Raw genomic sequence first — 57,671 nt, 5'->3', positions numbered from 1 at the left:
CGGCCGGCCCGGCGCCCACCGGCACCGTTCCGGTGCCCGGCCCCCACCACGCGTCCGGGGAGGCGACCGGCCCGACCCCGCACGGCGCTCCCGTCACCCCGCGGGCCCCCGCCCCCGCCGGCCAGGACGACGCCCCCGCCGACGGCGGCCACCCGGCCGGCCAGATCGCGGTGGCGGCCACCTTCGCCCTCGGCAACCTCCCGGCGCTGCTGACGGTCGCCCTGGAGGACACCGACGTGGAGGGCGGCCCCTACGACGTCGTGGAGGCGCCGTACCACCAGGTCCTGGCCGCCCTGCACGACCCGGACGGCGTCCTCGCCCAGCCGGCCACCGCCGCCGGCCTGGTGCTGCTCCGTCCCGGCGACCTGATCCGGTTCGCCCCGCAGGACACCGGCCTGCTCGGCCAGCTCGCCGAGGAGTACCCGGCCGCGCTGCGCGCCCTCGCCGACCGCACCCGCACCCCGCTCGTCGTCGCCTTCCTCCCGGAGCGGTCGCGGGACGAGCGGCTGCGCGCCTGGGAACGGCAGGTGACGGAGCGACTGGCCGACCAGCCGGGCATCGCCGTCCTGTCCGCCGACTCCTGGGCCGGCGACCTGGCCGCCGACGGCGAGAGCGGCCCCGCCGAGGCCGCCCCCGGCACCCTCGACGGCGTCTTCGACCGGCACACCGACGACATCGCCCACCTGCCGTTCCAGGAGGAGTTCCAGGCGGTGGTCGCGCTGCGCCTCGCCGATGTGGTCTGGAAGATCCGCCGCCGCGCGCCGAAGGTCATCGTGGTCGACGGCGACGAGACGCTGTGGAGCGGCATCGCCGGCGAGGCCGGACCGGAGAACGTCGACCTGACCGGCCCCCGCGCGCTGCTCGCCCGCCGGCTGCTGCAGTGGCGGGCGGCCGGCGTGCTGCTCGCCCTCGTCTCCAACAACGACGAGGAGACCGTGCACGGCGTCCTCGACCGGCCGGACAGCCTGCTGCGCCGGGAGCACTTCGCCGCCGTCTCCGCGGCCTGGGAACCGAAGTGGACCAGGATCGTGCGGATCGCCGAAGACCTGAACCTCGGTCTGGACAGCTTCCTCTTCCTGGACGACAACCCGGTGGAGATCGCGGGGGTGCGCGCCCGGCTGCCCGAGGTGCTCAGCCTGACCTGCCCGCCCGCCGCCGAACTCGCCGACTTCGTCACCCGGCTGTGGCCCATGGTGCCGCGCGCGGCCACCACGGAGGACGCCTCCCGCGCCGAGTTCTACCGGCAGGAACGGGTACGCGACGCGGCCCGCGCCCAGCTGGGGTTCGCGGACTTCCTGGAGAACCTCAAGCTGGAACTGGACATCGAGCCGGTCGGCACCGACACGGCCGAACGCACCATCCAGCTCAGCAGGCGCACCAACCAGTTCAACCTCCGGCCCCTGCCGCTGGACGCCGCCCGGCTCGAACGGCTGTGCCAGGAGGGCGAGGTGTGGACGGCGACCGCACGCGACCGGTTCGGCGCGTACGGGCAGATCGGCGTCCTCGCCGTCCGGCCCGACGACGGCGTACTGGAGGTCGTCGCCTGGATGATGAGCTGCCGGGTCCTCGGCCGCGGCGTCGAGGACCGGCTGCTGGCCTGGCTGGCCGACCGCGCGGACGCCCTCGGGTGCGCGACGGTACGGATCGTGGCCGAGAACACCCCACGCAACATTCCGGCACGGCGGCTCGTCTCCCGCCTGGGCGGCGGCGAGGTCGACGCGCCCCGGCTGGAGACGGCCCTGGCGCCGGAGCAACTCCGGGAGTTCCGTTCCTGGGACCTCGGATCGGACATCGCAGTGGAGGTCAGCAATGCCTGAGGCGGGCGGCGGCACGAGCCGCGACCGCAGTGTCAGCCGTCGGCCCGACGAGGAGGTGATCGAGCGGCGCGGTCCCGGCCGCGGCCAGGCGGCCGACCTGCTGGCCCGCTTCCGCAAGTCGACGACCGGCCCGGCCCCGCAGAACCCCGCCGGCCCGGCCACCCGAACACCTTCGGGCCCGGTCACCCACACGACCCCGGGGCCGGTCCCACAGGCACCGGCCGGCCCGGCGGTGGCGCACCCCACCGCCGCCGAACCGCTCGCCACGGCCATCGCCGGCCTCGCCGCCCGCTTCCTGCCGGACGGCGCGGCCGACCTGGACACGGACCTGTTCGACGCCGGCCTGTCCTCCGTGGACGCGGTCGAACTCGTCGCGCTGATGACCCGCGAACTCGATCTGCGGATGAGCCTGGACGACGTCTTCGCGGACGCCCGCCCCCGGCGCCTGGCCCAGCGCGCCACCGGCACCACCGCGACGGCGGCCACGCCCCTTCCCGCGGCCCCGGCCTCCGCGGCGGCCGACGGCGCCGATACCGCGGCGGCCGAGGACGTGCGGACCATCCTCGCCGACCTGGCGCTGGCCGACCGCCTGCCGTTCAGCCGGCAGGCCGAGCGGGTCCGGCCGCGCCGGATCCTGCTCACCGGCGCCACCGGGTTCCTCGGCAGCCACATGCTGCTGGACCTGCTGCGCCAGAGCGACGCGGAGGTGGTGTGCCTGGTGCGCGCGGCCGACGACACGGCCGCCGCGGAACGCCTCGGCCAGGCCCTGGCGGGCTACGAGCAGCCGTGGACGTTCGAGGTGCGGCGGCGGGTCACCGTACTCGCCGGGGACATCCGCCGGCCGCGGCTCGGCCTGGCACCGGAACGCTGGGACAGCCTCGCCCACGAGACCGACTCCATCGTCAACGTCGCCGCCGCCGTGGACTTCCTGCGCGGCTACCCCTCCCTGCGGCAGACCAACGTACTGGGCCCGCTGCACCTCGCCGAGCTGGCGATGACCGGCCGGCCCAAGCCGCTGCACCACATCTCGTCGGTCGCCGTCTTCAACGAGGTCGGGATCGCCACGATGGCCGAGGACGACCCGATCGCCCACCTCGACCGGCTGTTCGCGGGCTACGACAAGTCCAAGTGGGCCGCCGAGGCCGCGCTGCGCCGGGCCCGCGAACACGGGCTGACCGTGACCTTCCTGCGGCCGGGCGCCATCGGCGGGCACAGCCGCACCGGCGTGTACAACCCGAGCGACCTGAGCACGGGGCTGATCGGGGCGATCTCCCGCTTCCGCACCGTACCGGCGTTCCGGTACCTGAACCTGGCGCCGGTGGACTGGGTCGGCAAGGTCGCCGCCGCCATCGTCCTCGACCCGCGGGCATGGGGCCGCAACTACCACCTGACCGGCCGCGCGGAGACCCTGCCGGAACTGGTCAAGGACATGAAGCTGGCCGGGATGAACGTCCGCACCACGGGCTGGCAGCAGTGGCGCGAGGAACTGCTGCGGCGCCAGGAGACCGACCCGGTGCCCGAACTCGACTTCCTGGCCCGCATCCTGAGCAGTCCGACCGCCGTCAAGCTCTTCGAGGCGCTGATGTTCGGCCCGGCGGCGGACGCCGAACGCACCGAGGAGTTCCTGGCCCGCAACGAACTGCCGCTGCCCGAACGCTACGGCTCCGAGGCCCAGTTGAAGGCGTTCGAGCGGATGGCACGCGACGGCGTGGCCCGGCTGCCCAGCCGCGAGGACCCGCCGTACCTGTCGTTCCGGGAACGGATGAAGGGCCAGGTCGGACCGGTCGGCCAGGCCCCCGACACCACCTGCCGGACGGCGTTCACGCTCTCCATCGCGAGCATGTACCAGGTCGTCCGGCACCGCAGGGTCGACGTCCGCGGCCAGGTCTTCTGCGAGCGGCTGCACGCCGAGCCGCTGACCGTGCTGGACGGCGAGATCTGGGTCCGCCCCGACGAGGGCGTACCGCACCGGCACGGCAACGACCACCCGCTGCTGCGCTACCGCCTCACCCTCGAGGACCGCGACGGCGGCCGGTGGTGGCTGGAGGGCTGGAAGACGGCCCGGGCCCGGCGCGACTTCTGGGCGCAGACCCGCACATTGGAGATCACGATCGGCCGCGAGGGCGAGCCGGCGAGCCTCGCCGGTGTGGTCCGGGTCCCGGGCCGCAGCTACGTGCCCGACCAGATCGACGGCATCCGGGTCGACCCGCGCCTGTCGTCGCAGGAGCAGCGGCTGGCCAAACTCAGCTGGCTGTCGTGGTTCTTCGTCCAGGTCGGCATGGGGCTGGCGGAGCCGTCGATGCGGGCCGCGGCCGAACTGCTGGACCTGCGGCGGGACGCGATCGACCGGGACAAGGACAAGCTGCGGCACAAGTTCAGGAAGCTGATGATCCAGAAAGAGGAGATCCGATGACGCCGAGGCCCCTTCACCACGCCCTCGGCGCCCGGGTCGAGGACATCCCGTTCACCGCGTCCGACGGCACCCGGCTCGGACTGACCCGCGTCGTGGCCGGTGACGGCGCGGACCGGCCGCCCGTCCTGGTCCTGCACGGGCTGACAGCCTCCTCCGACATGTTCGTCCTGCCCGAGACCCGCAACCTGGTCGACGTCCTGCTGGACGCGGGCTACGAGCCGTGGCTGCTCGACTGGCGGGGCAGCTGCCGGCTGCCGTACAACGAGGGCCGGGTGCGGTACACCTTCGACGACGTGGCCCTCTACGACATCCCCGAGGCCGTCTCCCTGGTGCGCCGGCACACCGACGGCCGTCCGCTGCTGGTCGTCGCGCACTGCATCGGCGCCCTGTGCCTGTCGCTGAGCATGACGGCCGGGCTGGTACCGGGGCTGGCCGGCGTGGTCGCGCAAGGGGTGTTCCTCACGCCGAAGATGTCCTGGAAGACCCGGGCCCGGCTGCACTTCGGCGGAGAGCTGCTGCGGTCCCGGTTCGCGCACATCCCCACCGACATCAAGAAGGTGGGACTGTGGTCGAAGTACTCCCTGCTGTTCGCGGAGGTCTCCCTCGGCGCCGAGTGCAAGGACCCCAACTGCCAGATCCTGCACAATGACTCGTGGGGCGTGGGCGGTTCGCTGTTCGTGCACGACAACCTCGACCGGCGCACCCACGACCGCCTCGCCGACCTGTACGGCACCGTGCCCATGTGGGTCCTGCCGCACCTGCGCGCCACCGAACTGGCCCACACCATGATGCGGTTCAACGACGCCGACGGCCGCTACGACGTGCTGCCGAAGAACGCGCTGGACCACGCCGACCGCATCGACGCCCCGCTGATGCTGCTGTCCGGGGACGAGAACCGCTTCTGGTACGACTCCAACAAGCTGTGCCACGAGATCCTCGGCCGCCGGCATCCGGGCCTCGACGTCCGGTACGTGGAGGTGCCGGGCTACGGCCACCTCGACACGTTCATCGGCCGGGGCGCCGCGCTGGACGTGTTCGGGCACATCGTGGACTTCCTCGACGAGTGCCGGCGGGCCGGCGAACGCCCGCGACTCGTCCCCTCCGCGGGTCCGCGCGCGCAAGGGCCCCGGTGACCCCGGACGACATCCGGCGGGGCGGCGCGCGCGGGGCCGGTGCGGTGCTGCCGGTCATCGTCCTCGCGGTGTTCACGGTCCCGCTGTCGGTGTCCGGCACGGCCGTGTCGCTGGGCGACATCGCCCGCGACCTCGGGTCCTCCTCCCTGGGGGAGCAGTGGGCGCTCAACGGGTTCACGCTGACCTTCGCCTGCTCCACGCTGGTGTGGGGCTCCGTCGCGGACGTCCTCGGCCGCTGGCGGTCGCTCCTGGCCGGGCTGGTGACGTTCGGCGCCGGGTCGGCCGCCAGCCTGGTCGCGGCCGACTACTGGATGCTGGACTCCGCCCGGCTGCTGGCGGGCGCGGGCGCGGGCGCCGTGTTCTCGGTGGGGTCGGCGATGCTGTCGTCGGTGTACCGCGGTGAGCGCCGTACGCGTGCCTTCGCCGTGCTGGGCTCGGTCGCGGGCCTCTCCCTCGCCTTCGGCCCGACGCTGTGCGGTGTGCTCACCCAGCTCGTCGGCTGGCGTCTGGTCTACGCGGCACAGCTGTGCTGCCTGGCCGTCGCCTGCGCCGGCATGCCGCTGATCCGCCGGGCCACGGCGCACGAACGCCGCCGCGCGGCCCGCGTCGACGTCGCCGGCGCGGTGCTCTTCTGCGCGGCGACGACCCTGCTGCTCGGCGGGCTGGCGCTCGGCTCGGCGACCGGCTGGGCCTCCCCGCCGTTCCTCCTCTGCACGGCCGCCGGACTCGCCGGCTACGGCCTCTTCGTCCGCCGCGAGTCCACCACGCCGGACCCCCTGCTGAGTCTGCGCACCCTGCGCGACCGGCGCTTCGCCGCGCTGACCCTCGTCGTCGCGGTCTCCTCGTTCACCTTCACCGACGCGGTCGCCTACCTGCCGGTGTTCTTCCAGGGCGCCTACGGCTCCTCGGCGGGCGCCAGCGGCGCGTTCCTGATGTTCCTGACCCTGCCCGTCCTCGCCACCCCACTGGTCGCCGGCCGCCTGGCGGCCCGGGGTACGGCCGTCGACAAGATCCTGATCGCGAGCATCGCCCTGCTCGTCGCGGGTCTGCTGGCGACGGGCGCGACCGCCCCCCGGGGCATGGCCTGGATGGCACTCCCCATGGTGGTCGTCGGCATCGGCTTCGGACTCCAGGCCGGCCTGGTCGACGGCGAGGCGCTGGCCCGACTCCCGGAGAACGAGGCGGGCATGGCGGCCGGCTGGATCAACACCGTCCGCCTCGGCAGCGAGGCGATCGGCGTGTCCCTCTTCGGCTCCCTCTTCGCGGCCTTCTCCGGCGACACCGCACACGCCTCCCGCCCCGGCTTCGCCTGGATCACCCTCGCCTCCACGGCCCTGGCGGCGGCGATCGGCACGGCGTCCCTCCCCCTCCTGCGCCACCCCCGCCCGGTGGAGGCGCACAGGAAGGGCGATCGCCGGCGGGCCCGGCCGTCGTAGTGGACCGGTGCGGTGCGCCGGCCGCTCACCCGTAGTAGTCCGCCTCGGGGACGGTGTCGCCCTCCGGGTAGCCGTACGCGGCGTGGACCGTCGTGTACAGGGCTTCGTGAACGGCCCGCGCCGCACCGATGAGTTCGTTGAACAGGGCCTTCATCTGGTTCTCGGTGGTCGTGTACCAGGTGTCGAAGTCCGTGCGGTCGCGCCCGTTGCCGAGATCGGTGTTCCGCTTCACGTCCCGGGCCACCTGGTCGGTGATGGTCGCGACGAGGTCCTCCCGGAGGGCCACCAGGGCCGCCCCGTTGTTCCAGTTCGGCGTACCGCAGTGGCGCAGCGCCTCCCTGACCTGCGTGACGAAGGCGCCGTAGCGGAGGGAGTTGGGGTCGTTGCCCTGCGCGTCCAGCGGCTCCCCGCGCGTCGCGGACCGGAAGCGCTCGTTGTCGCGCAGTTCCGCCGCCAGCGTCGCCGCGTCGTTCAGGCTCTTCTTGTGGACCTCGTAGTTCCAGGTCGTGGTCGCCCGGCGCACGTTCTGCTCGTGGGTGAGCCTGCCCTGGCCGTCGAGCAGGCCGATGCGGTCCGTGACCCGGCGGCCCAGGGACGTACCGGCCTCCTTGGCCAGCGCGTCGAGGGCGTTGAAGATGTGCTCGCCCTGCGCGTGGGCGCCCCCGGTCCCCTTGGCCCGCTGGACGGGCGTGCCCACGTCGCGGCCCGTGCCGGCGGCGCGCTGTACGGGCTCGCCGCGCCGCGGGGCCGGTCCGGCCAGCACGCGCGTGGCGTTGGCCTCGGCCTCGCGCTCGAAACGGTCCGAGGGGTCGGAGACGCGCAGCCCGGAACCGTTGTCGGTGCCGGAGACCGGGCCCTGGCGCTGCTGGATGACGTGGGTGAGTTCATGGGCGAGGGTGTGCCGGTCCGCGCCGCCGTCGCCTATGACGACGTGGTTGCCGCTGGTGTAGGCCCGCGCGCCCACCTCGGCGGCGGACGCGCGGGCCGCGCTGCCCGTGTGGACGCGGACGTCGGAGAAGTCCGCGCCGAGCCGCGCCTCCATGTCGGTGCGGACGGAGTCGTCCAGCGGCCGGCCGGCCGAGCGCAGCACGTCGTGCACGGCGGACCGCTGCACGGCCGGGCCGTGGTCGTGACCGTGGTGGGTGTCGCGCCGCTCCTCGACCATCCGCGTCACCGCCGCGTTGCCGACCGCGCGCTGCAGGGAACCGGCCGTCGCCGGGGACATGCTCCCGGCGACGGCCGGCGCCGCCGCCGGCGCCTGTCGTATCGGGTGCGGCAGGCGCCGCTGACCGGCGTTCTTCTCCGGCTGTTCCTTGGCGTGCATGTCGGGACGGCCCCTCTCTGATCTTGATCGCCCTCTACCCCTACAGAGCCGCAAGCCCTGGGGGAAGGTACGGAGGGGCACCATCGGGTGCACGAGGGACCGCCCGGGTGTCGGTGCCGCGCGGCACCATTCGCCATGGGGCGGGTGGCGGGCGGGCCGTCACCGCAGGACGCGCCACCGGTTGTCGGCGGTGCCGTCGTCCGGCGCCTGGACCGCGAAGGCGCCGATCGCGGTGGAGCCGTTCTCGATGGCGAGCAGCTTCCCGCTGTGGACGTTGCGGATCTTGCAGGTGCCGTCGCCCTGGTCGAGCACGGTCCACCGGTGGTCGGCGGTGCCGTTGTCCGACCACTGCAGGACGGTGGCGCCGTCGGCCGTGGACATGTCCAGCACGCCGAGCACCTTGCCGCTGTGGACGTTGCGGATGCGGTGGGCGTCGCCGTCGGGGACCAGCTCCCAGTCGTGGTCGGCGGTGCCGGAGTCGGACCACTGCAGGGCCCGGCCGCCATCCGCGGTGGACATGTCCTGGATGCCCAGCACCAGGCCGCTGGCCGCGTTGGCGAGGCGGACGGTGGCCTTGCCGCCGGTGTTCCAGTAGACGGTGTAGTTGTGGCCGTGCGCGTCGTAGAACGGGCCCAGGCCGACGGTGGCGCCGTTCGCGGTGGCGGTGAAGGCGAGCGCGGTGGAGCTGGTCCGCCGGATCGAGGAGGCGTCCAGGGCGGGCAGCGAACCGAGCGCGGTGTCGCCGTAGTTGCCGGACAGGACGACCGGGCCGTGGGTGATGGCGGCGACAGCGGGGTTGTCGTTGGCCGGCCGCAGCACGGTGCGCATGGGCAGGCGCACGGTGACGGTGTCGCCGGACGCCCAGGCGCGCGTCAGGACGGCGTAGCTTCCGGGGGTGGTGGCGATGTTCTGCGCGACGCCGTTGACGCTGACGGTGGCCCCGCTGGTCCAGCCGGGGACGCGGATGCGCATCGTCCAGGTCCCGCCGGCGTCTCCGGTGACCCGCAGGGTCGTGGTGTCGCTCGCCGGGTACGACGTGGTCTGGGTGACGGTGATGCCGCGCTCGGTCCAGGTGAGCACGGAGGGCACGAACAGGTTCACCGTCAGGGTGGTGCCGGCGTGGAAGTAGACGGAGTCCATCAGCCGGGTGTGCATCTCCAGGCCCGTGCCCTGGCAGCACCAGAAGGTGGTGTAGTCGGTGCTCCAGGTGCCGCCGCCCCAGGCCGGGCCGACGCCCCGGCGGCCCCCGGGGTTGAGCGGCGTGAAGTAGGTGACGTGGCCGTGCGGGTCGGCCGGGTTCTGCTGGCCGATCATCTGGTTCAGCCACGCCTGCTCGTAGAAGTCGAACAGCTCGGCCCGGTCCGGCGTCAGCGCGAACAACTCCCGGGTGAGGGTGAGCATGTTGACGGTGTTGCAGCTCTCGCAGGTGTCCTGGCGCAGATAGGCGGCGATGGCGTCCGGCGCCCGGAAGTGCTCCGCCTGGCTGTTGCCGCCGATGGCGTAGGTGTGCGCGTGGACGCAGAAGTTCCAGGCGTTGGCGGCGATGTCCCGGTAACGGGCGGTGCCGGTGGCCTTGTACGCGCGCGCGGCACCGATCCACTTGGGCACCTGGGTGTTGGCGTGCAGTCCGGACAGCCGGTCCTGGCCCGCCGCCAGCGGGTCGAACACCGCGGCGTGGTCGAACCGCTGGGCGACGGTGAGCCACCGCGCGTCGCCGGTCTGCTGGTACAGGTCGGTCAGGACCGCGTTCATGCCGCCGAACTCCGTGCCCAGCATGGCCTGCGTCTGGGCGGTGCTCAGCCGGCCGGTGCGCCGGTCGACCCAGCCCGCCAGGGCGAGCAGCACATCGCGGGCCTGCGTGCTGCCGATGTGCCGCCACACGTCCAGCAGTCCGGTCAGGGTCTTGTGGATGGTGTAGTACGGCACGTTCCCGTTGGACAGGGTGCGTGCCTCCAGGGCGGTGAAGTCGGACTCGGGATAGCCGGAGAGGTAGCCCGCGCCGAACCCGGCGGCGCTGTTGTTGGCCTGGCACCTGGCCAGCTCGGCGACCATGTACAGGGCCTTGTCCCGGCTGACGGTGTCCCCGCTCGCCGCGTACGACTGCGCCCAGGCGGTGAGGAAATGGCCCTGGACGTGGCTGCGGAAGGGGAAGTCGGGTGCCTCCCACCCTCCGGTGGCGGCCGCCCCGCCGGTGGACAGACGGTGGTTGGCGCGGAAGTTGTACAGCAGCCGGTCGACGTCGACGAACCGCAGGTAGCTCTGGGTCCGGCTCTGGTTGTCCAGCCATCTGCTCGCGGTCAGCCTGACCTGGCCGAGGGCGAAGGGGAAGGCCTGGGCTCCGATGTCGGTCCGGGCCGGGGGTACGGCGGCCCGGGCGGCGGCGGCGCCGAGGACGGGCCCCGCGGCGGACATCGCGGCGGTGGCCCCGGCGAGCTGGAGGAGACGTCGTCTGCTGACGGAGGAGGACATGGGTGCACCCTTTCGGTGAGGGCCCCTGCCGGCGGCGAGGCGCGGGTCCGCCGGCCTGGTAGGTGTCGAGCGGCGCACGGACGCCCGTCGGCGGCGCGCGGGGGAGTACCTCGTGAGCGGCGTCCCGGACGCCGCCCTGCCGAGCCGTTCACTGACTCCATGTTCGTGATATCGAACGCTGTTCGTAGAACCGACGAGACCATAGTGGCGTGACTGATGGGTCGTCAATGAGTCCGGCACCGGCGAGAGGTGATCGGCGGAGTCCGGCACCGGCAGGAGTGATCGGTGCGGTGCCGTCCGCGCCGGGGTGGCACCGCTCGGGAGTGGAGCCGGCGCATCACTCTGGCACAAGTGTGCCTGATGTAGACAAGGTATTGCCAAGATTCGTATCGTGCAGAGCGTTCGCCGTGCGGCGGGCACCGGTTCGGGGCCGTCCGGCCCCCGGGACGTGGAGGCTGTGGATGCGGATCAGCGGAGCGACCGTGCTGCTCACCGGGGCGACCGGCGGGATCGGACGCGCCCTCGCTCGCCGACTCGCGGGCGAGGGGGCCAGGCTGGTGCTGACCGGCCGCCGCGAGCGGGCGCTCAAGGCGCTCGCGGACGAGACGGGCGCCCGGGCGCTGGTCGCGGATCTCGCCGACCGGGATCAGGTCCTCCGGCTCGCCGAGACGGCGGCGGACACGGAGGTGCTCGTGGCCAACGCCGCCCTGCCGGCCAGCGGGGACCTGCTGGAATACACCGACGAGCAGATCGAGCGGGCCCTGGCGGTGAACCTGTACGCGCCGATTCTGCTGGCCCGCCACCTGGCGCCGCGGATGGCCGAGGCCGGGTACGGGCACCTCGCCTTCGTCGGATCCATGTCGGGCAAGGCCGCGACCCCGTACTCCTCGCTGTACACCGCCACCAAGTTCGGGCTGCGCGGGTTCGCGCACAGCCTGCGCCAGGATCTGGCCGCGGCCGGGGTCGGCGTGTCGTTGGTGCAGCCCGGCTTCGTGGGGGAGGCGGGGATGTTCGCCGACACCGGCGCCGAGGTGCCGAGCGGCGTGCGGACCGTCTCCCCCGACCAGGTCGCCGCGGCCGTGATCCGTTCCGTCACGGAGAACCGCGGCGAGATCAACATCGCTCCGGCGAAGCTGCGGTGGCGCTGTGCCGTCGCCGGGCAGTTCCCCGACTTCGCCGCGTCGCGCGCCCGGCGAGGGGCCGGGCCGTCGGACTCGGTGCGCCGGATCGTGGAGGCACAGCGCGCCGCGCGCTGACCCGGCACCGCCGGCGACCGGGGTCAGTCGGTGCTGTCGAGCATCGCGGCGGTCAGGACGCCGCCGGCGACGCCCCAGCCTCCGTCGGCGACCTCGTCGACGAGCACGACGGTGGTGGGGCGGGCCCGCTCACCGTAGATCTCCGCGTACAGGTCGGTGGTGCGTTCGACGATCTTCTTCTTGTCCTCGGCGTCGAGGGTGCCGGCGGGGACCTTGAAATGAGCGAAGGGCATGGTGCTCTCTCCTGGGGATCGGTTTCTTCTCGGGATGCGGAAGCCTCGGGCGGAGGGCCGGTCGTCCTCGGCGGGTGCGGGTGCGGGAGCCGTCCGGCCGCGTCGTCAGACCATGCCGCCGTTGGCGCGCAGGATCTGCCCGTTCACCCAGTGCCCTTGCGCACTGGTGAGGAAGGCGACCACCTGCGCGATGTCCTCCGGCGTGCCCAGCCGCTCCAGCGGCGGGGTCCTGGCGAGCCGGTCGACCTCGTCCGCCGACTTGCCTTCGAGGAACAGATCCGTGGCGGTGGGACCGGGCGCGACGGTGTTCACGGTCACGTCCCGTCCGCGCAGTTCCCGGGCGAGGATCAGCGTCATCGCCTCGACGGCGCTCTTGCTCGCCGTGTACGCGCCGTAGGCGGGGAACCGTGTACCGACCACGGAGGTCGACAACCCCACGAACGAACCGCCCGCCCGCAGCCGCCGCGCCGCCTGTCGCGCGACGACGAAGGCCCCGCGCACGTTGGTGCGGAGCACCGCGTCGAGCACTGCAAGGTCCAGGTCGGCGATCGGCGAGAGGGCCATGCGGCCGGCGGAGTTGACGACGACGTCCACACCGCCGAACTCCTCTTCCGCCCGGTCGAACAGCGCGGCGACCGCGTCCTCGTCCGCCACGTCGCCCCGCACCGCGATCGCCTGCCCGCCGGCGGCGGTGATCGCGGCCACGGTCTCCTCGGCGGCGGTCGCGTCACGGGCGTAGTTCACGACGACGGCCAGGCCGTCCGCGGCGAGTCTCCGGGAGACGGCCCGTCCGATGCCGCGCGATCCGCCGGTGACGACGGCGACCCGAGGGGCCGATGACGGCTGAGGGATCGACGGCGGTCGAGTGGAGGGGATTGCGTTCATGCCTCCAGCGTGAACGCCGCCGGCCACCGGAACCAGGGGATCTCATCCCCTGTGTCCGCGGCCCGCCCGCGCGCACAATGGGGACCATGGGTTCCGCGAAGTACACCGAGCTGGGCGCCTTCCTGCGTTCACGGCGTGAACGCATCCGCCCGGCGGAGGTGGGGCTGCCCACCGGCCCCCGGCGCCGGGTGCCCGGGCTGCGGCGGGACGAGGTCGCCCAGCTCGCCGGGGCATCGGTGGACTACTACAACGAGCTGGAACGCGGGGCCGGCTCCCAGCCGTCCGAGCAGATGATCGCCGCCCTGGCCAGGGCGCTGCGCCTGACCGCCGACGAGCGCGATCACCTCTACCACCTGGCCGGACGCCCGGTGCCCGGGCAGGGCGGCGCCGCCTCGCACGTGCATCCCGGCATGCTCGATCTGCTGCGACGCCTGACGTCGACACCCGCGCAGGTCATCACCGACCTGCACGTCACCCTCGTGCAGAACCCGCTCGCGGTGGCCCTGCTCGGGGACCAGTCCGGCTTCCGCGGCGCCCGGGCCAGCTTCGTCCACCGGTGGTTCACCGAGCCCGAGACCCGGCGCCTCTACCCCGAGGCCGACCACGACGGCCACTCCCGCTCCTTCGTCGCCGACCTGCGGGCCGCCGCCGCGAGGCGGGACGCGAAGGACACCGAGGCCGCCACGATGATCGCCACGCTGCTCGACCGCTCCGCCGAGTTCGCCGCGCTGTGGGCCGACCACGACGTGGCCTTCCGGCGGGACGAACGCAAACGCCTCCACCATCCCGCGCTCGGTCTGATCCACGTCAACTGCCTCAACCTGTTCAGCGAGGACGGCCGACAACGGCTGCTCTGGTTCGCCCCTGTGGCCGGCACCGACAGCGCCGGCCTGTTCGACCTGCTCACCGTCATCGGCACCCAGGACATCGTCGACGCACCACGCTGACGGGGGCCTGGCCGACGAGGGGGCGTACGCCGCGCCGTCCCGGCCCGCTCCGGTGCGCCCCGCCCCCTCGCCCTCCCCCGGAGGCGTGTTTCCCGCCGGTCGGATCCCGCGCGTGCCACTGTGGCCTCGCCGAATGCCGCATCGCACCAAGGGAGTGGCCAGTGGAACTGCGGAAGGCCGCGCAGCAGGGCATCACGGGTACGGACGACGAGGCCTACCGGGAAGCCTTCGACGTGTTCCTCGCCGGGTCGGACGAGAAGGCCGTCACCCACGCCTACCTGCGCCGGGTGGTGGACCGACTGCCCGCTCGGCGGGTGTTCCTGGACATCGGCGCCGGCCTGGGGACGACGACGCGGTACCTCGCCCCGCTCTTCGAGCGCACCGTGTGCGTCGAGCCGAGCGAGCCGATGCGGCGGGCGCTGGTGCGGGCCTGTCCGCGGGCGGAGGTGGTGGCCGAACCGGTCGGCGATGCCCGGGTGGACGCGCGGGCCGACCTGGCCCTGCTGTCGCACGTGCTGTACTACGTCCCGCGCGCCGAGTGGGCGGCGACGACGGCACGCATCATGGAATGGGTGGCGCCGGGCGGGGTCCTGCTGGTGCTGCTGCAGAACCCCGACAACGCGTGCATGCGCATGGTGCGTCACTTCACCGGCCGCCACTACGACGTGCGCGAACTCGTCGGCGAACTGGCGACCCTCCCGCCCGGACTGGCCGGCCGCACCGAACTGGACGTCGTACCCGCCCGGTACCGGGGACGGAACCTGGAGGAGACCCTCGCGGTCGCCGACTTCCTCCTCAGCGTCCCCGACGCCCCCTCCGCCACGCGCGCGGCGGTCGAGGCGTACGTACGACGGCACTTCGGCGACGACGACGGCACGTACACCTTCCGCCACGACCAGCACGTCCTGCGCATCGAGCGCCCGGCACCGTGACCGTGCGCGGTGGCGGCGCACGGCGACGGCCCCAGCCGGGAGACCGCTCAGGCCGCCGCCGGCGCACCCGCCGCGGCGTCCGGTCGGCGCGCGAGCGGCCGCGTCGTACCCCGTCGTCAGCGGGACGGCGCGGCGGGCAGTGTCCGGGACCGGCCGGCGACGAGGGCGACCGCGAGCTGCACCGCACAGGCGATCAGGAGCGCGGCCAGGGGCCACGCCCAGGTGCCGGTCACATCGTGCAGCGCTCCCGCCCCCAAGGGGCCCAGCACACCGATCAGATAGCCGAAGCCCTGGCCCATGGCGGAGAGGGCGGCCGTGGTCGGCGCGTCGGGTGAGCGCAGCGCGAACAGGCCGAGGGACAGGGCGAATCCGGCGCCGAGCCCGAGTCCCAGAACGGCCACGGAGGGCCAGAGCAGGCCGCTCGGTCCCGCCAGGGCTCCCGTGAGGCCGACGGCGGTCAGGCAGGCGACGCTCACCCCGGCCGCCCGCTGATCGGGCAGGCGCCGCCCGGAGACGGCCAGCAGCCAGGCGCCCAGCACGCCCACGGCGTTGCACAGGGACAGCGCGAGCCCCGCGGACGCCGCGCTCAGCCCCCGGTCCTGCCCGATGCTCGGCAGCCACCCGAAGACGGTGTACGACAACAGCGCCTGCGCCCCGAAGAACACGGTCACCTGCCAGGCCAGCGGGTTCCGCCACAGCGCGAGCGGCCGCCCGCCGGGGTCCGGCGGCGCGGAGGAGGGCCTGTCGTGCGGCTCCCGGTCCAGGGCGATCAGGACCACCGCGACGGTGACCAGTGCGAGGGGCACCACGAGGAGCAGGAGCGGGGCCCGCCAGGGCGAGCCGGTGGCGCCGGCGAGGGGCACCGCCACCGCGGGGCCGCCGGCGGCGCCGAGGGTGAGCGCGCCCGAGTAGAACGCGGACACGCGGGGGACGGACCGCGGGAACCGGCGTTTGATGAGGCTCGGTATCAGCACGTTCGCCACCCCGATCGGCGCCGCGACCAGCACGGTGCCCGCGAACAGGGCACCGGGCGAGGTCCCGGCCCGCAGCAGCCCGCCGGCGGTGAGGACGGCGAGCGAGGCGGCCAGCAGGGTCCGGGTGCGGTAGCGGCGGGCGAGCCGTGGCGCGACGAACGCGAACAGGCCCAGGCACAGCAGTGGCAGGGAGGTGAGGACCCCCACCGCCGTGTCGCCGAGGCGCAGATCGGCGCGGAGCGGCGTGAGCAGCGGGGCGACGGAGGTGAGCGGCGCCCGGAGGTCGAGCGCGAGCAGCGCGAGGGCCGCCAGGAGTAACCGGGTGCGGGCGGAGGGCGGCTTCGCCGCCGGGGCCTGGTCCGTGTCGTGCGGGGAGGCGGGTGAGCCGAGAGGCATGGCACCGTCCGATCTGAGGGTGCGGCAGGACAGTATTACGATACAGTGCGTACTGAATCAATTCGAGGGCCGGCGGCTCCCCCTCCCCGCCGCTCCGAGGGCGGGCGGCAGACTGGGGGGACGAACATCCCGCACCGCACCGGAAGGCAACCCCGTGCCCCGCAGCTCGACACGCCCGGACGGCGCCGCTCGTACGGCCGGCCGCAAGAAGGACCCGCAGATCGACGAGGCCGTGCTGCGCGCCACGCTCGAACTCCTCGACGAGATCGGGTACGCGGGGACCTCCATCAGCCAGGTCGCCACGAGGGTGGGGGTCTACCGGCCCGCCATCTACCGCCGTTGGCCGTCCAAACAGCACCTGGTCGCCGAGGCCGTCGCCTCCGCCCTCGGGCACGAGCCCACGCCCGACACCGGCGATCTGCGGGCCGACCTGCTCACCGGTGTCGGAACGCTCGTCGAGGCCTTCACGGCGACGAGTGTCAGCCGGGTGCTGCCCGCGCTCGTCGCGGACCTCGCCCGGCAACCCGAACTCCGCGAGGAATTCCTCGCGTCCGTCTTCCGGTCCCGGCGGGCCTCCACCGCCCGCCGCCTGCGCGCCGCCGCCGCGCACGGGGAGATCCGCCCGGACTTCGACATGGAATTCGTCCTGGACGCGCTGGCCGCCCCCGTGTACTACCGGGCCCTTTTCGGCCACGGCCCGCTCACCCCGGAGCTGACCGAACAGAGCGTCGACCTGGTCCTCACCTCCTTGCGGCCCCGCTGACCTCCCCGCCCGGCGGTCACCGCGGAGGCTGCGGCCCCCGCCGGCGTCACCGGCCCGCGCCGCGTCCCCCGCGGCGGCGAGGCCCGGCCGCCGCGCCCGGCCGAACGGTTCCGCGCGCTCCGGCGACCGGGGCGCGTCCTGCTCCAGGACGAGATCTCCGGGCCGGTCCCGACCGTGCGGGCCGCCGGCGGCGAGGGGGCGGCGCGTTCAGCGCAGGGCGATGAGCGCGATGGCGGCGGCCGCGCACACCAGCCCGGCGGCCTGCCGCCGGGTCAGCCGCTCGTCCAGGAAGAACAGCGCCAGCAGCACCGGGACGGCCGGATAGAGCGCCGACAGCACGGTGGCCACGGCCATCAACTGGTGCCGGGTGGCCGTCAGATACAGGATGATCGCGACCGTCCCCACCGCACCGGCCGCGACGGCCACCGCCGCCGGCCGCCCGGGCATCCTCACCGGAGCCCGGTACAGGGCGAGCACCGCGGCGATCACCACGACGGACACGACCCGGCTGACCACGACGGGCCACAGCCCGCCGTCCCCTCCCACCTGGGCCATCGCCAGGAACTGCACCCCGATGCCGGCGCTCGCCGTCAGCGCGGCCGGCACCCCCGCGGTCACCGGCGGGCCCTCACCGCCCGGACCGGGACCGGGCGCCTGCGCGACGAGCCACAGCGCGGGCACGGCGGCCACGATGCCGACCCAGGCGACCGCGGCCGGCCGCTCGCCCAGCAGGGCGACCCCCACCAGGACGGGCAGGGTGACGGCACCCACGTCGCTGACCGGTACGACGACGCTCATCTTCCCCTGCGACATCGCCCGGTAGAGGAAGGCGACCCCCACCCCCGTACCGGCACCCGACAGCGCGCCGAAGCCGTAGTCACCCGCCGTCGCCGGGCCGCCGGCCGACGACAGGGCCGCCACCAGCGCGACCACGGTCCCGGCGAGCTGTGCGTACAGGGCCACGGTGATGCCGTCGACGCGGCGGGAGACGAGCCCGCCCGCGAAATGGGTCGCGCCGAAGCAGAGCGCGGAGGCCAGTGCCAGGGTCTCACCCACGGGCCCTCCTCCCGGACGGCAGCGGACTCTCCCGGGGCGGCGGGGCAGCGGCTCGCGAAGGCATACCGACCGCCCTACCCGCGATCCCCGCGAAGATGACACCCGCCCCGGCGGCGGCACCGGCCACCCCACAGCGGCATGGTTGCGGTCTGTACGATTCCGCGATCTCCCCCTTAGCGTCGAGTGGTTGGCCGACGAGCCCGGCAGCCCTGCCGGGGGAGGGAGGCGAGACATGACGGTCCTGTGGGGCGTGTCCTTCGACGCGACACCCCTGTCCGGAGTGGTCGTCGAATTCGCGAAGACCGCCCGGCACTTCCACGACCGGGGCTACGAGGTGCACCTCGACCTCGGCTACGACATCAAGGCGGACAAGGGACGGTTCTTCGTCCCGTACCGTGACGAGGCCCGGCTGCTGCCGCCCTGGATACGCCTGTCGCGATTACCGGGACTCGACACCGTGGCCGGCTACGACGCCGCGCTGGTGACCGAGGTCCTCCAGGAAGTCGTCGAGAAGGGCGACCCGCGGCTGCTGCCACGCGTGGAGCGGACCGCGGACGCCCTGTGCGAACGGGTGCTGTCCCTGTGGGAATCGCTCGGCGTCACCCGGGTGCTGGTGGAGAACGGCACCCTGCCGGAGAACATCATCGTCACCCGTGCCCTGCAACAGGCGATCGTCGCCTACGGCGCCCGGCACCGCCTGGGCCGCTACGTGCTGTGGCGCGACCACGACCTGATGTGGCAGAGCGAGCCCGGCAGCGGCAAATACGGCAGCCCCCCGTACCCGCACGTCCCGCCGCTGCTCGACTCCGTCCACGTCCGCTATCTCGCGCTGCACGAGCGGGCCAGGTCCCTCACCCGCGCCTGGGCGCCGCACGTGCGCCACATCGACGTCCTGCCGAACGTGTTCCCGCACCGGGCGGCCACGACCGGCCCGCGCAACGCGTCCTTCCGCGCCGACCACGCGATACCCGACGGCGCCCGGCTGATCGCGCGCACCACCCGGATCATCCCGCAAAAACGCATCGACCGTGACATCCACCTGATCGTCCGGCTCGCGCGCACCACGGACGTCCGCCTGTTCGTGGCCGGCGACACCGCGGAGGACCCCCGCGAGTACCGGCGGCTGACCGCGCTCGCCGCCCGCCTCGGCGTCACCGACCGGATCGTCTTCGGCGGCTGGCTCGCCCCGGACCCCGACGCGGCCGGCACGCCCGCCGGCGGCGGCCCCTCCGTCCGCGACCTGCTGGCCCACGCCGACCTGGTGTCGTTCCTGACCTCCTACGACTACGACAGCTACGGGAACCCCATCGGCGAGGCCATCGCCGCCAAGGTCCCCTACATCACCAGCGCCTACGAGCTGTATCCGACGGTGTACGGCGACAAGGGCTTCCGCGCACCCGTCCTGCACGACGACCTGCCGACCCCCGCGTTCGTGAACGAGGTGGCACAGCTGTTGAACGACGACGACCTGCGGTCCGCGACGGTGGAGCACAACCACCGGCTGGGCGCCCGCTCCTTCGGCCGGCCGGCCGCGGCCGGCCTGCTCGACCGACTCGTCCTCACCCCGATGGGCGGCAGGACCCGGATGAGCGTGATCCTCCCGGTGTACAACGAGGCCGCCCAGCTGACCGCCGTGCTGGAGTCGCTGTACGACCAGCGCGACGGCGACGGCCGGCTCGACCCGGAGCTGTACGAGATCGTGGTGGTCGACAACAACTCCACCGACGACACCGTGGCACTGGCCGAGCGCTTCGCGGCCGGCCACCCCGACCTGCCCCTGCACATCGTGAGCGAACCCGAGCAGGGCGTCTCGTGCGCCCGCCGCACCGGCATGCGGTTCGCCGCCGACCGCAGCGCCGGCCGGCCCGCCGGCGACGAACGGTTCTACCTGGTCTCCGCCGACGCGGACTGCCGGGTGGACCCCCGGTGGCTGGCCACGCTCCTGGAGGCGATGGACGACAGCGGCGCCGACATCGGCGTGTGCGACTACTTCTACCGCGCCGAGCACTTCGCGGACCGGCCCCGGCTGTGGGACGCGATCTCCCGCACCCTGCGCTGCCGCCAGGTGGCCTTCACCCTCTTCGGTGGCTTCCCCGACGGCAAGGGGTTCGCCGTCGAACGCCGGGCGCACGACCGGGCGGGCGGCATCGAGATCTTCTACCAGGTGGAGAACGGCCGCTTCGTCAACCACCTCTCCGACGACTGGGACTTCGGCATCAAGGTGTCCGCACTCGGCGGCAGCCGGGTGTACGTCCCCGCCTCCCGGGTGGAGATCAACCCGCGCCGGGTGGACCACGCCCTGGATGAGGTGATCGAGGGCAAGGCCTACGGCTCGCACGGCACCATCGTCATGCGGGACATCCGCCCCGCCGCCGACGACCGCCAGACCCCGGGCGTCCGCGACCTCACCGAGGACGAGGCGCGCCGCGCCTGGGAGTTCTCCATCAAGGACTTCACGCCCAAGAACCTCCTGCTGCCCGTCCTGCTCGACCCGGACCTGCTCTCCACCGCCCCGGTACGGGACTTCTTCGGCGCCCCGCTCGCCGACGCGCTGCGGCAACGCGTCGAAGAGATCGTCGGCGAGATGCGCATCCTGGACTTCACCCCCATCCACCGCTACAAGACCCCGTCCTTCCGCCTCTACTTCGAGTTCGCCGACCAGCTCTTCGAGCGGCTGCGGGCGACCGTCGGCGACGACATCGGCCACCCGCCGCCCCTGCCGCCCTGCCTGGCGGACGTCCCCCGCGAGCGGTTCCGGGAGTTCGTCGCCTACTACTGCGAGGACCGCGAATCCGGCGAGGCCCACGACTACTTCGGCAACGGGGGTGTCTTCTGATGACCGACCCCGCGCTCGACTCCCTGCTGGCGGTGGACCCCGCCGCGCCGGTCCCGGACGCCGTCCACGCCCTCGCCGCACCCGAGAACCGGCACCTGCTGGACTACGTGCGGGAGGACCCGTTCGGCGCCCACGTCTTCCCGGGCGACATCGAGGGCTACGACCCCGAGCGGTTCCTGGACGACCTCGACACCCAGCTGAGCACCACCGGGCCGATCCACCTGTGGGCCTACATCCCCACCTGCTCCTACCGCTGCCGGTTCTGCCAGTACCCGGTCGTCATCGTCAAGGGCCCCCAGGACACGGTGGACCGGCGGGCCGCGCAGTGGGTGGACTGGAACATCCGGGAGGCCCGCCTCTGGCTGCGCAGGCTCCCGCACCTGGCCACGGCGCCGGTGGGCGAGTTCAACGTGTTCGGCGGCACCCCGTCGCTGCTGCCCGCCGACCAGATCCGCCGGCTGCTCGACTTCTACCGCGAGAACTTCGGCTTCGGCCCCGGCACCACCGTACGGTTCGAGGGCGACCCCACCACCTTCACACCACAGAAGCTGGAACTGCTCGCCGAACTCGGCTGCGGCAGGATCTCCAGCGGGGTGCAGTCCTTCGACGACCACGTGCTGCGCCTGAGCGGGCGCGAACACACGGCCGCCGCCTGCACGGACTTCATCCGCCGGGCCAAGGCCACCGGCTTCGAGCGGGTCGGCGTGGACCTGATGTACGGCCTGCTCGACCAGAGCGTGGACAGCGTCCGGCGCGACCTGGAGACCGTACTGGAACACGAGCCCACCGCCGTGGTGTGCACCAAGCTGCACCTGCGGGACTTCGCCGACACCCGCACCGGCGTCTCCGGGGTGCGGCCCGCCGCCTGGCAACTCCCCGGTTACCGGGCCCGGCTGGCGTCCCGGGGGCACCACTGGCCCACGCTCGGCGAGCAGTACCAGATGCGGGAGATCCTCACCACCGGGCTGCGCGAGGCCGGCTGGACGGAGCATCCGACGATGTATTTCGCCCGGCCCGGAGCCGGCCCGGAGAAGTGGAAGTCCCTCATGGCCGACCAGGACCGGCAGCGGCCCGAGGTCGCCATCGGCCTGGGCGGCAGCTCCAGCTGCCACCGCTCCGAGGCGATGACGGACGTCGACTGGCGGCGGTACGGCGAAGCGGTGCGGGCCGGGCGGATCCCCCTGGACTCCGCCACCGGGTTCACCGCGCGGGCCCGGGAGACGAGGGCCATCACCATGGCGCTGTCCACGCTGCGCCCGCTGCGCGAGGACGTGCACCGGCGGCGCTTCCCCGGTTCCTCGCTCTTCGGACCCGATCGGCGCGAAGGCTTCGACTCCCTGCGCCGCCGGGGGCTCCTGGAGACCGACGAGGCCGCGGGCACGGTCACGCTCACCCCGGTGGGGGAGACCCTGGTCGAGGCGATCATCAACACCGAGCTGACGGCGCGGCCGGACACCTGAGCGGACCCGGTCAGCGGCGCAGGGCGCGGAAGAAGGCCCGGGTGTCGGCGACGAGGAGATCGGGCGCCTCCAGCGCCGCGAAGTGCCCGCCCCGGCTGAACTCCGACCAGCGCACGACGCGGTGCCGGCGCTCCAGCACGCTCCGCACGGCCGGGTCGCTGGGGAACACGGCGACACCGGTGGGCACCGGGGACGGCGGGGCGGGCCGGTCGGCGATCCGCTCCTCGTAGTAGATGTGAGCCGAGGACGCCCCGGTGCCCGTCAGCCAGTACAGCGTGGCATTGGTCAGCAGCAGATCGCGGTCGACGGCGTCCTCGGGGAGCGCCCGGGCGGGGTCGGTCCACTCCTTGAACTTCTCCACGATCCAGGCGAGTTGCCCGGCGGGCGAGTCGTTCAGGGCGTAGGCCAGTGTCTGCGGCCGGGTGCTCTGCAGGTCCGAGTAGCCCCGGCCCTCGCGCCGGATGCCGTCGGCGGCGGCGAGCCGCGCCCGCTCGGCCCCGCCGAGCCCCGCCAGCTCGGCGGGGCCGAGGGAGGGGAAGTCCAGCCCGCCGTGGATGTGGACGCCGACGACCCGTTCGGGGGCGTGCCGGCCCAGCTCGGGCGAGATGACCGAACCGGCGTCCCCGCCCCCGGCGCCGTAGCGGCGGTAGCCCAGGCGGTCCATCAGCTCCGCCCAGGCGCGTGCCGTCCGGCCGTAGTCCCAGCCGGGTTCCGCCAGCGGCACCGAGAAGCCGAAGCCGGGCAGGGACGGGGCGACGACGTGGAAGGCGTCGGCCGGATCGCCCCCGTGGGCGCGCGGATCCGTCAGCGGGCCGATGACCTCCAGGAACTCCACCACCGAGCCCGGCCAGCCGTGCGTGAGGACCAGCGGAAGGGCGCCCGGCTCCGGCGACCTGACGTGCAGGAAGTGGACGCGCTGCCCGTCGATGTCCGTGACGTACTGCGGGAACGCGTTGAGCCTGGCCTCCCACTTCCGCCAGTCGTAGCCGTCGGTCCAGTAGCCCACCAGGTCCCTCAGGTAGTCGGCCGGAACGCCCCGGCTCCAGCCCGTCCCGGGGGTCGTCGTCGGCCAGCGTGTGCCCCGGAGGCGGTCACGCAGGTCCGCCAGCGCGTGCTCCGGTACGTCGATGCGGAAGTCACTGAGGCTCGTCACGGTCCGCACCTCCTTTCCGGGTCTCTGGTGCCCCCGCGCGACGGAAGTCATCACCGGCCCCCGCGTGTCTCACCCGCCCGGAGTGTCCGAATCCGCTCTTGTGCCGGGTTCGCGGCGCTCCCTAGGTTGGATTTTGTGTCGCAGATGAACAAACCATCGGTCGCACCGTTCCCCCCCACCGCACCAACCCCCGAGCGGCAGTTCCTGCGCTTGCGGATCACGCTCACCCTGTTCTTCGCGCTCGGCGGCTTCCTCTACGCCGGCTGGGCCATCCGGATCCCCGCGATCAAGGAGCAGACACACGCGTCGCCCGCGTCCCTCGGCCTCGCCCTGTTCTGCATGACGGCGGCGGCCGTGGTGTCGATGCTGGTCACCGGCAGACTGTGCCGCCGCTTCGGCAGCCGCCGCATGACCGTCGCGACGGCCGCCCTGCTGTCCGCCACCGTCTTCCTGTCCCCCCTCACCCATTCGGCGCCCACCCTGGGCCTGGTCCTGATCCTCTTCGGCGCCGCCTACGGAGGCATCGACGTCGCCGGAAACAGCGTCGCCGTGGAACTCATCCAGGCGACGGACCGGCCCCTCATGCCGGGCTTCCACGCGGCCAACAGCCTGGGCAGCCTGGCCGGAGCCGGACTCGGCGGGCTGCTGGCCACCACCCTCACCCCCACCCGCCACCTGCTCCTGCTGGTGCCGGTCGGGCTGCTGGCCACCGCGCTGGGCGGCCGTGTCCTGCTGTCGACCCCCACCCCGTCACGCCGGGCGGGCGACACGGCGGCGGCGGATCGGCGGGACCGGCCGGACACCGCAGGCCGGCGCTCCGCGCGGGTGCGCCCGGACGTCCTCGTCTTCGGCGTGCTCGGCCTGTGCGCCGCCTACAGCCAGGGGGCCCTCGACACCTGGGTGCCGCTGCACATCAGCGACGACCTCGACGCCGGGCCCGGTGTGGCGGCGGCCGGGTACGCGACGGTGACCCTGATGCTCGCCCTGGGACGGCTGCTGGGCACCCGGCTGCTGGAGGGCCTCGGGCAGACCGGGGTCGTCACGGCCGGCGGGCTGGTGGCGGGGGCGGCCATGGTCGTGGTCGCCCTGTCGACGCAGCCGTGGCTGGTCTTCGCCGGGCTCGCCGTCACCGGGCTGGGCCTCGCCAACATCTTTCCGGTGGCCATGGCCCGGGCGGGCGCGGCGGGCGGTCCGGACGGTGTCGCGCTCGCCTCGACGCTGGGATACAGCGGAATTCTGGTCGCGCCGCCATCGATCGGATTCCTCGCCCAGGGACTTGGTCTGCCCGTCGCACTCAATGCCATTGCCGTGATGATCGTCGCTTCGGGCGCCATCGCCTACGCGGCACGCAACCGGGGCGTGTCCCCCGCGCGTCGAACGGAACGCACATCCCTGGAGGAAAAACACCCCGCGTAAAAAAGGAACCAAGCACGCGGAAGGAATTCCTCCCCGGTTTCCCGCTTTCCGCGACATCACACCGGATATTTCGCGGCATCACACCGGACCCGGCGGGGCGCCGCCGCCGGGAATTGCCCGGTGTTCCATGCCGTGTGCGTTTACGCGAAGGCGTCGCCGACCATGCCCGCGGTCAGCGTGGCGCCGTCGGCGGGATCGATCAGCAGAAACGATCCGGTGCGGCGGGAGAAGGCGTAGGCGTCCAACGGCAGGGGCTCGGCGGTGCGCAGCCGCACCCGGCCTATGTCGTTGACCGCCAGCCGGTCGGGCCGGGCCGTGGCGGAGAGGTCGTCCAGGGACAGCCGGGAGGGGATGTCCTCGACGATCGCCTTCACGGTGCGGGTGGTGTGCTTGAGGAGCACCCGCCGGCCGGCCCGCAGCGGGCTGTCGTGGAGATGGCAGACGGTGGCGGTGACCTCCCGGCACAGCCGCGGAGCGGCGTCGGCCGGAGCGATCAGGTCCCCGCGCGAGACGTCGAGGTCGTCGGCGAGCCGGAGCGTGACCGACTGCGGTGCCCACGCGGTGCTCACCGGCCGCCCCAGCAGATCGATCGCGACGACACGGGAGGTCCGGCCCGAGGGCAGCACCGTCACCGGCTGGCCCACCCGGAACGCCCCGGCGGCGATCTGGCCGGCGTAACCGCGGTAGCCGGGCCGCTCGGGCAGGCGCGGGCGGATGACGTACTGCACGGGGAACCGGGCCGCGCCCTGGGCCGGGTCGTCGCCGAGCGGGACGCCCTCCAGGTGCTCCAGCACGGTGGGGCCGTCGTACCAGCCCATGCGCGGGCTCGGCTCGACCACGTTGTCCCCGGCCAGCGCGGAGACGGGGACGGCGGTCACCTCCGGCACCCCGAGCGGGGCCGCGTACGCGCCGAACTCCCCGGCGATCCGGGCGAACACCGCCCGGTCGTAGCCGGCCAGGTCCATCTTGTTCACCGCCAGCATCACGTGCGGCACCCGCAGCAGCGCGGCGATCGCCGCGTGCCTGCGGGTCTGCTCGACCACGCCGTTGCGGGCGTCGACCAGGATGACGGCCAGGTCGGCGGTGGAGGTCCCGGTGACCATGTTGCGGGTGTACTGCACGTGACCGGGGGTGTCGGCCAGGATGAACCGGCGGCGGGCGGTGGCGAAGTAGCGGTAGGCGACGTCGATGGTGATGCCCTGTTCCCGCTCGGCGCGCAGCCCGTCGGTCAGCAGCGCGAGGTCGGGACCCTCGGCGCCCTGGGTGCGCGAGGCGTGTTCCAGGGCCTCCAACTGGTCGGCCAGCACCGACTTGGAATCGTGCAGCAGCCGGCCGACCAGGGTGGACTTGCCGTCGTCGACGCTCCCGGCGGTGGCGAAGCGCAGCAGCGCGGCGGCCGGCAGCGGGCCCGGTACCGGACCGTCGGCGGCGGAGGTGGTGGCAGCGGTGGTCATCGGATCAGAAGTACCCTTCGCGTTTACGGTCCTCCATGGCGGCCTCCGACAGCCTGTCGTCGGCCCTGGTCGCGCCCCGCTCGGTCAGCCGGGAGGCCGCGATCTCCGCGATGACCTGCTCGGCCGTGACGGCGTCGGAGTCCACCGCGCCGGTGCAGGACATGTCGCCGACGGTGCGGTAGCGCACCCGGCGCACCTCCCGCCGCTCGCCGTCCCGCGGCCCGCCCCAGGCCCCCGGCGCCAGCCACATGCCGTCGCGGAGGAACACCTCGCGCCGGTGGGCGTAGTAGACGGCCGGCAGCTCGATGTCCTCCCGGGCGATGTACTGCCACACGTCCAGCTCGGTCCAGTTCGACAGCGGGAAGACGCGCACGTGCTCACCGGGGGAGTGCCGGCCGTTGTACAGCTGCCACAGCTCCGGCCGCTGCCGGCGCGGGTCCCAGCCGCCGAACTCGTCCCGCACCGAGAACACCCGTTCCTTGGCCCGGGACTTCTCCTCGTCACGGCGCCCGCCGCCGAAGACCGCGTCGAACCGGTGGGCGGCGATGGCGTGCAGCAACGGCACGGTCTGCAGCGGGTTGCGGGTGCCGTCCGGGCGCTCCCGCAGCTCGCCGCGGTCGATGAAGTCCTGCACGGAGGCCACGTGCAGCCGCAGCCCGTGCCGGGCCACCACCCGGTCCCGGTGGGCGAGCACCTCGGGGAAGTTGTGGCCCGTGTCCACGTGCAGCAGGGCGAAGGGCACCGGCGCCGGGGCGAACGCCTTCAGCGCCAGGTGCAGCATCACGATGGAGTCCTTGCCGCCGGAGAACAGGATCACCGGGTTCTCGAACTCGCCCGCCACCTCCCGCAGGATGTGCACCGCCTCCGACTCCAGCGCCGCCAGGTGGGGCAGCGCGTACCCGTCCCGTCGGGTGCTCCTCGTCTTCTCGGTGAGCAGCCGTGTTCCGCGGTCGTCGGTCATGCGAGGTCCCGTTCGGAGAGAAGGGTCAGCAACGAGCCGACGCTCTCGTCGACACCGCGGCCGTGCGCCTCGATGCGCAGGTCCGGGGCGACGGGCGGCTCGTACGGGTCGTCGACGCCGGTCAGGCCGGTCAGCTCGCCGGCGGCCTGCCGGGCGTAGAGGCCTTTCACATCGCGCCGCGCGCACACCTCCACCGGTGTGGCCACGTGGACCTCGACGTACGCGGTGCCGCTCGCCTCGTGACGCCGGCGCACCGCCTCGCGGCCCTCGGCGTACGGCGCGATCACCGGCACCAGGACGAGCACGCCGTTGCGGGCCAGCACCTCGGCGACCAGGCCGACGCGCCGCACGTTGGTGTCGCGGTCCTCCTTGGAGAAGCCCAGGCCCGCCGAGAGGAAGCGGCGGATCTCGTCGCCGTCGAGCACCTCCACCCGGCGGCCCCGCGACTTCAGGCGCCCGGCCGCGGCTCTGGCGATCGTGGTCTTGCCGGCACTGGGCAGACCCGTGAGCCAGACGGTGGCCCCGGGGTGACAGGTGCAGAAAGAGAAGGAGTTCACAGCCGCTCCTGAACTGAGCAGGGTGGGGCTTCGTGCCCGGCGGCCGACGGCCTGCCGGGGACACGCGTCCTGCGCAGACTAGGCACGCGAAAGGGCGGCGAGGAACCGCGGGAGAGCGGTTTCGGACAGATAACGGCCCCGCCGCGAACCGGTTGGGCCGATCTTTCTGTGGTAACGGGCAGAGCGGATTTCCTCGTTGAACGGATAAATAACCAGGTTGTTTTGCAAGATCGATCACCGGGTTGCGGTCCGGTCAGCTTGGCGGAATCGTCGTCCTGTCAAAGAGCTTGTGTTGCACGGGTTTGACCCCGGGTTAGCCTGAGAACACGTCCAAGGGGATCAGAACGCGCCCCGGTAAATCGTCGTGTGCCGTGACCCGTCGTCCCGGTTTTCGGGATATCCGGTGAAGGCGGAGGCGTCCGCCGCACCTTCGGCACCCATGACAGACCGTCTCCAGCGTTGTCGTCTTTTTTTCATTGATCCGCCGTGCACCCCCCCCGCGAGTCGAGGAACGAAGGTCATGAGTGGGATTGCTGCGTCACTGTTACCGAGCCCGGCACACCGGTGGGACCGGGCGGCGGCCCAAAGCCTGACGGGCAGAGACGAGGTGCTGTACCGGGCCCACCTCGTCGGTGCCGACCCCGCGCTGACGAAGGAGGGCGGCGGCAACTTCTCGGCGAAGGGCACCGCACCCGACCACCTCGGCAGGCCGACCGAGGTGTTGTGGATGAGCGCCTGGGGCTGCGACGGCGCCACCACGACCGCCGCCGACTTCCCGGCCCTGCGCCTGGCCGACCTGCGGGCCCTGCGCGACTGCGGCCCCCTGGAAGAGAGCGAGATGATCGACCGCGTCCTGGCCTGCGGTCTGCGCGGAGAACAGCCCCGCCCCGGCATAGAAACCCTCACCCACGCCTTCATCCGGGCCCGGCACGTCGACCACTGCCACCCCGACGCCGTCATCGCGCTCACCTCCGTTCCCGACGGACGCCGGCTGGCCGAGGAGGAGTTCGGCGACGAGGCGATCTGGTTCGACTACCGGCAGTTCGACATCGGCGTCGCCCGCGAACTCGCCGACCGCATCGACGCACGGCCGGGCTGCCGGTTCGTGCTCCTGGCCAACCACGGCCTGTTCACCTGGGGCGACACCAGCGAGGAGTGCTACCTCAACTCGCTGGAGGCCGTCTCCCGCGCCACCAGCGCCCTGGACCGGGCGATCCACCGGACACCCGACCTCGGCGGCACCGCCGTCGAGGCGCCACCGAGCGAGACGGCGACGGAGCTGCTCGCCGGAATCCTCCCCGCGCTGCGCGGTGCGCTGTCCGCCGGCACCCCCGGACTCGTGCTGCACACCGACCGCACCCCCGAAGCGGTCGCCTTCAGCTCCTCGGCGCGCGGCCCCGCGCTCAGCCAGGCCGGCCCCGCCTGCCCCGACCACCTGGTCACCGTGGGATACCGGCCGCTGGTGCTCGGCCCGCTCCGCACGCCCGGGCACACGACACGGCCCCTCACCCCCGACGCCGTGGACGAGGCCGTCCGCGCCGTGCTGGAGGGCGTCGCACACCACCGCAAGTGGTACGACGGCTACTACGAACACCACATCACCGAGGCCGGCCGGGCGCTCGGCCGGCGCAGCGACGCCCCCCGGGCGGTCGTGCTGCCCGGCATCGGCGTGGTGACCAGCGGCAGCGACGCGGCGAAGGCCAGGCTGTGCGCGGACCACTTCGGGCAGACCATGACGGTGGTGCGCGCGGCCGACGCGGCGGGCGGCTACAGCTCGCTGAGCGAGGCCCAGGGCGCGGCCGACGAGTACTGGCCCCTGATGCGCTTCAAGCCCCAGCTCCGCTCGTCCGACGGACCGCTGGCCGGCCGCGTCGTCCTGCTGACCGGCGTGGACGACGACCGCACCGCCGCCCTCGCCGCCCTGCTGGCGGCCGAGGACGCGCACGTGGCGCTCGCGGGCGAGGACCCGGCCCGGGTCGCCGAGGCCGTGGGCCGGATCGTGGCAGACCACGGCGAGCGCCGCGCGGTGGCACTGACCCCCGCCGGCGCGGACCCCGGGGAGGCCGTCCGCCGGGCGGTGCTCGCCTACGGCGGCTTCGACGTGCTCGTCGACGCGACCCGCTCCGGGCACACCGCCCCCGAGGCCCTGCCCGTGCTCGCCCGCCAGGGACTGGGCGGCTCGATCCTGCTGGCGGGTCCCGGCCGGACCGCCGGGGACCTGCGGTCGCAGCTCGACGGCCTGGCACCGGAATGCCGGCGCCACGGCGTGTCCGTCCACGCCATGACGGAGGCCCCCGAGGACGCCCTCCTGGCGGCCGCCCTCTTCTTCACCGGACCCGCGGCCGGCGCCTGGCGCGGCACCGTCCTGGAACCGGCCGCCACGGCGAGGGGGACGGAGGCCTCATGACCCGCCCCGGACCCACGGTACGGCCGGCCTCCCTGGCCGAGCTGCTGCCGCCCGGCCGGCAGCTGCTGGCCTCCTGCTTCGACGCCCACCACACCATCGGCGGCGGCCTGTTCGCCGTGGACCGCACCGTCACGGAGATCGACCGGGTCTCCAGCACCGGCCTCGACCTGGCCGACGGGCTGCTCTACCGGTGCCTGTGGAGCGCCGAGGGCAGCCCGGCCGAGCTGGTGGTGTACGACACGACCGGCGTCCTGCGCTACCACCGGCTGGACGACGTCTCCACCCCGCACGACATCCTGGTCGCGGACGGACGGGTCCTGGTCGCGGCCACCACGCAGAACGAGGTGCGGTGCGTGGCACCCGACGGCGCGACCCTGTGGCGCTGGCGGGCGCCCGGCGAGACCGACAGCTGGCACCTCAACAGCCTGGCCCGCTACGGCGAGCGGGTCGCGGTGTGCGGGTTCGGCCCGTTCCTGCGGCGCCGGGGCTGGGACGAGAACGGCAAGCCCGCCAGCGGCCGGGTGGTCGCCCTGGACACCGGGGAACCACTGCTGGAGGGGCTGCGCGCCCCCCACAACCCCTGGTACGCCGACGGCACCTGGCTCGTCTGCGACTCGGCCTCCGGCGAGCTGCTGGAGATCGCCGACGCCACCCGCAAGGCGACCCGCCGGCTCGCGCTGCCCGGCTGGCCCCGCGGACTGGCCGTCACCGACCGTCATGTCTTCGTCGGGCTCAGCCCGCACCGGCACGCCGCGACCTCGGTGGAGACGGCGGCGGTCGCCGCGGTCGACCGGGCCGACTGGAGCCTGGCCGCGCTGGTCGACCTGCCCGCGCGCGAGGTGTACGCCCTGAGCCTGGCGCCGACGGCCCTGGTGTCCGGCGCCCGGCGCGGGTTCGGCGCGAACCGCACCAGGACCCACGAGCAGGGGCAGCGCGGCCTGTTCGAGCGGCTCGGCCGGCGCCCCGCGCGGCTGTGGGCCATCGGCGACCCGCTGCCCGAGTCCGGCCGCCGCGCCACCGTCCGCCCGGCCGAGCCGCCCGCCGGGGAGACACGGGCCGAACCCGGCGCCCTGCTGACCCTGGAGATCCTGGTCCGCAACGAGGGCACGGAACTGCTGACCCCGGCACCGCCCCACCCGGTGCGCGTGGTGCACCGCTGGTACGACTCCGAGGGCGCGGTGGTGACCACGGGCGGGAAACCCATCAGGGCCGAACTGCCCCGCTCCCTGCCGCCGGACGACACCACCCGGGTGCCGGTACGGGCCCGGGTGCCGGCCGAGCCCGGCCGCTACGTGCTGCGCCTCACCCTGGCCCAGGACGGCCACCCGCCGTTCGACGAGACCGACGCCTCCGGCGCGCTGGACCTGCCGGTCCGGGTGACGGCCGCGGACACCGGGTCCACGGCGCTCGCCCCGTTCGCGATCGACGCCGCACGGGTGCGGGCCGCCCGCGCGGCGGGACCCTTCGTGACGGACATGGTGCGGACGCTGCTCACCCGCCCGCCGGGCACTCCGGACGGCCTGGCCGCCGGGCTGGTCGCGGACCTGGGCCGGCCGGCGTTCGCCGCTGCCGTCGCCGACGTGCTGGAGTGCTCGCCGGACGCCCTGGAACACCCCCTCGGCAGCGTCCTGCCCGACCCGGACGACGTGCTGCTCACGGGCGCCGAGGCGGTGGCCCTGACGCTGCGGCGGGCGGGCGTCACGGCCGTCTTCGGCGCGGACGCCGACGGATCGCCGCTGCGTGAGGCGTTCGCCTCGCTCGGCCGGTTCGTCGCGGCCGACGAGGGCCGGGACTGCCTGCTGCGGGCGGCGGGGGCCGGCCTGTCCTGTCCCGGCCGGGGAGCCGCCCTCCTGCGCTCGCCCCGCGGCCTGACGGACGGGCTCGGCGCGCTGGAGGACCTGCGCCGGGACGGCACCGGGGTGTTCGTCCTGGCCGAACTGCCGTCCGCGTCCGACGCGGACGGGGAACTCGTCCGCCTGGCCGGGCGGCTGAGCGGCGCCCGGCACGCGTGCGGACCGGTGCCCGAGGATCCCGGGGCGCGGAGCGCCGCCGTGGACGGCTTCGTCACGGCACTGCGGGAGACGGTCCGGGACGTGCTGGACCCCCCGCACGGGCCCGTCCTGCTCACCCTGCCGCCCCAGGCACTGCGCACGGCATGGGTGCCGCTGTCCGCACTGCGCGCGGCGCTCACCGCCGTGCCCGCGCCGGGCCTCCCGGGGCCGCTGCGGTCACTGGAGGGCGCGCTGCTGACGGCCGACCGGCTGGTGGTGCTCGCCGACGACCGCACGGTGGCGGTGGCGGGAGCCGGTGCCGCGCTGGACGCCTTCGCCCACCGCACCGGCGCCACGGTCCTGCGCGTGGGACCGCCGTGGGGCCCGGCGAAGGCGGAGCCGGACGCCCCGGCACGCCTCGACCCCGCGTCCCCCGCCCACCGGAAGGCGGTGCAGGCGGCGGACCTGGTCCTCGCCCTCGGCGACGGCGGCGCCGACCCGGGCACCGCCGGGCAACCCGAGCGGGGCCGCCGGATGCTGCTGACCCTCGACCCCGCCACGGCCCGCGCGCACGCCCGCACCGGACCGTGGGAGGCGATCGCGGTCAGCGACCCGGCCGCGGCCCTGGACGCCCTCGCCCGCGGCCACACGACCACCGTGCCACGGCCCGCCGCGGGGGCGCGGGACGCCGTCGGGCCGGCGGCGCGGGACGCCGACGCCGGACCCCGGGGCGCGGTGGCCGAAGGGGAGGACGGGCCCCGTCCCGGCGGGACGCCGGCCGCGGCGGACGCCGGCGCGCAGTCCCCGGCCACCGCCGCGGACGCCGGGCTCCGGGGCGCCGCCCCCACTCCGCCGGCCGCCGGAACACCCGCCCCCGCGACACCCGCCGCCGCGATCGCCGATGCCGTGGCACGGATCGGGACAGGGGTCGTCGTGCTCGACGACGAGGGACTGCTCGGAGCGCGTACCGCGGGCGGTGTCGCGCGGGCTGTCGGGCTGGCGCTGGCCGAGCCCTCGGCCCGGGTGCTGTGCTGCCTGAGCCCCGGGACGTTCACCGGGGGGCTACGGCATGTGGCCGCGGCCGTCCGGGAGTCGGCCCCGGTGACGTTCCTGGTGTGCGCCGCCCCGGAGACCCGCGCCGGCGCGCCGGACGCCCGCGGCTGCGTCCAGGCCGCCGCCGCACTGGGCGTGCACACCCGGCGGACCGGACCGGATGGCCGTACCCGCGACGAAGCGGACACGGCCGAAAGGGAGGAACTGCGCCGGACACTGGCGGCGGCGATCACCCGGCCGGGACCGGCACTGGTGGAATGCGTCGTGCCGGAGCCGTGGCGCCCCGCCGGGCAGCCGCCGGCCCCCCGGACCGGCGAGGAGAACGGGCAGGCCACCGGGCCCGCCCCCGTGACGTTGGGAGCCCCCCATGCGTGAAGTGCCGATCGGACCGACGACCCTCACCCCCTATCTGCACGCGCTCGGCGCGGACCGCGCGGAACACCTGCGCACGGCCGCCGAACGGACGAGGAAACTGCTCGACGGCCGCACGGTCTGGAACGTGAACTCCACCGGGGCGGGCGGCGGGGTCGCCGAGCTGCTGCACTCCCTGGTCCCGCTGTGCCGGGAGCTGGGCCTCGACACGCGCTGGCTGGTGATCGACGGGGACATGGAGTTCTGGGACATCACCAAACGCCTGTCCACCCGGCTCTACGGCGCCCAGGGCGACGACGGGGCGCTGGGCCCGGTGGAGTCGGATCACTACCGCCGGGTCAACGCCGAGAACGCGGCCCGCCTCACCGCGCTCGTGCGCCCCGGCGACATCGTGATCGTCCACGACTCACAGCCCGCCGGGGTCGTCCCCGCCCTCAAGGAGCGCGGCGCGACGGTGGTGTGGCGCAGCCACGTCGGCACCGACACACCGAACCGGCACACCCGCGAGGGACAGGCATTCCTCCGCCCCTTCGTGGAACAGGCGGACGCCGCCGTCTTCCTCACCGACCGCTACGTCACCGACTGGGCACCCTCGCCCCGGGTCATCCCCCCGTCCATCGACCCGTGCGGCCCCAAGAACATGCCGCTCGACGCCGTGACCACCCTCTCGCTGCTGTCCGCCGCGGGCATCGTCGCCCCCGGCACGGACACCGCCACGGCCGCCGACGGCGCGCTGCCGCTGACCGTACCGGTGCCCGTGGGACCGCCGGTCACCGTCACCCGGCCCGCGGTGGTGCTGCGGCACGGGCCGCCCCCACCCGCCTCGGTGCCCATGGTCGTCCAGGTCTCCCGCTGGGACCGGCTCAAGGACATGACCGGGGTGCTCCGGGCGTTCGTCGAGGCGGACCGCCCGGACGCGTATCTGTCGCTGGTCGGCGCCGACGTCACGGGCGTCTGCGACGACCCGGAAGCCACGCAGATGTTCGACTCCTGTCGCCGCGCCTGGGAGGCGCTGCCCGCGCGGTGGCGCGGCCGCGTCCAGCTGGTCTGCCTGCCCATGGCCGATCTACGGGAGAACGCGCTGCTGGTCAACGCCGTCCAGCAGCACGCGAGCGTGGTGGTGCAGAAGAGCCTGGCCGAGGGGTTCGGGCTCACCGCGACCGAGGCCATGTGGAAGTCCCGCCCGCTCGTCGCCAGCGCCGTCGCGGGACTGCGGGAACAGGTGACCGACGGCGAGCACGGCCTGCTGCTGCCCGACCCCACCGACATCGGCGCCGCCGCCAAGGCGATCCGGCGACTGCTCGGCGACCCCGGTCTGGCCGCCCGCCTGGGCACCGCCGCACGCCGGCGGGTCGACGCCCGCTTCCTGCCCGACCGGCACCTGCTGGACTGGGCCCGCCTGTTCGAGGACATCGTGCTCACCGGGGAGGCGTGATGCGCACGCTGGGACGCAACGGACCGGTCACCTCCGACATCGGACTGGGCTGCATGGGCATGTCCCAGTTCTACGGCCCCTGGGACGACGACGAATCCATCCGCACGATCCACCGCGCCATCGACCTGGGCGTGACCCTGCTCGACACCGCCGACATGTATGGCCCGTACACCAACGAGGAACTCATCGGCCGGGCCGTACGGGACCGCCGCGACCGCGTCCTGATCGCCACGAAGTTCGGCAACGTCAAGGGCCCCGACGGCCGGGTGATCGGCGTCAACGGCCGCCCGGAGTACGTGCGTTCCTCGTGCGAGGGATCGCTGCGCCGGCTCGGCACCGACGTCATCGACATCTACTGCCAGCACCGGGTCGACCGCAGCGTCCCCATCGAGGAGACCTGGGGCGCCATGGCGGAGCTGGTGCGCGAGGGCAAGGTGCGCCACCTGGCCGTGTCGGAGGCGTCGCCGCAGACCGTGCGCCGGGCCCACGCGGTGCACCCGGTGTGTGCCGTGCAGACCGAGTACTCGCTGGTCAGCCGCGACCCCGAGCGGGAACTGCTGGGCGTGCTGCGCTCGTTGGGCATCGGATTCATCGCCTACGCGCCTCTCGGCAGGGGGCTGCTGACAGGGCGCTTCGGCTCCGTCGACGCCCTCGGGGAGGACGACTTCCGCCGCGGGCTGCCCCGGTTCCAGTCCGGCAACCTGTCGCACAACGCACAACTGGTGCGACGCGTCGAGGAGTCGGCGCGCGCCCGGAACGTGAGCGTCTCCCAGCTCGCGCTGGCGTGGGTGCTCGCCCAGGGGGACGACATCGTGCCCATCCCCGGCACCAAGAACCGCGCCCGGCTGGAGGAGAACGTCTCCGCCGCCGCACTGAAGCTGACCGGGGACGAACTCGCGCTGCTCGACCGGATCGCTCCCCCCGGCAGCGCGGCCGGCGACCGCTACCCGGACATGTCCGGCGTGGACGTCTAGGGCCGGGGAGGCGGAGATGACACACGACGAGTGGTGGCGCGACGCGGTCTTCTACCAGATCTACCCCCGCAGCTTCGCCGACTCCGACGGCGACGGCATCGGCGACCTGCCCGGCATCACCAAACACCTCGACCACCTCAACGACGGCACACCCGGCTCCCTGGGCGTCGACGCCGTCTGGCTGTCCCCCTTCTACCCCTCACCCCAGGCGGACTTCGGCTACGACATCAGCGACCACCAGGCCGTCGACCCGGTCTTCGGCACCCTGGCCGACTTCGACGAACTGGTGGAACAGGCCCACGCCCGGGGCATCCGGGTGATCGTCGACCTGGTGATGAACCACACCGCCGTCACCCACCCCTGGTTCACCGAGTCCCGCTCCGACCGCGCCAGCGCCAAGCGGGACTGGTACATCTGGGCCGACCCCGCACCGGACGGCGGGCCGCCCAACAACTGGCTCAGCGCCTTCGAGCGGTGCGGCCCGGCCTGGACCCTGGACCGGGCCACCGGCCAGTACTACCTGCACAGCTTCACCCCGGGCCAGCCCGATCTGAACTGGCGCAACCCCCGGGTACGGGACGCCATGCGCGCCGTGTGGCGCTTCTGGCTGGACCGCGGCGTCGACGGCTTCCGCATCGACGTGGCCCACCGGCTGATGAAGGACCCGGAGCTGCGCGACAACCCGCCCGAGGTCGCGCACGCCCGCCGCCACGTCTCCCACCCCTCGGTGCGCCAGCGCAACCTGGACCTGCCCGAGGTCCACGACATCCTGCGCGACCTGCGCCGCACCCTCGGCGAGTACGGCGACCGGTTCGCGCTCGGCGAGGTGCCGATCAGCGACGACGCCCGGCTGGTGGAGTACTTCGGCGGGGACGGCATGCAGACCGCGTTCCACATGGCGTACTGGGAACAGCCGTGGCGGGGCGAGGCGTTCCGCCGCACCGTCGACGGGCTCGCCGCCCGCATGCGGCCCGACGCGCTGCCGACCTACGCCCTGGCCACCCACGACATCTCCCGCACGGTGACCCGCTACGGCAGCCCGGAGCGGGCCCGGGTCGCGGCGATGATGACGCTCACCCTGCGCGGAGTGCCCTGCGTCTACTACGGCGAGGAGATCGGGATGCGCGACGCCCCGCCCCCTCCCGGCCGCGAACTGGACGTCGACGGCCGCGACGGCACCCGGGTGCCCATGCACTGGGACGCCGACGGCACCGGCTTCACCACCGGCGAGCCCTGGCTGCCGCCCGGCCCCGACCTCGCCGAGGTGAACGTGGCCCGGCAGGCGCGCTCACCGGAGTCGCTGCTGCACCTGTACCGGCGGCTGGTGTGGTACCGGCGCGGCTCGCGGGCCCTGCGGCGCGGCACGTACCGGTCGCTGGACGCGCCCGGGGACGCGTTCGTCTATCTGCGCTCCGCGCCCGGCGAACGCCTGCTGGTCGCCCTGAACTTCGCCGGCCGGCCCCTCACGGTGGAGCCCGGCGGACTGCCGCCGTCGGGCCGGGTCGAACTGTCCACCCGGCCCGAGCGGGAGACCGGGCGGCAGGTGTCCCTGCGCCCGCTGACACTCGCCCCGGACGAGGGCGTGATCGTACGGCTGGGGGACTCGTGACGCTCTCCCGCGAAGCGTCCCGGCGCACCAACTGGGCCGGGAACGTCACCTTCGGCGCGGACACCGTGCACGCCCCGGCCTCGCTGGACGAGCTGCGCTCCCTGGTGGCCCGCAGCCGCCGGATCCGGGCCCTCGGCAGCGCGCACTCGTTCAACGACCTGGCGGACTCGCCGGGCGACCTGGTCACCCTGGACGCCCTGCCGCAGGCCGTGGAGATCGACCCCGACACCGCCACGGCCAGGGTCCCGGCCGGCGTGCGCTACGCCGAACTCACCCGCCACCTGCACAGCAGGGGATACGCCCTGCGCAACCTCGGATCGCTCCCGCACATCTCCGTCGTCGGCGCCTGCGCCACCGGCACCCACGGCTCGGGAGTGGCCAACGGATGCCTGTCGACCGAGGTCTCCGGCATGGAACTGGTCACCGCCGACGGAGACCTGGTGACGCTGCGCCGCGGCGCGGACGACCACTTCGACGGGGCCGTGGTCCACCTCGGCGCGCTGGGCGTCGTCACCGCCGTGACCCTGGACCTGGTACCGGCGTACGACATGCTCCAGCACGTCTACGAAGACCTCGAACTGGCCGCGCTGGACGACCACTTCGACGAACTGGCCGGCTGCGCCTACAGCGTGTGCCTGTTCACCGACTGGCGCGGACCCCGGCTGACCCAGGTGTGGATCAACCGGCGTGCCGCCGACCCCGAGCCGGCCGTCCCGTCCGCCCCCTGGTTCACCGCCCGGCCGGCCGACGGCCCCCGGCACCCGGTGTCCGGCCTGTCCCCGGACTGCTGCACCGAACAGCTCGGGCGGGCCGGGAGCTGGCACGAGCGGCTGCCGCACTTCAGGCCCGACCAGACCCCCAGCGTCGGCGAGGAACTCCAGTCCGAGTACATGGTGGACCGCGCCGACGCGGTCGCCGCGCTGCGCGCGCTGGACGAGGTGCGCGACCGCATCAGCCCCGAGCTGCTGATCTGCGAGGTGCGCACCATCGCCGGCGACGGGCTGTGGCTGAGCCCGTGCCACGGACGCGACAGCGTGAGCATCCACTTCACCTGGACCGCCCGCACCCGGCCCGTGCTCCAGGCGGTGTCCCTCGTCGAACGGCAGCTCGCTCCCTACGCGGCCCGCCCGCACTGGGCCAAGATCTTCACCATGCCGCCGCCGGCCGTGCGGTCCCGCTACCCGCGGCTGCCCGACTTCCGCGCCCTGACCCGCCACTACGACCCGTCGGGAAAGTTCCGCAACGCCTTCCTGGACCGCGTCCTGGAGGGCTCCTGACGGACGATCCGTCCCTGCTCACCCCCCGCCAGCACACCGCGACCCACACCACCGGAGAATCGATGTCCGCCACAGATCACGACGCCTTCCGCGAGCCGGCCCGCTTCGACCACCAGGACCCACGGGGCACCGCGGCCCAGATCGCGCGGCGGGCCGGGGACGACCTGCCGCGCCTGGTGGGCCACCTCCTGGCCGGGGGCCGCCAGGCCGCCGTCGACGAGCTGTCCCGGACCCTCGGGACAACGCCCGCCCACGCCGAGGAGCTGTTACGGGCCCTCACGCACTCGTGTCCCCCGCTGACCGGCGCGGAGGCGGCGGCCGCGGTGCTGGCCGCCGCCGGCACCCGGACCGTGTTCGGCTATCCCGGCACCAGCGAACTCGCCGTGTGCGACGCGATCGACCGCACCGCGGGCATCGAGATGGTCAACGGGCGCGGCGACAAGGAGTCGGCGTTCATGGCCGCCGGTGCCGGCATGCTCCGTCCCGGACTGGCCGCCGCCGTCCTGCACGGCGCCCGCGGCCTGACCAACGCCGCCGGAGCCGTCGCCGACGCCCGCCGCAACGAACTGGGCACCGTCTACCTGGTGGGCCTGCCCAGCACCGGCTCCGCGGCCTTCCTGCCCCCGCACGGGGAGGACAACCTGCTGCCCGCGATCGGCGAGTTCACCGACTGGTGGTGGCAGGCCCCGGCCGTGCCGGAGGAGCCCTCCGCCGCCGCAGCCGCCGCGACCGCCTTCGTGGCGAGGCTGCGCGAGGCCTGCCGCAGGGTGCAGCAGCCACCGCACCGGCCCGTGCTGTTCGGTATCCCCCAGGACGTCGCCGAGCAGCGCTGGATACCGGTATCGGCCCTGGCCGACCCGCCCACCGCGCCCGCCCGTGCCCTGCCCGACCCCGACCAGGTCAAGGCCGTGGTCGGCGCCCTGGCCGCCGCGGACCGGCCGGTACTCCTCGTCGACGACTACGCCCTGCGCTTCGAGGGCCTCCGCGCGGGCCTCGACCGGGTCGCGCGCGCACTCGGGGCACCGGTGCTCCAGGTCCGCTACCGGCGCGGCCCGATGCTCTTCGAGCGGCTGCGCACCGAGGAGGTGTCCGGCTTCGCGGGCTGGCTCAACCCCTACAGCGACGCCCACAACGAACTGCTGGACCGCTGCGACCTGCTGGTGACGGTCGAGGACCGCAACATCTACCCCCGCGTGGTCGGGCCGCTGCCCGACTGCCCCAAGATCGCCCTGAACACCGACCCCGCCAAGGTCCTGAAGAACGGCTATCTCGCCCCCGGCGACCTCCTGGTGCGGGCCGAGCCGGGCGCCACCCTGCTGCGGATGGCCGAACTGCTGGAGCGGGGCGGGGTGCGCCGCGCCCCCTGGTACGGCCCCGAGGTCGCCGAGACCGCCCGGTTCACCCCGGAGCCGGCCGAGGACCACGTCGAACGCGCCCGCCAGGACATCACCGCGGCGATCGCCGGACTGCTGGCCGGCTGGCGCAAGCCGGTGCTCGTGGACGACAGCCAGATGTTCGGCGGGCTGCTGTCCGAGGGGTACGACCGCTTCCCCCGGGGCCTGCGCGTCTTCGGCGGCCACGGCGGCTTCGTCGGCGGCGGCATCCCGCTGGCGACGGGCCTGGCCGTGGCCGATCCGACGGCCGACGTCCTGTGCACCCTGGGGGACCAGGCGTTCACCAACTCCTTCCAGGGCCTGGTCGCGGCCGTCCAGCAGCGGGCCCGGATCACCTACCTGGTGTGCAACAACGGCCGGTCCGTGTCGCTGACCAAGCAGGCCGCCGCGTCCGGACCGGACTGGTTCGGCTCGGGCCGCAGGCCGTTCCTGCACAACGTGGACGACTTCGACTACTGTCGTCTCGCCCGGTCCATGGGTCTGCCCGCGTCGGCGGTGGAGGTGCCGGTCGGGGCCCCGCAGCCCGAGGTGTCCGCGGCGGTCGCCCGGCTGTCGGAGGAACTGGAGCGGGTCGCCGCGGTCGACGGCCCGTCCCTGCTGGAGCTGCGGCTGCCGTCGGAGCCCGCCGCGTGGCGGGGCATCTGGGTGACCCAGGGATTCGAGACGCAGAGGAAGGTGACCGTATGAGGGTCCTGCTGGTCGACAGCGCGGACGTCGCGGACGTCGCCCGCGCGCTGGACATCGGCCTCGTCCAAGGCGCGACGACCAACCCGAAACTGATGCGCGCCGTCACCGACAAACCACTGGAACAGCTCGCGGACCTGCTCGGACTGGGGCTCAAGGAGGCCTACTACCAGCCCACCGGGGCCTACGGACCGGACCTGGAGGCGGAGGCCGTACGCGCCCACGACATCGACCCGGACCGCGTGGTGATCAAGGCGATGGCGACCCCGGAGGGCGCCGCCCTGGCCGCGGCCCTGGTACGGCGCGGCATCCCCGTCGCCCTCACCGCGGCGCAGTCGGCCGCCGTCATGGTGACGGCCCTCGCACTGGACTGCCGCGCGGTGATCCCCTACCACGACCGTGGGCTGCGGGACCCGGAGGTCTCCGACTCCCTGGTCGCCGACCTGGTGGCGGTCCGCGCGCGGCGCCCCGGCCCGGCGGTGGTCGCGGCCTCCGTCAAGAGCCCGCAGCAGGCCGTGGAAGTGCTGCGGCAGGGCGCGGACGCGGTCACCGCGCCCCTGCCGGTGCTGCTCGCCCTCACCGGCCACCCCTCCTCCCTCGCCGCCGAGACGGAGTTCCGCGCCCAGTACGGAAGCGCCTCGTGAGCGCGCCCGAGCGCACCCGGGCACGGCGCACCCGGCTCGTGTCGCCGCCGGCGCTCGCCCGCGACTACGCGGCGGTACTGCTGGACCTCGACGGCACCCTCGTCGACTCCGGGGACTCCATCCAGCGGGCGTGGCACGCCTGGTGCCTGGCCTACGACGTCGACCCCGCCGAACTCGACGGGCTGCTGCACGGGCGTACGGCCACCGACCTCATCGGACTGGTACGGCCCGCGTGGTCGCCGGAGCGGATCAGCGAGTCGGCCCGTCACCAACTCCACGTCCAGGAGACCGACCCCCGGCCCGGCACGGCGATCCCCGGCGCGGCGGAACTGCTCGCCGCGCTGCGGGACGCGGGCCCGTGGGCGGTGGTGACCGCCTGCACCCCGCTGCTCGCCCGCCACCGCCTGACCAGTTCGGGCCTGCCCCTGCCACCGTCACTGGTGTCCGCGCACGACACCACCCGCGGCAAGCCCGACCCGGAACCGTACCTGGTGGCCGCCGAACGGCTGGGCGTCGATCCGGCCGACTGCCTGGTGGTGGAGGACGCGCCGGCGGGCGTACGCTCCGGCCGCGCCGCGGGCTGCACGGTGGCCGCGGTCACCTCCACCCACCCGGCCCACGAGCTGCACGAGGCCGACACCGTCATCGACGACCTGAGACACCTGGTCCTGACCTCCTCGGTGCCGGCCGACACCTGACCCCGCGCCCGCCGGCCCGGCCCGCGCAGAATGGCGGCCTCCGGGGCACCGAGCGGCGCGGGCGGCGGACCACCGCCGCCGAAGTCGCGTTCCCGGTGGTGCGCCGGCGCGCTTCCCTGCGCACCGGTGGCACTCGCCACCCAGACCGCCGACGTCCGCTCCGTGCGCCCCGCGGCGAAGCCGGGGTTCACCGAGGGGGGCCGCGCGACCGCGGTGCACTGTCGGAACGCGTCCGGTGCGCTGCCGGGACACACCGGCGGTCTCCCGCGCCATAGCCTGGCGGCGCAGCAGCCGGGAGCCGCCGGAGCTGGGCAGGGGCCCGGGCATCGCCCGGAGAACGCACCGGCGACGCGCTCCGTCCGGCGGGGCTCGGCGGCCGCGCACGAACGTACGGGGTCTTCCCGCCCGTTGCCGCAGGCCCAGACCGGAAGCCGACGGCCGCCGCCGTCGACTCCGTTCATCCCGCAGGAGGTTGTCCCAAGGTGTCCACGATGCCCGTCGGTGGGCTGGTCGCCCACGCCGCCGACAACGCCGCCGACCTGGTCGTCCGCAACGCGAAGATACACACCGCAGACCCGGCCCACCCGCAGGCCGGGGCGATCGCCATCCGCGACGGTGTCATCGCGGTCGTCGGCGACGACAACGACGTGGCCCCCTGCGTCGGCCCGGACACCAAGGTGGTCGACGCCCTGGGCCGCCGCGTCGTCCCCGGACTCAACGACGCGCACCTGCACGTCATCCGGGGCGGACTGAACTACGTACTGGAGCTGCGCTGGGACGGTGTGCCCACCCTGCGCCAAGGCCTGGAGATGCTGCGCGAGCAGGCGGCGCGCACCCCCAAGGGCCAGTGGGTGCGGGTCGTGGGCGGATGGTCGGCCGAGCAGTTCGCCGAACGCCGGCTGCCGACCGTCGCCGAACTGAACGCGGCCGCACCGGACACCCCGGTGTTCGTCCTGCACCTCTACCAGGCGGCGGTGCTCAACCGGGCCGCCGTCAAGGCCGCCGGATTCACCCGGGCCACCCCCGATCCCAGGGGCGGCCAGATCGTACGGGGCCGGGACGGCGAGCCCACCGGCATGCTGCTGGCCGCTCCCAGCGCCCTCGTCCTCTACTCCACCCTGGCCAAGGCCCCGGTGCTGGATGGGGAGGACAAGAAGACCTCCACCCGGCACTTCCTGCGGGAACTGAACAGGTTCGGCCTCACCTCGGCGATCGACGCGGCCGGCGGCTTCCAGAACTTCCCCGACAACTACGGCACCGTCATGGAACTGGCTCAGGCCGGACAGCTGTCGCTGCGCATCGCCTATCACCTGTTCCCGCAGACCGCCGGACAGGAAGTCGACGATCTCGCGCGCTGGATCGGCATGGTCCGCCCCGAGGACGGGGACGAATGGCTGCGCCTAAACGGTGCCGGCGAGAACCTGACCTGGGCGGCGGCGGACTTCGAGAACTTCGCCCAGCCCCGGCCGGAACTCGGCCCGTACGAGGCGGAGTTCGAGAAGGCCGTGCGCCTGCTCATGGAGAACGGCTGGGGATTCCGGCTGCACGCCACCTACGACGAGACCATCCGGCGGGACCTGGCGGTGTTCGAGAAGCTCGCCGCGGAAGGACTCTTCCCGGCCGGCAACCGCTGGCTGTTCGACCACGCCGAGACCGTCTCCGCGGACAGCCTGGACCGCATCGCCGCCCTCGGCGGCGCGCTGTCCGTGCAGAACCGGCTCTCCTTCCAGGGCGAGGCGTTCGTACGCCGCTACGGCCCCGGCGCCGCCGCGGACGCCCCGCCGATCCGGGCCATGCTGGACCGCGGCCTGACCGTCGGCGCCGGCACCGACGCCACCCGGGTCTCCACCTACAACCCGTGGATCGCCCTGCACTGGCTGGTCACCGGCCGCACCGTGGGCGACCTGGTCGTCCGCCCGCCGCACAACCGGGTCGACCGGCAGACCGCGCTGGCCATGTTCACCCGGGCGGGCGCCACACTGACCGGGGAGGAGGACGTCAAGGGCGTGCTGCGCCCGGGCTTCCTCGGCGACCTGGCCGTCCTGTCCGAGGACTACTTCACCGTGCCCGAGCCGGACATCGCCCACATCGAGTCCCTGCTGACGGTCGTCGGCGGCAGGATCGTCTACGCGACCGGCGAGTACGAGGGCCTCGACGAGGAACTGCCGCCGGTCAGCCCCGCGTGGAGCCCGGTGGCGCGCTTCGGGGGCTACCAGGCGGCACCCCGCGCGGGCCTGACGGGCGCCCGCCAGGCCGAACTCCTCGGCCAGGCCGTCGCCGAGTCGGAGCAGCACCACCGGTGGCGCGCCCGTCGCGGCCTGGCCCCGCACACATCGGGCACGTTCACCGACCCCTGCTTCCTCTGACCGCGCGGCAGGGGTCCCTCCGGGCCACCGCGTGACGCGTGCCCCCGCGGATCGGCCCGGCCGCCCACCAGCGCGGCCGGGCCCCCCGTCGGCACCGGGGGGCCACGAGGGTTAGTCTCCTGTCCTCACAGTCGGCGAAGAGGGGGTCCCGAGGCATGAGCGGGCTCGTGACGGCGGTCAGCAGCAACGGGGAGTACTCGTTCACCAAGCCGAACCGGGAGAGCATCACGCTGCTCGCCGGGCTCGGTGTGGAGGGGGACGTGCACGCCGGCGTGACGGTCAAGCACCGCTCGCGCGTCGCACAGGACCCCAGCCAGCCCAATCTCCGCCAGGTCCACCTCATCCACGAGGAACTCTTCGCCGAGGTCGGCGAGCGGGGCTTCACGGTGGCACCCGGCCAACTCGGCGAGAACATCACCACGCGCGGCATCGACCTGCTCGGCCTGCCGACCGGCACACTGCTGCGCATCGGCGACACCGCGGTCCTCGAAGTCACCGGCCTCCGCAACCCCTGCCTGCAGATCGACGCCTTCCAGGACGGACTGCTGAAGCAGGTCGTCGGCCGCGACGAGGCGGGGAACATCGTGCGCAAGGCCGGGATCATGAGCATCGTGCGGGAAGGCGGCGTGGTGCGCCCCGGCGACACGGTCGAACCGGAACTCCCCCGGGGCCCGCACCGCCCCCTGGCCCGAGTCTGACGCCCTCCCGGGCCGTCCACGCGAGGCCGGGCTCGGCGGGCGCCGCTCCGGTCCGGCGGCCGGGACCGCACCACGGCCCGGCTCAGGTGGCGGTGTTCCGCTCGTGGTGTGCGGCGAGCCGGTCGCCGAGCTCGCTGCGTGCGTACAGCACCGTTCGCCCGGCTCGTGCGCGGGTGACGAGGCCGCAGGCGGTGAGCACGGCGAGGTGCTGGGAGACCGCGCTGGGGGTGACGCCGAGGACGCGGGCCAGCGACGCGGTGGTGTCGGGGGCGTCGAGGGCGGCGAGGAGTGCCGCCTTCGGCCGTCCGATCAGCGTCGCGAGCGCGTCGGCGGGCGGCGCCGCCACCGCCTCCCACAGGGTGGCCACCCCTCGCGCCGGGTAGTCGACGCGCGGCACCTCACCGATCGGTGCCGTCGCCTTGCGGCCGAACAGGGTCGGGCACAGGGTGAGCCCGCTGCCGGCCGGCACCCGGCTGTGGGTGCCCATGGGGTGCAGGCGCAGGATCCCGGACTCCCAGTGGACGTTGGGATGCAGACCGGCGAAGAGGGCGGCGGCCCCGCCGTCGGCGAGCAACCGGGCCCGGTACAGGATGTCGGCCTCCAGCACGCCGCGCATCCTCGGCCAGTGCGGCTCCAGCGCCAGGTGCCAGTACGCCTCCAGGGCGTCGGCGATCCGGTCGCGCAGTGCGGCCGGGTCACCGCGCAGAACCGGTGGGACGCGCTGGTCGCGGTAGGCGGTCGCGATGTCCCGGCGGACGGTGGCCGGATCGGTGCGCCTGAGGGTGTCCAGCTCCTCGGCCATGTCCGGCACGCGGGTGAGGGGGCGGGGGGTGATGAAGTCCGGCAGCCAGCGCCGTTCGCTGACCAGGGCGTCCAGCATCTCGCCGTCCAGCAGGCGCAGCCGGTCGCGGACCAGCCTGATCCACCGCAGGTGCAGCGGGAAGTCACCGGGGTCGCGCAGCGCCCACAGGCTGTGGCACGTCTCCTGCAACGGCGAGACGGCGAACCGGACACGGGCCAGGTCGTCCACGCCCAGCTCGATCTCGATCACCCTGTCACCAAGTCCCTCCCGCGTCCTGTCCGAGGATTTAGGCCCAGCCTAAATCCCTGTCGCCCGCCGGGGGAGGGCGGCTTCAGTGGACGGCATGTTCCTGCCTCCTCGCGGCCCCTTGCGGGTCTACGCCACCGTGACGTTCTTCGACTCCCTGGTCCCGGGCATCATGCTCGCGGGCGGCGTGCTGTTCTTCACCAAGGTCGCCCACCTCGGTGCGGTACAGGTCGGCAGCGGTCTGTCCCTGGCCGCGCTCGTCGGGCTCGCCGCCGCCGTGCCGGCCGGCCGTCTCGGCGACCGGATCGGACACCGCAGGCTCCTGATCGCCATCAGCCTGCTGCGCGCCCTGATCCTCGGGGCCTACCAACTCGTCGACGGCTACCCGGCGTTCCTCGTCGTCGCCTGCCTCGCCGGACTCGCCGAGAGCGCGGTCGCACCCGTGCGCCAGGCCTATCTCGGCACCATCACCACGCCCGAGAACCGGGTGCGGACGCTCGCCTTCAACCGCGTCGTACGCAACATCGGCGCCACCCTCAGCACCCCCGCGCTCGGCCTGGCCCTCGCCCTGGACAGCCCCCTGGCCTTCCGTGCCCTGATCGGCGCGGGCGCCGTCAGCGTGCTGACCGTCGCGCTCGTCGCGGTGCGCCTGCCCGAGACACCGGCGCCGTCCGCCGGGGCCGGTCCGGCCACCACCGGGCCCCGGCCCGCGCGGGGCAAGCGGGCCGGAGTGCTGCGCGACCGCCCCTACGTCGCCCTCGCCCTGCTCAACGGCGTGCTCATCATGCACATGGAACTCCTGGAAGTCGGCATGCCGCTGTGGGTCACCGGCCACACCCGGGCACCCGACTGGACCACGTCCGCGCTGCTCTTCCTCAACGTCCTGGTCGCCATCGGCCTCCAGATGCGGGTCGGGAACACCGTCACCGACGTGGGGTCGGCGGCCCGCGCGATGCGCCGCGGCGGGTACTGCCTGCTGGCCGCGGCCGCGCTGTTCGCCGCCACCGGAACCCTCGGCCCCCTGCCCGGCGCGCTCGTGCTGTTCGCCGCCGTCACCTTGCTGACCCTCACCGAACTGCTCCAGTCGGCCGGGTCGTGGGGCCTGTCCTACGACCTGGCCGACGACGCCCGCCTCGGCGAGTACCAGGGTGCCTGGAGCACGGGCACCCAGCTCGTCCGCTCCTGCGGCCCCCTCCTGGTCACCCTCGCCCTGTCCTCCCTCGCCGAGACCGGCTGGCTCGTCATCGGTCTCGTCTACGCGGTGCTGGCGGCCTCGTCCGTCCCCCTGGCCCGCCGCGCACACACCGGCACGGCCCAGGCCCCGGCGCAGCCCGCCCAGCCGCATCCACCGGCACCGCACCAGCCCGCCCCCGCCCCGGCCGCCGGCCCGCGGTGATCCCGCGGCCCGGGGGCGGGGGCGACCGGCGCGGCGGCCTGTGCGCGGCGCCCCTGACGGTCATCCGCCGACGCGCGCTCCGCGCGACGCGGCGGGCACCGGCGACAACCGGTAGCCGCCCTCCTGGGTGACGACGTGCCCGGCGGCGGGCGGTGCGAAATGGGTGCCCAGCAGCAGGGTTCGGGTGCCGGCGAGCGAGCCGAGGAGCGTGCGGCGGGACGCTTCGGCGCGCGCGGGGTCGATGTCGACGCAGGCGCCTATGGCGGGGTGGGCGAGCTGGACGGGGTGGTGGACGCAGTCGCCGGTGATCACCGCGGTTCGGCCGCGGCTGCTCAGCTCGACGGCGAGGTGGCCGGGTGTGTGCCCGGGGGTCGGGATCAGGCGCAGGCCCGGGACGACCTCGGCGCCCCCGGCCGGGACGTCGACGAGGTCGAGCAGCCCCGCCCGCTCGACCGGGATGACGGAGTCGCGGAACATCTGCTCGCGCGGAGCGTCCATGGCGTACCCGGCCCAGAACTCGCGCTCGGTGCGCGAGGTGAGGTACCGGGCGTGGGGGAACGTGGGAACCCAGGCACCGTTCGCCTCGCGCGTGTTCCAGCCGACGTGGTCGGCGTGCAGATGGGTGAGGATCACCAAGTCGACGGACTCCGGGGGGAATCCGGCGGCGGTCAGGCGCCCGAGGTAGCCGGTGTCCAGGTCGTGCCAGGCGGGGTTGGCCCGCTGTTTGCCGTTGCCGATGCCGGTGTCCACCAGGACGCGCCGCCCGCCGACGGTGAACGCGAAGCTGTGGCTGTGCAGGCGCGGTACGCCCTCGTCGTCCACGAAGTGGGGGCGCAGCCAGCCCTGCCCGGCGATGACGTCCGGGGTGGCGCCCGGCAGCAGCCAGGCTCCGGTCGCGGGTGGCAGGAGGACCTCGTCGACGCGGTGGACGAGGACGTCGCCCACGGTCCAGGAGGGGGTGGCGGCCGGGGGAGTGCTCATGAACGGTCCCTTCACGGAGCTAAACGCAATTGGTTTGCGTTAAATCACCGTAGGTCTTACAGTCCAGCTAACGCAAACGCTTAGCTTTTGACGTCCTGGACCCGTCCCGCCCCCCACCCGAGGAGAGAACGTTCTTGTCCTCCGCCGACCTCACCCCGCCGGAGGCGGCCCGCTGGGCCGCACGCGCCGGCCTCCCGCTGGCCGCCGAACGCCACGCCGCCGTGGCGGCCACCGCCCACCACATCCACTCCGTCGTCGCGGTCCTGCGGGAACTGGACTTCGGGGACACCCCGCCCGCCCTCGCCTACCGCGCGGAACAGGAGGCGAACGATGCGACCGTATGAACTGTCGGTGAGCGCGGCGGCCGACGCGATCCGCGCCCGGCGGCTGTCCCCCGTCGAACTGGCGGACTCCGTCCTCGAGCGCGTCGCACAGGTGGAGCCGCACCTGCGGGCGTACGTCGCCGTCGCGGCCGAACGCACCCGCCGCGCCGCGCGCGAAGCCGAGAGCGACATCGCGGCCGGCCGTCACCGTGGTCCGCTGCACGGCGTCCCCATGGGCCTCAAGGACCTGATCGACGTCGCCGGCACGCCGACCTCGGCCAGCTCCCGGGTGAGGGACGGCCACCGCGCGACGGCGGACAGCACGGTCGCCGCCCGTCTGTCGGCGGCCGGCGCGGTCCTGGTCGGCAAGACCCACACCCACGAGTTCGCCTACGGGCTGACGACCCCGCAGACCGTGAACGCCTGGGACCCGGGCCGGATCGCCGGCGGCTCCAGCGGCGGATCCGCCGTCGCCGTCGCCGCGGGCACCGCCCTCTTCGGCCTCGGCACCGACACCGGCGGGTCGATCCGGGTGCCCGCCGCGCTGAACGGGGTGGTCGGGCTGAAACCGACCTACGGCCTCGTCCCGCGCCACGGCGTCACCTCGCTGTCCTGGTCGCTGGACCACGTCGGCCCGATCACCCGCACCGTCGAGGACGCCGCCCTGGTCCTGACCGCCCTCGCCGGACCCGACCCCCGCGACCCCGCCTCCCTGACCGCACCCGCCACGGACTACCGCCCGGCCGCCGGCACGGACCTCACGGGACTGCGCGTGGGAGTGCCCCGCAACTACTACTTCGAGCACGTCGACGTCGAGGTGGAAGCCGCCGTCCGGCGCGCGATCGACCGGCTCCGGGCCCTCGGCGCACGTCTCGTCCCGGTCGAGATCCCCCTGACCCGCTACATCCGGGCCACCCAGTGGGGCCTGATGGTGCCCGAGGCCACCGCCTACCACGAGAGGACCCTGCGCAGCGTTCCGGAGCTCTACCAGGCCGACGTCCGCGTACTCCTCGAAGCCGGGGAACTGATCTCCGCCGGTGACTACCTGCGTGCCCAGCGCGCCCGCACCCTCATGCGGCGGGAGTGGGCGCGCGTGCTGCGGGAGGTCGACGTGATCGCCGCCCCCACCGTGCCGGTGACCGCCGTCAAGGCCGGGCAGGAGACGGTCACCTGGTCCGACGGCACCGTGGAAGGCGTCTCCGACGCCTACGTGCGCCTGTCGGCCCCCGCCAACATCACCGGAGTGCCGGCCCTGTCCGTGCCGGTCGCCCGGGACGCCGCGGGCCTGCCCATCGGCATGCAACTGCTCGGGCGGCCGCTCGCGGAGAGCGTGCTCCTGCGGGTGGGCCACGCCTACGAGCAGGCTTGGCCGACACCCGGGCTCGCCGCGCCGGTCTGACCACCCCTCGGGCCCGGCCGCTCAGCCCGGGCCCAAGACGGCCAGGGGCGCGATTAGAAGCCATGATTTTGCTTTAAGATGGTTGCATGAGCAGGCAGATGGTCCGCCCCGGCGGGCGCAGCGCCCGCGTCCAGGCGGCGGTGCACGCGGCCGTCCGCGAACTCGCGTCGGAAGTGGGCCGGGACGCCCTGACGGTTCCCCTGGTCGCCCAGCGCGCCGGCGTGACGCCGTCGACGATCTACCGTCGCTGGGGAGACCTCCAGGAACTGCTGTCGGACGTCGCGGTGGAGCGCCTGCGACCCGACGCCGAGCCCGAGGACCACGGTGCCCTGTCGTCCGACCTGACCGCGTGGGCCGAGCAGTTCCTCGACGACATGGCCTCCCCCTCCGGCCGCGCCTACATCCGCGACGCCCTGCTCGGCGACCCGGACGGCGGCAACGCCGGGCAGTGCTCCGCCTACGCCGCCGCGCAGATCGACGTCATCCTCGCCCGCGCGGCCGGACGCGGCGAGCGCGCACCCGACGTCGAGACGGTCATGGACCACGTCGTCGCCCCCCTGATGTACCGCATCCTCTTCCGCCCGCACGGGCTCGACACCACCTACGCGCGCCGGCTCGTGACCGCGGCCCTCGGCCCGCACCCGGGGTGACCGAATGCCCCGGGGTCGTACCCCGGGGCATCCCCGGGGGCACCGCGAGGTACCCGTTCGGTCCCCGGAGCTGCCCCGATGGCCCTGGTGCGCGCGGCACCCGCCCGGTATCCAGGGGGGAGTCGAGTTCGCCACCGGATGAGGGACACGTGCACGACCACTCCAGGACGAGGACGACCGGCACCGACACGAGCCGGGCGGCGGCCCGGCAGGCGGCCGCCGGACCCCGCACGGTCGCGCGGAGCCTCGCGGCTCTGCAGACGGCCGCCGGGAACGACGCCGTGGTGCGGATGCTGCGCCAGGCCGGACAGCTGTCCGAGGACGGACACCGGCACGACGCCGGCTGCGGGCACGAACAGCCCGCGGTACAGCGCTCCGCCGTCCATGACGTGCTGCGCGCCCCCGGACGCCCCCTGGACGAGGCCACCCGCCAGGACATGGAGACCCGGCTGGGCGCCGACTTCTCCGATGTGCGCGTCCACAACGACGCGGCGGCCCGCTCCTCCGCGGCCGAGGTGGGAGCGCGGGCGTACACCTCGGGCAGCCATGTCGTCCTCGGGGAGGGCGGCGCGGACCGGCACACGCTGGCCCACGAACTGGTGCACGTGATCCAGCAGCGCCAAGGCCCCGTCGCCGGCACCGACAACGGGGCCGGTCTGCGGGTGTCCGACCCCGCCGACCGGTTCGAGCGGGAGGCCGAGGCCACCGCACGGCGCGCCCTGACGGGGCCGACGGCCGGGACGCACGACGCGGGGCCCGGTGCCGCGGCGCGCGCGGCGGACGGGGGAGCGGCCGCCGTACAGCGGATCGTCAAGATCACTCCCGACATGTACATGCGGGGAGTCGACGCCACCGAGCAGACGGCCGGACCCCAGCTCGCGCGGTATCTGGCGATCGCGGTGCAGGACGAGGTGAGCCGCGCCCAGAACGTCGACCCGTCGGGAACGTACGCGGCGGACCTCAAGGAGATCATGCGCAGGCTCAAGCCCGCCAGTCTCGACGTCCCGGGGGCCCTGCAACTGACCACCGCGCTCGTCCGCAGGGTGAACGCCCTCCTGGAGAACGAGCAGACCTACGTCTCCAACTACAACCCGCCGGACCACGCGGAGGGGCCGGGGGCCATGGTCACGGTGCCGAACGCGGACACCCGGTACGCCACGGCACCGAACACCGTGGATACCGGCTACTTCCACTCGTCCCTGTCCAAGCAGGAGGAACCGTACTGGGGCAACGACGACACCATGCGTGAGAAGACCGGCCGGTCGCTCGGGCCGGTCGTCGCCGGCGGAGCCCCGCAGGAGCAGCCGAGGCTCCAGAACCACGCACGCGGCGGGGCGAACCTGCCGCTGACGCGGCTCACGCTGAGGCAGGCCGTCGAGATGCTGCCGCGCCCGCTGTTCAACCTGATCTTCGATGTGCGCTACCAGTTGGAGGCACCGGACACGGGAGCCCGGCCCGTGATCGACGAGCGGACCGAAGCGCAGAAGGCGGCCCGCGACAAGAGCCCCAACCAGCCCGGGACCCTGCGCAGTTGGCACCAGGACGATTACGGCAGGCTGCCCGACAACAGGTTCGATCCCGCCAACGTCCCCCCGCACGCCCAGGGGCTGCACGCCCACTACACCGCGCACTCGCAGTCCGGCGCGGGCTCCTCGGTCCAGAACGCGGCCACGGCGCCGCGTGGCTTCGCCGAGTACACCGGCACGGGAAGCGACTGGGAGCACAACGTCAAGGTGGTGCTGGACTACATCAACAAGCGCGTCTACCTCACCCTGACGCATTACCAGTACTGGGCGCTGATCCCGCCCCAGAGCGCGGGCAAGCCGTACACGTTCTGGCAGGGACCGGGCCAGGACCTGGAGGCGGCCCGCGCGGAATTGGCCAACCAGCCGGGCGGCGCGACCGGAATCATGATGAGCCCCTGGCTGGAAATCATGATGTCCTGACCGCGTGACGGCGAGAAGCATTGCACGCCCAACAGGGGGGCGCCTGGAAAGGCGCCCCCCTGGTTCGTCCCCTCCCATAGGACCCTCATAGGGCCGCTATGGCGTGAACCGCTGGGCTGAGGCGACCGCGTGTCAACAGGAGGGTGAAACCGTTGTCGGATCGACGGAGAAGACGTGCGCTCGCGACAGTGCTGGGCGCGGTGCCGGTGATGGTGCTGGGGCTGGTGGCGTTGCCCGCGGGTCAGGCGGGCGCGGCGGCAGCCACCTGCACCTGGCAGAAGACCACATGGGAGCTGCCCGCCGGAGCCGACGTGGGCACACTCGACGGCTACGACGGCGACCGCTGGGCCGTCGGCACCACGGGCAACCGGCCGTGGATGGGCGAAGGCATCACCGACCCGCGGGGCACACTGTGGGACAACGGGAAGGTCGTGCTGCGGGCCACCGACGAGATCCCGCACTTCAGAGACGTGAACGCGGCCGGATTGATCGTCGGTGACACCATCGTCGACGACGAGTTCGTCGCCGTGACCATCGACCACGACGGCACGACCCACCAACTGCCGCGCAGCGCCGCGTGGGACGGCTACACCGCCGAACTCGTCAGCGACAACGGCGACATCGTCGGCCGGGCCACCGGCAACCTGAAGTCCCAGGTGGTGGTGTGGCCGGCCGGCGCGCCGGGCACCTACCGCGTGCTGCCCACCCCGGATGTCACCTACCTGCACCTCCAGGACGTCGACAGCCAGGGCAGGATCATCGCCCAGGGCGACTCCGGCTTCGGCGGTGCGGTCTGGGACACCGACGGGCAGTGGCGCAAGCTCGCGTCGAACGGCACTCCGTGGGCGGTGCGGGACGGCCGCGTCGTCGGCGGCCTGAACGACACCAACGCCGCGGCCGAGTGGAGCGCGCGCGGCGGACTCGTCCGCACCATCGGCAGCGGCGCGCTCAACGCCACGGCCATCGGAGGGGGCGGTACGGTCGGCGGACACAGGTTCGTGAACTCACAGCTGCGGCCGGTGCTGTGGCGCAACGGCGTGGTCAGCGACCCGCTGTCCACCGTCGCGGCCGGGTTCGGTCTGCGCTGGCTCGGCAACGACGAACGCAGCCTGGTCGGTGTCGAATCACGCCGGCCGGTCGAGTACACCTGCGGCTGATCGCGGGGCCCGCGGCGACAGGGGCGACCGGAGCGCGTCGCCGCCCCGGCCACCCCGCCGTCGCGCGCCCCGGCCGTCACAGCGGGACGGCGGTGAGGCCCCGCTCGACGCCGGGGCATGGCCGTCCGGTCCACCAGCCCTGGTCCGTAGCGGGCACCGGTGTGGTCCAGCGGACGTTCGACATGTCGCTCGCCCTGGCCGTGCGGTTAAGCTCCCCACGCCGCACCCGCGTGACGAGGGGCCGGCAGGATCCGCCGACGACCACGGGACGTGTGCCATGACCACCACCGAGCGTTCCGGCCACGCGGCGGGCCATGCCCCACTGACCGTCGGGCAGGTGGCCACGGCCGCGGGGGCGACGGCCAACGCCGTTCGCTTCTACGAGCGTTACGGTGTGGTCAGCGCGCACCGCGACAGCGGCAACGCCCGACGCTTCACCGCCGACGCGGTCTGCCGGATCAGACTCGCGCTCGCCGCGCAGCGCGTGGGGATCACCCTCAAGGAGAGCGCCGGCATCCTCGCCGGCATCCCGCCCCTCTCGCCCGACCCCGGCCGATGGGCCGCCGCGGGCGAGGAACTCGTCCGGATCGGCCGGGTCCGTATCAGCGAGTTGCAGGCGACGGTGGGTGAACTGTCCACGCTGGCCTTCCTGCGGCCGGACGACTCGGCGGAGCCTGTGGAGCGGGCAGCGGACGGCTCGGGAAGCCGCCTCCCGTCCTCGCCCCGCCGCAGCCGTTGACGCATTGGTCCAGACCTTCTACGTTGTGAGCGCTCGGTCAGGCAACGCGCACGCCCGGTTCACCTCACCCCTGTACCACCCCACGACCACAGGGAGAACCATGTTCCACCGGCGCAGACCATCGCTCGTATCCCCAAGCCCGTCCGCGGAACTTCCGGCCGGCCCCGGCGGCCCCGGCCCCGCCACGCGGCGTCGTGGCGGCCGGTCCAGGTGGCGGATCGCCGCCCTGGGCACCGCACTGCTCCTGCCGCTCGGCGTGCTCACCGGGCTCGCCGCGCCCGCCCACGCGGCCGGGACGCTGACGGCGACGTTCACCACGCAGGACAACGGCTCCTGGTGGAAGGGAACCTACGTCGTCCGCAACAGCGGCGCGGCCGCCGTCAGCGGCTGGAGCCTGGAGTTCGACCTGCCGGCCGGGGTCTCCGTCACCGGCCACTACAACGGCGACGCGACCGTCTCCGGGCGGCACGTGACCGTGAAGAACGCCCACTACAACGCCAACGTCCCGGCCGGCGGCAGCACCGAGCCGTACAGCTACTGGTTCATCGCCAACGGGCCGATCGGCACCCCGACGGGCTGCACCGTCAACGGCGACAAGTGCGACGGTTCGCCCGACGTCCCGCCGACCGCGCCCGGCACGCCGAAGACGACCGCGGTCACGGCGCACTCCGTCGCGCTGAGCTGGGCCGCCGCGCAGGGCGGCGACTACCCGGTCGCCTCCTACGAGGTGCTCAACGGCTCGGCCACCGCGGCCACCGTGACCGGCACCTCCGCCACCGTCACCGGCCTGACACCGGCGACGGGTTACACCTTCACCGTGCGGGCCAAGGACACGCGCGGGAACGCCGGACCGGCCAGCGCCCCGCTGACCGTCAAGACCGTCGATCCGGCCACCGACCCGACACCGCCGACGGCGCCCGGCAACCTGCGCGCCACCGGCAAGACCTCCTCCAGCGTCGCCCTGGCCTGGGAGAAGTCCACCGACAACGTGGCCGTGGCCGCCTACGACGTGTACCGCGGCGGCACCCTGGTGAAGTCCGTCGGCGCGGACACCACGACGGCCACCGTCGACGGGCTCTCGCCCGCCACCGCCTACAGCTTCACGGTGAAGGCCCGCGACACCGCCGACAACTCCTCACCGGCGTCGAACACGGTCTCCGCCAGCACCGACGACGTGGCCGGGCAGGGCAAGCAGCTCAAGGTGGGCTACTTCGCGCAGTGGGGCATCTACGGCCGCCAGTACTTCGTGAAGAACCTGGACACCTCGGGCGCCGCGGCCAAGCTCGACGTGATCAACTACTCCTTCGAGAACCTCGACCCGAAGAACCTCACCTGCCAGGCGGGCGTCACCAAGGGGGTCTCCGCCAACCCGCAGGACCCGGACGAGGGCACCGGCGCGGGCGACGCGGACGCCGACTACGCGCGTCCCATGTCGGCCGGCCAGTCGGTGGACGGGGTCGCCGACGACGGCTGGGGCAAACTGCGGGGCAACTTCAACCAGTTGAAGAAGCTCAAGGCCAAGTACCCGAAGCTGAGGGTCGTGGTGTCCCTCGGCGGCTGGACGTACTCGAAGTTCTTCTCGGACGCCGCCGCCACGCAGGCCTCCCGGGAGAAGTTCGTCAAGTCCTGCATCGACGTGTGGATCAAGGGTGACCTGCCCGTCTACAACGGCGCGGGCGGCCCGGGCACGGGTGCCGGGATCTTCGACGGCATCGACATCGACTGGGAGTGGCCGGGCTCCGAGGGACACCCGGGCAACCACTACGGCTCCCAGGACAAGGCCAACCTCACCGCGCTGCTCGCCGAGTTCCGCAAGCAGCTCGACGCGCTCGGCGGCGAACACCGGCTGCTGACCGCGTTCACCCCGGCCGACCCGGCGAAGATCGCCGCCGGCTGGGACCTGAGCCGGATCTTCGAATCGCTCGACTACGCCAACGTACAGGGCTACGACTTCCACGGCGCCGGCAGCGACAACTCGTGGGAGCCCAAGCGCGCCGGCCACGCCTCCAACCTGTACGCCGACGCGCAGGACCCGTACTCCTTCCACTTCAGCATCGAGGACGCGATCAAGGTCTATCTCGACGCCGGGGTCAACCCCCGCAAGCTGACGGTGGGCTTCCCGTTCTACGGGCGCGGCTGGCAGGGCGTGACCGACGGCGGGGTCGCCGGTGAGTGGCAGGACGCGAACGGCGCGGCGCCCGGTCAGTTCGACACCGAGGCCGGGGTCCGCGGTTACAACAACCTGCTCACCAGCTTCCCGAACATGACCGTCCGCCACGACGAGCAGTCCGTGTCGACGTTCGGGTACACCGGTCCGAACGGCCAGTGGTGGACGTTCGACGACGCCTGGTCGATCGGGAAGAAGACCGCCTGGATCAAGTCCAAGGGGCTCCTGGGCGGCTTCGTCTGGGAGATGTCCGGCGACACACCGAGCGGTCAGCTCATGACCGCGCTGAACGACGGCCTGAGGTAACCGGCCCACGGGGGGGGGGGGGGGGGGGGGGGGGGGGGGGGGGGGGGGGGGGGGGGGGGGGGGGGGGGGGGGGGGGGGGGGGGCTT

42 protein-coding genes (1 of these 42 running past the window's edge) are annotated in these 57,671 nt (G+C 73.8%); 30 read left to right on the top strand and 12 right to left on the bottom strand.

The genetic code is table 11. The annotated features are described in order from the left end of the window. The 4 genes in view from ACZ63H_RS17340 to ACZ63H_RS17325 are tightly spaced (each overlapping or abutting the next) and all read left to right on the top strand, a layout consistent with a single transcriptional unit that may run on beyond the window. Positions 1 to 1,817, top strand: the 3' portion of a protein-coding gene (locus tag ACZ63H_RS17340) for an SDR family NAD(P)-dependent oxidoreductase (RefSeq protein WP_469865833.1). 6,580 nt of this gene lie to the left of the window's left edge; the window shows 1,817 of its 8,397 coding nt (coding positions 6,581–8,397); the start codon falls outside the window, past its left edge; its stop codon occupies positions 1,815 to 1,817. Beyond that, positions 1,810 to 4,230, top strand: coding sequence for a thioester reductase domain-containing protein (locus ACZ63H_RS17335; RefSeq protein ID WP_469865831.1), 2,421 nt, complete (start codon positions 1,810 to 1,812; stop codon positions 4,228 to 4,230). The genes ACZ63H_RS17340 and ACZ63H_RS17335 overlap by 8 nt, the downstream gene beginning before the upstream one ends. Beyond that, positions 4,227 to 5,363, top strand: coding sequence for an alpha/beta hydrolase (locus tag ACZ63H_RS17330; protein WP_469865829.1), 1,137 nt, complete (start codon positions 4,227 to 4,229; stop codon positions 5,361 to 5,363). Before ACZ63H_RS17335 ends, ACZ63H_RS17330 begins: the two co-directional genes overlap by 4 nt. Next, positions 5,360 to 6,799, top strand: a complete 1,440-nt coding sequence (locus ACZ63H_RS17325; RefSeq protein ID WP_469865827.1) for an MFS transporter — start codon at positions 5,360 to 5,362, stop codon at positions 6,797 to 6,799. Before ACZ63H_RS17330 ends, ACZ63H_RS17325 begins: the two co-directional genes overlap by 4 nt. A gap of 25 nt (positions 6,800 to 6,824) precedes the next feature. On the opposite strand, the gene ACZ63H_RS17320 is transcribed toward ACZ63H_RS17325, so the two are convergent. Both ACZ63H_RS17320 and ACZ63H_RS17315 read right to left on the bottom strand, forming a co-directional pair. Continuing rightward, positions 6,825 to 8,123 (bottom strand): eCIS core domain-containing protein, encoded by a 1,299-nt coding sequence (locus ACZ63H_RS17320; RefSeq protein ID WP_469865825.1) that lies wholly within the window; start codon positions 8,121 to 8,123, stop codon positions 6,825 to 6,827. A gap of 159 nt (positions 8,124 to 8,282) precedes the next feature. Then, complete coding sequence (locus tag ACZ63H_RS17315) at positions 8,283 to 10,592, bottom strand: beta-L-arabinofuranosidase domain-containing protein (RefSeq protein ID WP_469865823.1); 2,310 nt, start codon at positions 10,590 to 10,592, stop codon at positions 8,283 to 8,285. 461 nt (positions 10,593 to 11,053) lie between these two features. Between ACZ63H_RS17315 and ACZ63H_RS17310 the strand changes: the two genes are divergently transcribed. Beyond that, entirely contained in the window at positions 11,054 to 11,848 is a 795-nt protein-coding gene (locus tag ACZ63H_RS17310) for an SDR family NAD(P)-dependent oxidoreductase (protein WP_469865821.1), read from the top strand. 23 nt (positions 11,849 to 11,871) lie between these two features. Here ACZ63H_RS17310 and ACZ63H_RS17305 read toward each other — a convergent pair whose 3' ends face one another. Both ACZ63H_RS17305 and ACZ63H_RS17300 read right to left on the bottom strand, forming a co-directional pair. Then, positions 11,872 to 12,081: a tautomerase family protein gene (locus ACZ63H_RS17305; RefSeq protein WP_469865819.1), complete on the bottom strand. Its 210-nt coding sequence runs from the start codon at positions 12,079 to 12,081 to the stop codon at positions 11,872 to 11,874. Between the two features lie 105 nt (positions 12,082 to 12,186). Next, on the bottom strand, positions 12,187 to 12,966 hold the full coding sequence (locus ACZ63H_RS17300; RefSeq protein WP_469865817.1) for an SDR family oxidoreductase: 780 nt from the start codon (positions 12,964 to 12,966) through the stop codon (positions 12,187 to 12,189). A gap of 86 nt (positions 12,967 to 13,052) precedes the next feature. On the opposite strand from ACZ63H_RS17300, the gene ACZ63H_RS17295 reads away from it, so the two are divergent. Beyond that, on the top strand, positions 13,053 to 13,913 hold the full coding sequence (locus tag ACZ63H_RS17295) for a helix-turn-helix transcriptional regulator (RefSeq protein WP_469865815.1): 861 nt from the start codon (positions 13,053 to 13,055) through the stop codon (positions 13,911 to 13,913). Between the two features lie 161 nt (positions 13,914 to 14,074). Beyond that, entirely contained in the window at positions 14,075 to 14,845 is a 771-nt protein-coding gene (locus tag ACZ63H_RS17290) for a class I SAM-dependent methyltransferase (RefSeq protein WP_469865813.1), read from the top strand. A gap of 116 nt (positions 14,846 to 14,961) precedes the next feature. On the opposite strand, the gene ACZ63H_RS17285 is transcribed toward ACZ63H_RS17290, so the two are convergent. Next, complete coding sequence (locus tag ACZ63H_RS17285) at positions 14,962 to 16,215, bottom strand: MFS transporter (RefSeq protein ID WP_469865811.1); 1,254 nt, start codon at positions 16,213 to 16,215, stop codon at positions 14,962 to 14,964. 154 nt (positions 16,216 to 16,369) lie between these two features. On the opposite strand from ACZ63H_RS17285, the gene ACZ63H_RS17280 reads away from it, so the two are divergent. Continuing rightward, positions 16,370 to 16,978, top strand: coding sequence for a TetR/AcrR family transcriptional regulator (locus ACZ63H_RS17280; RefSeq protein ID WP_469865809.1), 609 nt, complete (start codon positions 16,370 to 16,372; stop codon positions 16,976 to 16,978). A 207-nt stretch (positions 16,979 to 17,185) separates the two neighbouring features. Here the strand turns inward: ACZ63H_RS17280 and ACZ63H_RS17275 are convergent, their stop codons facing one another. After that, positions 17,186 to 18,034 (bottom strand): EamA family transporter, encoded by an 849-nt coding sequence (locus tag ACZ63H_RS17275; protein WP_469865807.1) that lies wholly within the window; start codon positions 18,032 to 18,034, stop codon positions 17,186 to 17,188. A 232-nt stretch (positions 18,035 to 18,266) separates the two neighbouring features. Here ACZ63H_RS17275 and ACZ63H_RS17270 point away from each other — a divergent pair, with 232 nt between their 5' ends. Together ACZ63H_RS17270 and ACZ63H_RS17265 are read left to right on the top strand one after the other, a co-directional pair. Continuing rightward, a complete protein-coding gene (locus tag ACZ63H_RS17270) occupies positions 18,267 to 20,870 on the top strand; it encodes a glycosyltransferase (protein WP_469865805.1) in 2,604 nt (867 codons plus the stop codon). Continuing rightward, positions 20,870 to 22,330: a radical SAM protein gene (locus ACZ63H_RS17265; protein WP_469865803.1), complete on the top strand. Its 1,461-nt coding sequence runs from the start codon at positions 20,870 to 20,872 to the stop codon at positions 22,328 to 22,330. Before ACZ63H_RS17270 ends, ACZ63H_RS17265 begins: the two co-directional genes overlap by 1 nt. 10 nt (positions 22,331 to 22,340) lie before the next feature. Here ACZ63H_RS17265 and ACZ63H_RS17260 read toward each other — a convergent pair whose 3' ends face one another. Continuing rightward, positions 22,341 to 23,534 (bottom strand): epoxide hydrolase family protein, encoded by a 1,194-nt coding sequence (locus ACZ63H_RS17260; RefSeq protein ID WP_469865801.1) that lies wholly within the window; start codon positions 23,532 to 23,534, stop codon positions 22,341 to 22,343. Between the two features lie 93 nt (positions 23,535 to 23,627). Between ACZ63H_RS17260 and ACZ63H_RS17255 the strand changes: the two genes are divergently transcribed. Continuing rightward, entirely contained in the window at positions 23,628 to 24,899 is a 1,272-nt protein-coding gene (locus ACZ63H_RS17255) for an MFS transporter (RefSeq protein WP_469865799.1), read from the top strand. Between the two features lie 140 nt (positions 24,900 to 25,039). Here the strand turns inward: ACZ63H_RS17255 and ACZ63H_RS17250 are convergent, their stop codons facing one another. Genes ACZ63H_RS17250 through cysC form a run of 3 tightly spaced genes read right to left on the bottom strand, consistent with a single transcriptional unit; the run spans position 25,040 to position 27,871 of the window. Next, the gene (locus tag ACZ63H_RS17250; RefSeq protein ID WP_469865797.1) at positions 25,040 to 26,353 is read right to left on the bottom strand and encodes a sulfate adenylyltransferase subunit 1; all 1,314 of its coding nucleotides are present in this window, start codon (positions 26,351 to 26,353) and stop codon (positions 25,040 to 25,042) included. A gap of 4 nt (positions 26,354 to 26,357) precedes the next feature. Continuing rightward, a complete protein-coding gene (gene cysD / locus ACZ63H_RS17245; RefSeq protein ID WP_469865795.1) occupies positions 26,358 to 27,314 on the bottom strand; it encodes a sulfate adenylyltransferase subunit CysD in 957 nt (318 codons plus the stop codon). Then, positions 27,311 to 27,871 (bottom strand): adenylyl-sulfate kinase, encoded by a 561-nt coding sequence (gene cysC / locus ACZ63H_RS17240; protein WP_469865793.1) that lies wholly within the window; start codon positions 27,869 to 27,871, stop codon positions 27,311 to 27,313. The genes cysD and cysC overlap by 4 nt, the downstream gene beginning before the upstream one ends. A gap of 520 nt (positions 27,872 to 28,391) precedes the next feature. On the opposite strand from cysC, the gene ACZ63H_RS17235 reads away from it, so the two are divergent. The 11 genes from ACZ63H_RS17235 (at position 28,392) to ACZ63H_RS17185 (ending at position 45,473) form a co-directional block, all read left to right on the top strand. Further along, positions 28,392 to 30,278 (top strand): class II aldolase/adducin family protein, encoded by a 1,887-nt coding sequence (locus ACZ63H_RS17235; protein ID WP_469865791.1) that lies wholly within the window; start codon positions 28,392 to 28,394, stop codon positions 30,276 to 30,278. After that, positions 30,275 to 33,697, top strand: coding sequence for a DUF4915 domain-containing protein (locus ACZ63H_RS17230; protein ID WP_469865789.1), 3,423 nt, complete (start codon positions 30,275 to 30,277; stop codon positions 33,695 to 33,697). The genes ACZ63H_RS17235 and ACZ63H_RS17230 overlap by 4 nt, the downstream gene beginning before the upstream one ends. Then, positions 33,690 to 35,129, top strand: a complete 1,440-nt coding sequence (locus tag ACZ63H_RS17225) for a glycosyltransferase (RefSeq protein WP_469865787.1) — start codon at positions 33,690 to 33,692, stop codon at positions 35,127 to 35,129. Before ACZ63H_RS17230 ends, ACZ63H_RS17225 begins: the two co-directional genes overlap by 8 nt. Next, entirely contained in the window at positions 35,129 to 36,103 is a 975-nt protein-coding gene (locus ACZ63H_RS17220; protein ID WP_469865785.1) for an aldo/keto reductase, read from the top strand. The genes ACZ63H_RS17225 and ACZ63H_RS17220 overlap by 1 nt, the downstream gene beginning before the upstream one ends. A 16-nt stretch (positions 36,104 to 36,119) precedes the next feature. Beyond that, positions 36,120 to 37,712: an alpha-amylase family glycosyl hydrolase gene (locus tag ACZ63H_RS17215; protein ID WP_469865783.1), complete on the top strand. Its 1,593-nt coding sequence runs from the start codon at positions 36,120 to 36,122 to the stop codon at positions 37,710 to 37,712. After that, positions 37,709 to 38,989 carry a D-arabinono-1,4-lactone oxidase gene (locus ACZ63H_RS17210; RefSeq protein ID WP_469865781.1) on the top strand — a complete coding sequence of 427 codons (1,281 nt, stop codon included), beginning with the start codon at positions 37,709 to 37,711 and terminating at the stop codon, positions 38,987 to 38,989. Before ACZ63H_RS17215 ends, ACZ63H_RS17210 begins: the two co-directional genes overlap by 4 nt. Before the next feature lie 62 nt (positions 38,990 to 39,051). Further along, on the top strand, positions 39,052 to 41,070 hold the full coding sequence (locus ACZ63H_RS17205; RefSeq protein WP_469865779.1) for a thiamine pyrophosphate-binding protein: 2,019 nt from the start codon (positions 39,052 to 39,054) through the stop codon (positions 41,068 to 41,070). Further along, on the top strand, positions 41,067 to 41,711 hold the full coding sequence (locus tag ACZ63H_RS17200; RefSeq protein WP_469865777.1) for a transaldolase family protein: 645 nt from the start codon (positions 41,067 to 41,069) through the stop codon (positions 41,709 to 41,711). Before ACZ63H_RS17205 ends, ACZ63H_RS17200 begins: the two co-directional genes overlap by 4 nt. Further along, positions 41,708 to 42,409 carry an HAD family hydrolase gene (locus ACZ63H_RS17195; RefSeq protein ID WP_469865775.1) on the top strand — a complete coding sequence of 234 codons (702 nt, stop codon included), beginning with the start codon at positions 41,708 to 41,710 and terminating at the stop codon, positions 42,407 to 42,409. Before ACZ63H_RS17200 ends, ACZ63H_RS17195 begins: the two co-directional genes overlap by 4 nt. A 491-nt stretch (positions 42,410 to 42,900) precedes the next feature. Next, the gene (locus ACZ63H_RS17190; protein ID WP_469865773.1) at positions 42,901 to 44,775 is read left to right on the top strand and encodes an amidohydrolase; all 1,875 of its coding nucleotides are present in this window, start codon (positions 42,901 to 42,903) and stop codon (positions 44,773 to 44,775) included. Positions 44,776 to 44,930: 155 nt separating this feature from the next. Continuing rightward, positions 44,931 to 45,473, top strand: a complete 543-nt coding sequence (locus ACZ63H_RS17185) for an MOSC domain-containing protein (RefSeq protein ID WP_469865771.1) — start codon at positions 44,931 to 44,933, stop codon at positions 45,471 to 45,473. An 82-nt stretch (positions 45,474 to 45,555) separates the two neighbouring features. On the opposite strand, the gene ACZ63H_RS17180 is transcribed toward ACZ63H_RS17185, so the two are convergent. Next, positions 45,556 to 46,524, bottom strand: a complete 969-nt coding sequence (locus ACZ63H_RS17180; protein WP_469865769.1) for an ArsR/SmtB family transcription factor — start codon at positions 46,522 to 46,524, stop codon at positions 45,556 to 45,558. Between the two features lie 94 nt (positions 46,525 to 46,618). Between ACZ63H_RS17180 and ACZ63H_RS17175 the strand changes: the two genes are divergently transcribed. Continuing rightward, positions 46,619 to 47,917, top strand: a complete 1,299-nt coding sequence (locus ACZ63H_RS17175; RefSeq protein ID WP_469865767.1) for an MFS transporter — start codon at positions 46,619 to 46,621, stop codon at positions 47,915 to 47,917. A gap of 60 nt (positions 47,918 to 47,977) precedes the next feature. Here ACZ63H_RS17175 and ACZ63H_RS17170 read toward each other — a convergent pair whose 3' ends face one another. Further along, positions 47,978 to 48,898 carry an MBL fold metallo-hydrolase gene (locus tag ACZ63H_RS17170; protein WP_469865765.1) on the bottom strand — a complete coding sequence of 307 codons (921 nt, stop codon included), beginning with the start codon at positions 48,896 to 48,898 and terminating at the stop codon, positions 47,978 to 47,980. A gap of 134 nt (positions 48,899 to 49,032) precedes the next feature. Between ACZ63H_RS17170 and ACZ63H_RS17165 the strand changes: the two genes are divergently transcribed. The 7 genes from ACZ63H_RS17165 to ACZ63H_RS17135 all read left to right on the top strand — a co-directional run bounded on the left by ACZ63H_RS17165 (position 49,033) and on the right by ACZ63H_RS17135 (position 57,585). After that, positions 49,033 to 49,242, top strand: coding sequence for a hypothetical protein (locus ACZ63H_RS17165; protein WP_469865763.1), 210 nt, complete (start codon positions 49,033 to 49,035; stop codon positions 49,240 to 49,242). Continuing rightward, positions 49,229 to 50,620 (top strand): amidase, encoded by a 1,392-nt coding sequence (locus ACZ63H_RS17160; protein ID WP_469865761.1) that lies wholly within the window; start codon positions 49,229 to 49,231, stop codon positions 50,618 to 50,620. Before ACZ63H_RS17165 ends, ACZ63H_RS17160 begins: the two co-directional genes overlap by 14 nt. 86 nt (positions 50,621 to 50,706) lie before the next feature. Next, complete coding sequence (locus ACZ63H_RS17155) at positions 50,707 to 51,270, top strand: TetR/AcrR family transcriptional regulator (protein WP_469865759.1); 564 nt, start codon at positions 50,707 to 50,709, stop codon at positions 51,268 to 51,270. A gap of 149 nt (positions 51,271 to 51,419) precedes the next feature. After that, positions 51,420 to 53,216 (top strand): eCIS core domain-containing protein, encoded by a 1,797-nt coding sequence (locus tag ACZ63H_RS17150; RefSeq protein WP_469865757.1) that lies wholly within the window; start codon positions 51,420 to 51,422, stop codon positions 53,214 to 53,216. A 188-nt stretch (positions 53,217 to 53,404) separates the two neighbouring features. Next, a complete protein-coding gene (locus ACZ63H_RS17145; protein ID WP_469865755.1) occupies positions 53,405 to 54,373 on the top strand; it encodes a hypothetical protein in 969 nt (322 codons plus the stop codon). Between the two features lie 277 nt (positions 54,374 to 54,650). Beyond that, positions 54,651 to 55,112: a MerR family transcriptional regulator gene (locus ACZ63H_RS17140; protein WP_469865753.1), complete on the top strand. Its 462-nt coding sequence runs from the start codon at positions 54,651 to 54,653 to the stop codon at positions 55,110 to 55,112. 100 nt (positions 55,113 to 55,212) lie between these two features. Then, on the top strand, positions 55,213 to 57,585 hold the full coding sequence (locus ACZ63H_RS17135) for a glycosyl hydrolase family 18 protein (RefSeq protein WP_469865841.1): 2,373 nt from the start codon (positions 55,213 to 55,215) through the stop codon (positions 57,583 to 57,585). Positions 57,586 to 57,671 lie beyond the last annotated feature (86 nt).

The sequence above is a fragment of the Streptomyces sp. NPDC104831 genome (genome assembly GCF_055583025.1).
The sequence above is the reverse complement of the archived record's forward strand: the minus strand, read 5'-3'. Positions and strand labels throughout refer to the sequence as shown.

Coding starts and splice junctions, on each gene's coding strand:
- ACZ63H_RS17260 (WP_469865801.1), bottom strand. CDS start 23,534: ATGACTTCCGTCGCGCGGGGGCACCAGAGACCCGGAAAGGAGGTGCGG.
- ACZ63H_RS17215 (WP_469865783.1), top strand. CDS start 36,120: ATGACACACGACGAGTGGTGGCGCGACGCGGTCTTCTACCAGATCTAC.
- ACZ63H_RS17265 (WP_469865803.1), top strand. CDS start 20,870: ATGACCGACCCCGCGCTCGACTCCCTGCTGGCGGTGGACCCCGCCGCG.
- ACZ63H_RS17185 (WP_469865771.1), top strand. CDS start 44,931: ATGAGCGGGCTCGTGACGGCGGTCAGCAGCAACGGGGAGTACTCGTTC.
- ACZ63H_RS17220 (WP_469865785.1), top strand. CDS start 35,129: ATGCGCACGCTGGGACGCAACGGACCGGTCACCTCCGACATCGGACTG.
- ACZ63H_RS17190 (WP_469865773.1), top strand. CDS start 42,901: ATGCCCGTCGGTGGGCTGGTCGCCCACGCCGCCGACAACGCCGCCGAC.
- ACZ63H_RS17285 (WP_469865811.1), bottom strand. CDS start 16,215: ATGCCTCTCGGCTCACCCGCCTCCCCGCACGACACGGACCAGGCCCCG.
- ACZ63H_RS17230 (WP_469865789.1), top strand. CDS start 30,275: ATGACCCGCCCCGGACCCACGGTACGGCCGGCCTCCCTGGCCGAGCTG.
- ACZ63H_RS17205 (WP_469865779.1), top strand. CDS start 39,052: ATGTCCGCCACAGATCACGACGCCTTCCGCGAGCCGGCCCGCTTCGAC.
- ACZ63H_RS17140 (WP_469865753.1), top strand. CDS start 54,651: ATGACCACCACCGAGCGTTCCGGCCACGCGGCGGGCCATGCCCCACTG.
- ACZ63H_RS17305 (WP_469865819.1), bottom strand. CDS start 12,081: ATGCCCTTCGCTCATTTCAAGGTCCCCGCCGGCACCCTCGACGCCGAG.
- ACZ63H_RS17225 (WP_469865787.1), top strand. CDS start 33,690: ATGCGTGAAGTGCCGATCGGACCGACGACCCTCACCCCCTATCTGCAC.
- ACZ63H_RS17330 (WP_469865829.1), top strand. CDS start 4,227: ATGACGCCGAGGCCCCTTCACCACGCCCTCGGCGCCCGGGTCGAGGAC.
- ACZ63H_RS17335 (WP_469865831.1), top strand. CDS start 1,810: ATGCCTGAGGCGGGCGGCGGCACGAGCCGCGACCGCAGTGTCAGCCGT.
- cysD (WP_469865795.1), bottom strand. CDS start 27,314: ATGACCGACGACCGCGGAACACGGCTGCTCACCGAGAAGACGAGGAGC.
- ACZ63H_RS17155 (WP_469865759.1), top strand. CDS start 50,707: ATGAGCAGGCAGATGGTCCGCCCCGGCGGGCGCAGCGCCCGCGTCCAG.
- ACZ63H_RS17200 (WP_469865777.1), top strand. CDS start 41,067: ATGAGGGTCCTGCTGGTCGACAGCGCGGACGTCGCGGACGTCGCCCGC.
- ACZ63H_RS17175 (WP_469865767.1), top strand. CDS start 46,619: ATGTTCCTGCCTCCTCGCGGCCCCTTGCGGGTCTACGCCACCGTGACG.
- ACZ63H_RS17270 (WP_469865805.1), top strand. CDS start 18,267: ATGACGGTCCTGTGGGGCGTGTCCTTCGACGCGACACCCCTGTCCGGA.
- ACZ63H_RS17300 (WP_469865817.1), bottom strand. CDS start 12,966: ATGAACGCAATCCCCTCCACTCGACCGCCGTCGATCCCTCAGCCGTCA.
- ACZ63H_RS17235 (WP_469865791.1), top strand. CDS start 28,392: ATGAGTGGGATTGCTGCGTCACTGTTACCGAGCCCGGCACACCGGTGG.
- ACZ63H_RS17255 (WP_469865799.1), top strand. CDS start 23,628: ATGAACAAACCATCGGTCGCACCGTTCCCCCCCACCGCACCAACCCCC.
- ACZ63H_RS17170 (WP_469865765.1), bottom strand. CDS start 48,898: ATGAGCACTCCCCCGGCCGCCACCCCCTCCTGGACCGTGGGCGACGTC.
- ACZ63H_RS17135 (WP_469865841.1), top strand. CDS start 55,213: ATGTTCCACCGGCGCAGACCATCGCTCGTATCCCCAAGCCCGTCCGCG.
- ACZ63H_RS17295 (WP_469865815.1), top strand. CDS start 13,053: ATGGGTTCCGCGAAGTACACCGAGCTGGGCGCCTTCCTGCGTTCACGG.
- ACZ63H_RS17315 (WP_469865823.1), bottom strand. CDS start 10,592: ATGTCCTCCTCCGTCAGCAGACGACGTCTCCTCCAGCTCGCCGGGGCC.
- ACZ63H_RS17160 (WP_469865761.1), top strand. CDS start 49,229: ATGCGACCGTATGAACTGTCGGTGAGCGCGGCGGCCGACGCGATCCGC.
- ACZ63H_RS17250 (WP_469865797.1), bottom strand. CDS start 26,353: ATGACCACCGCTGCCACCACCTCCGCCGCCGACGGTCCGGTACCGGGC.
- ACZ63H_RS17310 (WP_469865821.1), top strand. CDS start 11,054: ATGCGGATCAGCGGAGCGACCGTGCTGCTCACCGGGGCGACCGGCGGG.
- ACZ63H_RS17320 (WP_469865825.1), bottom strand. CDS start 8,123: ATGCACGCCAAGGAACAGCCGGAGAAGAACGCCGGTCAGCGGCGCCTG.